Origin of the sequence: Anaerococcus sp. NML200537 (assembly GCF_026131715.1) — a bacterium.
GTDB classification, from domain to species: domain Bacteria; phylum Bacillota; class Clostridia; order Tissierellales; family Peptoniphilaceae; genus Anaerococcus; species Anaerococcus kampingae.
Genome location: NZ_JAMXSL010000001.1, coordinates 1 through 57,671 on the forward strand (window position 1 = coordinate 1; position 57,671 = coordinate 57,671).

A 57,671-nucleotide genomic window follows, 5' to 3' on the forward strand; every position below is an offset into this window, starting at 1 on the left:
TAGGTCGAAAGAAAAAATCAGTATATTATCTTGATAAATCGCCCTTTTCTATAGAAAAGGGCCACCATCAATCTATAATATATTTGTATTGTAAGAAATTGAGCTACAACTTTTTGGGGGTACCATAGTCCCTCATTGGGCTCCCCCTTGCACCCCCTCCCCGTTACACCCCCAGGCGGCCCCTAAAGCGGGGAGCATGATTAGAAGCTTGCCTTCAGCAAGCCACTCTTTGTAGCCGGAACTCATTGTATTAACCATCCCTATTCTTAGTGATTTTGACATTCCAATGCCTAAAAATCTCAATCTAGCCCAAATGTTTCTTTTATATGCACTCTATATCTCAGTAGTCACAGAAATTTAATTTTCACTAGTGCGTCAGGAGATTTTCTTAACGGCATCTCCATTTACAAAATCTTCCGACCTTGGGATATGGGTCTTTGTTTTTAGAGAATTATAGAAACGAACAGATTCTAAGACTCGTTTTACTCTGCATAAGTCCTTCCATAGCTCAGCTTTGCTTCGCTAGGATAGGGCTTTAGCTTCGCAAACATTGCGATTGATGGGTCTAGAGAAGAGAGCTTTAAGATATACTTAATTAAAATCGTCAATTATTTTAAATCGAGGAAGCGTTAAAAAATTTTGTTGAGCGAAGCGAATCTAAATTTTTAGCTGACGAGATTTGAAATAATAGATTTTGTTCCAGGATGAGTAGCAGTCATGTATATAAAGTTTGCGTATCAAACATCCTTTTTCCCCGCGAGGGGTCGCACGGAGGGTGTAACGTAAAGGGGGTGTAATGGGGACATAAACGCCCCTTGATTTGGGGCGTTTATGACGGAAACATAGTGCGGGAGCACGAAGGAGTTTGCGTAGCAAACGGGTTTCCGTCCGATAAGGGAACGTGCGAAACGTTCCCTAGGGATTCCCCCTTGAGACGAAGATTCAATAGTAAATGGATATAATTTATTAAAATATTAAATTACGAAGAATTAAAGTAAATAATAACCATTCATTAAAAAAAATACTTTTATCTTGGATAAAAAAAAGAGGATTTTTAAGGGGAAGCCCCTTAAAATCCCTTTTTTATGTTTTCAAATTCAATATTTTCTTGCTCACCAGTCTTCATGTTTCTAACTGTGATGGTTTTGTTTTCTCTTTCTTCTCCACCTATTATATAGGCATATTTTACTCCTATTTTATCAGCATAGGAGAATTTCTTTTTTAGTTTGCCGCCTTCTAGGTAGATATCTGCGTTTTTTCCCTTATCGTGAAGGATATTTAGGATATCTATAGCGTAGAAGTTTTCTTCTTCAGACATTGGTATGATTAAAATTTCCGTTAGGTTTTCTTCTTTCTTATCTACTAGACCTATTTCTTTTAGTTGATAAAATAGCCTGGTTAAGCCTATGGACATGCCTACTCCTGGTAGGGCTTGTTTGGTGAAGTTGTCTGCTAATTTTTCATAGCGGCCACCGGATGATACTGATCCGATTTTTTCATAACCATTTATAAAGGTCTCATAGACTGTACCTGTGTAATAATCTAAGCCCCTTGTGATTGACGGATCAAGCTTGATATTTTTATCTGGTATGCCTAGTTTTATCATGTATTTATAGACAGTTCCTAGCTCTTTTAGTCCTTCTTCATAAAGGTCATTTTCTACAAGACCAGCAAACTTCTCTAGGGTTTCTTGGTTAGAATTTGCAGCTTCTATAAAAGAAGCTATTTTTTCTGCACTTTTTTCATCAAGTAGTTTAACTAGGTCTTCTTTCATATTTTCAAGACCCATCTTATCTTTCTTATCTATCAGCCTTAAAACTTCTGTTGTATCATCAATTCCTAAAGATTCAAAAAATCCATTCAATAACTTCCTATTATTAATCCTAAAGCTAACATCAGGTGTATCTAATTTTTGGAAAATTTCATAGATTACCCTTGGTGGGATAGCGTCATTTTCTATGGCAAGCTTGTTATGGCCAATTATATCTATATCGCATTGGTAAAATTCTCTATAGCGGCCCTTTTGGTTACGCTCTCCCCTATAAACCTTGCCTATGTGGTAACGCTTGAATGGGAAATTCAAGTCCGAAAAGTGCTCTGCCACATATCTAGCAAGGGGAACTGTAAGGTCAAACCTAAGACTCATATCACGTGTATCTGAGGCTATTTCATAGATTTGCTTTTCAGTTTCTCCTCCACCTTTGGCAAATAAAATTTCATTTTTTTCTATGACAGGTGTATCTATTGGTAGAAATTGATATTTTTTGTAAGTTTCTTCGATAATATTTTTCATCTTGTCAAAAACTAACTGGTCTTCTGGCAAAAGCTCCATAACACCAGCTATGGTAGATGGTCTAACTATATTCATAAATCCCTCTCTTTGTCTTGTTACTACAATACATTATACGATTAATAAGATTTTCTGCTATAGGCAAATTAATGACCCATAGTCTATCAAATCAAGCTTTGGATAGATGATCTTTATATTTTGATTTTCACAAATAGATTCTAGTTTAGAAAAAGCCTTATGCTTACTAATATCTCCTGTAAAAATCAAATTATCTCTTACAAGGTCACAGCATCCTCCCAAAAATCCTTGGTCAAATCCATCTAAGGCAATTTCATCCTGTTCTACCAGGTCAATCTTTATTTTATCCTTTAAGGCCTTATAAATCCCAAAATCAGCTGTGATTAGAGAATTCTTTAGAGGAATGATTGAACATCTACTATAGCCTTGCTTTACTTTTAGATGCTTTATCTTATTATCTTCGAAATATTTCTGAATGTGGCCTTCCGTAAAATCATTGTGAATATAAAAATCTTTAAATCTAACAACATTATAAATGGCATCATAAGGAAATTTTTCTGATGGATCCTCTCCTTTGATTATCTCATAGCCCTTAAGCTTATCCTTATAATAATCATAAACCGCTTCTGCTGCTACGATTTTATTATCATCTAGCTTAAATAAGGATAGGTCTGGATGGTCATCTATCCTTGAATCCAATTTAGGATTTGGACTAGTCAAAATAAATTCTATCTCATTTTCTTTTAAAAATCTCTTAAATTCTTCGCTTGCCTTATAGGAAATAATTAACATAATAATCCTTTCAATAAAAAAATCCCCATTGCTGGGGATGATTTGGAGGCGCCACCCAGATTTGAACTGGGGGTAAAGGTGTTGCAGACCTCTGCCTTACCACTTGGCTATGGCGCCATAATAAAAAATGGAGCGGATGACGAGATTCGAACTCGCGACCCTCGCCTTGGCAAGGCGATGCTCTACCACTGAGCCACATCCGCATACAAATATTATAACATAAATTTTTAATTTGTAAAGAATTTTTTAAAAAAAATCTTTATTTTTCAACTAATCGCTTCTAATCTTCAGCGACTACTCTTATATTATAAGATAATTTTTGTTCCTTGTCAAGTAATAATAAAAATTTTTTTGCTGCAAGTTTCCAAGAGAAAAGACTAGGAGAATTCCTATTTTAGTCTCCTAGCCTTTTCGCTTAATTTTTTTAATTCTTTTAACTCAAGCCTTGTCAAGAAATACCCGATAATTAATGTTAGAAAATCAGAAATTGTTATGGTTGACCAGATGTATTCTTTTGGCATGAAGTTAGTTATTATAAAGCTAACAGCCAAAACTAGGGCGTATCCCCTTAAGATTGTAATAATAAATTCAAATCTTGGCTTAGCTACAGCTGTGAGATAGCCACCATTTGTTATATTAAATCCTAGGATTAAGAAAGATATAGAAAATATCCTAAGAGCCTTGCTTGCAAAGGCCATAAATTCGCTTGTTACATCTGTCAAAAATACATTTACAAAAAATTCCGGCCAAATTTCGATTGCTAAAACCATAATAAGTGACAAACTCGCCACAGATATTAATATATATTTCCTAAGTACAGGTATTTTTTCAAATTCCCTTGCCCCATAGTAGTATCCGATAAGTGGTTGGCTTGATTGGTTTATGGCAAGCATGGTATTTACTACAAAAATCATAACATAGGCAATTACAGAAAAGGCTGCAAGACCTTCTTCCCCATAGAGCCTTCCTACAGCTAGATTTAATACTAGGGTGCAAAAACCTGACGAGAGCTCTGACAAAGATGCTGGAAAACCATAAGAAAAAATCTCCTTGACCATGAAGGCCTTTAATTTAAACTTTTTAAATTTAAGATATGACTTAGGTGATAAAAAGTAAATCAAATAGCCAATAGTAGGGATAGTTTGGGCAAGACCTGTCGCTACAGCAGCTCCCATAAGTCCCCAATGAAATTTAAAAATAAATATATAATCAAGGCTGATATTGGTTAAGGCTGACATAAGCATAAGAATCGTGGTAATTGATGGTCTGCCATCAGCCTTTACCATTATCTCAAAGACATAGGAAGTCAGATAAAAGGGCAAGAAATAAATGATAATTGATAGATATTCCTTGACCATATAAACCATATGACCGCTTGCTCCTAGGGCCCTTACCAGTGGATTTATAAAAATAAGACCTACTAGAGATAAGGAAATGGCAAATATTACAGAAATTGCCATACCAAGGCTAAAAAATTCATCAGCCCCCTTTTTATTGTTCCTGCCCTTTTCATGGGCGATCAGATTTAAAGATCCGATTGATATCAATATTGCAAAGGCAAAGGCCAAGGTCACAAAGGGCATGGCAATATTTACAGCTGCCAAACCCTCGCTTCCAACACCCCTACCAACAAAAATACCATCCACCATAGTGTAGGTTGAAAACAAGGTCATGGTCGTGATGGTCGGGATTAAATATTTTAAATAACTCTTTAATAACGATTTTTCTTTCATTTATACTCCTTAAGATACATATAATATAACTCTAAGCCCCTCTTTGGTCAAGAAAACACTTAAAATAAAGATTCAAATAAAAAATCGACTCGAAAGAGCCGAAATTTTATGAGATTAACTTGTAGTATTCCCTGCTGCTGAATTTGTAATAAATGAGATACAAAAAAGCAAATATTACAAAACCTATTATAAAGGAAGTAATTTTTATAGATTCATTGACAGATCCTAGCATGACAAATATTTTTGAAATCATCCTAAAGGCAAAAGCTACATGGACGCCTGCTACTATTAGCGGTAGGAAGAAAAATACCAGAACTTGCTTATCTATAGTTTTTTTAATTTTCCCTTCGCCAATGCCAAGTTTTCTTAGGCTTTGATATTTATTCTTGTCAGCAAAGCCCTCTTGGATTTGCTTGTAGTAAATTATCAGGCCAGTTGCAACCATAAAAATCAATCCCAAAAATATACCTACAAAAAATATTGCCCCGTAGAGTTTGTAGCCTTCCAAGACAAAATCATCATGAAAGCCTATGCCAAATTCATTTTGGACATCCTTAGTTTTTTTCTTAAAAATCGCCATATCCTCATCGCTTAGGTCAAAATTATAGGCATGAACTATTTTATTTTCATCTATGCTTAAATTTTGGTCCAAATTTTTGACTATCAGATAATAAAAATCAAACATATAGGACACTATCGAAGTATTTCCAGAATTTTTATATGGGAAATCTTTAATATCTGACTTTTTCCTTAATTTTTGGCCATTTATATCAAGTTCTGAAAAATTAGCCAACTTAGGAGCTTTATAGAGTAAAAACTCTCCATCTTTTAAAGAAGATGCTTCTGGTATTGATTCGTCTAAGACTTCTACCAGTATTCCCATAGCCTTATCATCCATTGCATTTGGGTTTGTAAAGGCATAGCCTTCTCTCCTGGCCTTAAAGGTATCTCCATCTTTTTCAAAGGTAAGAGGCATATTTTTGTAATCTTGAATATTTCTTGCCTCTAGATTATTGTCTTTGATAATTTTTTTAACCTGGTCAATAGAATACTCATTAGAAGAAGCGAGGCCCACAGCTCTTGGATACTGTCTAGAACCCACATCCTCAACACTCCTATAAAGGGCTATGGATGAGGATAATAAAATAATAGCAGCTGTGGACATGATTGTAATTGATCCAAGGCCCTTGGCATTTGACCTTAATCTAAAAATAAGGCTTGAAACTGAGATAAATCTTTCAGTCTTGTAATAAGATTTGGAAGCCTTCATAATTTTTAATATCACTATTGAAAGTGACGAGAAAAGGAAAAATGTACCTATCATTACCAGGAGGACAGCTAAGAAAAAGTAGGTAAGAGCCCTTAAAGGATTGTTCATGGTTTGGGCTATATAATATCCCGAACCAAGCAAAACTATTGCGACAATTGCACTTAGGACCATACCCCTTGGCCTTTTGAAGGTCTTTTCTTCCTTAAATAAGTCTAGGATTGATTTTCTTTTTATTTTTATAATCCTGGTCAATAAAATTAGTAGGGAGATCCCTGCAAAAACCAAAAAACTAATTATATAGGCATCTTTTGCAAAACTTAGGTAGAAATTTCCTTCCATTAGCATAAGCTTCAAAAAAATTGTTTCTAGCAATTTATATATGACTGTAGCAGATATTATACCAATTAAATATCCCAAAGCTGATATTATCAAGGATTCTAAGGCTAAGATTTTTGAAAGATGTTTTTTATCAAGGCCTAAAATCGCATATAGGGAGATTTCCTTAAGTCTTTTATTTAATAAAAATCCATCTGAATAATATAAAAATATCAGAGAAAAAATCCCCATTACATAAATAGCAATTTTCAATATATAATAAATGCTAGACATGGCGTAAAAATCTTTTAAAGTATCTGCATTCATTAAAAGCAAAATCGAAGTCATTGAAAACACCATAAAGGCATAAATCAAAATATATGGAAGATAGACTTCTCTATTTTTTCTAATCCCATCTAGGGCAAGGCGCTTAGTGAGTTTCATTTTTACCCGCCCTTAAAAAATTTAGTGAATCTGAAATCCTCTTATAAAACTGATCTCTGCTGTCATCTGCCTTATAAATTTCATTAAAAATCTTCCCATCCCTTATAAAAAGGACTCTTTTTGCAAAGGATGCCGCTATATTTGAGTGGGTCACCATGAGAATTGTATTTCCCTCAGCATTTATTTTTTCAAAATATTTGAGCAAGTCTTCGCTAGAAGATGAATCTAATTGACCTGTAGGCTCATCTGCTAGGATTATCTTAGGATTGATAATTAAGGCCCTCGCCACAGCTACCCTTTGCTTTTGTCCACCGGATATTTCTGCTGGATACTTATTTAAAAGGTCAGCAATTCCTAGTTTGTTTACAATAGGCATAAGCTTATGATCAAAATCATCTGGATTTTCTTCCCTTAACACAAGGGGCAAGAGGATATTTTCCCTAACATCAAAATTATCTAGAAGATTAAAATCTTGAAAGATATAGCCAAAATTATCCCTCCTAAAATCTGACTTTTCCTTATCAGATAAGGATAGAATTTCCTTATCATCAAGGAAAATTTGTCCGCTAGTTTCCTTATCAATAAGGGAAATGATATTTAAAAGTGTGGTCTTGCCTGATCCAGACTCGCCCATGATGGCTAGGAAGTCCCCATCTTCGACTTTCAAATTCACATCCTTTAGGGCAGTCACAGCGTTTGCTGAATTTTCCTTATAAATTTTTCTTAAGTTTTTTATTTCTAACATATTTTCACCTCTCATAATATAATTATAAAGGCTAGATAAAAATAAGTCCCTTTGTTTATCTTACAAAGAGACCTTTTATCTTACAATTTTGTAAGCTTATCAAATTTTATGGCAATTTTTGTATAAGAGCCCTCCTTGGAATCTATACTTATGGAGAGGTTTAAATCCTCGCCAATTGATTTTACTAGATAAAGGCCGAGGCCAGTTGACGAACCAAAGGCCCTGCCATTTTCTCCCGTATAACCCATTTCAAAGATCCTTGCCAAGTCACTCTTCTTGATGCCAATCCCATTATCCTCTATAATTAAGCTTAAAGCTTCAAAATATATTTTAATCTTACCAGCATCCTTGGAGTATTTGAGGGAATTATTTATAAGCTGGCTTATGATAAAGCTAAGCCACTTGCCATCTGTAATGGTCTTGTAGGATAAATCTCCCAAGTCAAGGCTAATATTTTTGCTGATAAAGTCATAGGACTTATCCCTTATAATATTTTTAACCAAGGGTTCGATTAGGACTTCCTTAAAGATATAGTCATTTGTCTTTGAAGAAAATCTCACAAAGCCCAAAAGTATATCAATATAGGCTTCCATCCTCTTATTATTTTTAATAAGCAGGTCAATATCAGGATTTTCCTCAGCTAGGATTAACCTATTTTCAGCAAGTGGTGTTTTTATTTCATGAAACCAAAGGGAGTAGAAATTTTTAGTTGCTTCTTCCATATCCTTATAATCGATTAAGAGGTCCTTGTATTTTTCATCTAGAAAGCTGTACTCATCTGCTATTATCTGAGCCTTGTGATTCAAATTTTTAGACCTTATAATTTTTTCAAAATTATTTTCCTTTTCTCTTTGACTATCATATAAAAGAAAAAGCAAAAGGATGAAAATATTTATGATTAAGCCATAGATGATTGCAAATCTTTCTAGGTCAAAGGCTAAAAAAATTAGGCTGTAGATGAAAGTTATAATTGCAAAAAATATCAAAAGCCTTTTATTTTCTCTGATTACACACTTAAAATTAAACATAATAACCCTTACCAACCTTGGTTTTTATAAAATCTTTGACCCCCAGGCTTTCTAAAGATTTTCTAAGCCTTGAGATATTTACCGTTAGGGTGTTGTCATCTATAAATATATCTGTCGACCAAAGGGCTGTCATTAGCTTATCCCTAGATATTACCTTGCCATCATTTACCATGAGGGTCTCAAGGATTTTAAATTCATTTTTGGATAGGTCGATAGACTTGCCTTCAAAGCTTGCCTGCATAGATTTTAAATCTAAGATAAGGCCACCTTTTTCAAGCTTATCAGAGCCTTGCTTATAATCATAGGTCCTTCTTAAGAGAGCCTTGACCTTGGCTGTCAAAAGTTCTACTTCAAAGGGTTTGGTCACAAAATCATCTGCCCCCATCTCCATTGCCATGATTTTATTCATGGTATCTTCCTTTGAGGATAAGAAAATTATTGGGACATTGGATATGTCTCTGATTTTCCTAGTCCAATGGTAGCCATCAAAATATGGCAAGCCTATGTCCATAACTACAAGGGAAGGATTCTCTTCCTTAAAAAGGTCAAAGACCCTTTCAAAATTTTCTACTAAAACCACCTCATAGCCCCATTTCTCAAAGTCTTTTTTTAAAGAGCTTGCTATTATCTGGCTGTCATCTACTATTAATATCTTAAACATAGGCCCTCCTTTATTTTATTATAACACAAAACCTCCCAATCTGAGATTGAGAGGTCAATTTTTAATCAAGTTCTAGCCTACCTGTGTATAATTGCCAGTAGGTTCCCTTTTCTTTTATTAACTTGTCGTGGTTGCCACGTTCTATTATCCTACCTGAATCCATTACCATGATTACATCAGAGTTTTGGATGGTGGATAGCCTGTGGGCTATGACTATGGAGGTTGATCCTGCCATTAGATTATCCATGGCTTCTGTTACATCCCTTTCTGTGGATGTATCAATTGATGAGGTCGCCTCATCTAAAATTAGCATTGGTGGTTCTGCAAGGGCTGCCCTTGAGATTGAAATTAATTGGTTTTGACCATCTGAAAGTGATGAACCGTCGCCATTTATCTCTGTCTGGTACCTATCAGGAAGTCTCTTGATGAAGGAATCAGCTCCTGATAGCTTGGCTGATGATTTTATGTCGCTTTCGCTTGCATCTAGCCTTCCATATCTGATATTTTTCTCAATTGTATCTGTAAAGAGATTTACATCTTGAAGAACCATTCCAAAGGCACGCCTTAAGTGGTCTTTTTTGATATCTCTAGTATCTATCCCATCTACTTCTATAGAGCCATTGTCTATTTCATAAAATCTAGTGATGACATTGGTTATGGTTGTCTTACCAGCACCGGTTGAGCCTACAAAGGCAATTTTTTCACCTGGATCTGCGTAGAAGGAGATCTCCTTTAAGATTTGGTTTTTACCGTCATAGGAGAAGTCTACATTTTTAAATTCTAGCCTACCTTCAAGCATCTTGTAGTGTTTTCTTTCTCCATCATCCCACATCCAAGCATAGCGGCCAGTTAGCTTGTCAGATTCTTCTATTGTGCCATCTGCCTTTTGATAGGCATTGACTAGCTCTATAAAGCCAGTGTCTTTTTCTATTGGCATGTCAATTATTTCAAAAATTCTATCAGCCCCTGCCATGGCTTGGAAGACCATGTTGGCCTGTTGGCTGACATTTACTATTGGGTTTTGGATTTGTCTGATATTTGATAAAAATGCTGCAAGAACACCTACTGTGAGATCTCCCTGGATAGTGAAATATACACCCAGAACAGTAATTGCCGCATAGAGGATATTTACCATATTTATCAAAAATGGCATCATCCTACCTGCATAGGTATTGGCCCTGGCAAAGGCTGACCTTACATTTTCACTTTTGTCATGAAAATCATCAAAGGCCTTCTCTTCCCTAGAAAATACCTTTACTACCTTTTGACCAGATAGGGTTTCTTCTGAAAAACCGTGTAAAGTAGACACATTCGCCTGGCCCTCGCCGAAGCTTTTGGCTGATTTAATAACTATCTTTGATAGGATTGGTATCATTACCAAAAGGCCTAAAAATAGGGTAAAAGTCAATCCAAAGCTTAGCTTAAACATGACAAGTATTGTACCTGTAAACATGATTGTAGCCCTAACTATGGTTGGAACTGTATTTGCTAGTGCCTGGCTTAGAACATCTGTATCGTTGGTAAATCTTGACATAATCTCGCCGTGTTGGTTTGAGTCAAAGAAATTTATTGGCATTTTTTGAATTTTTTCAAATAATTCTTCCCTTATATTTCTTATTGACCTTTCCCCTATCCTTACCATAAGTCGTGAATAGATAAAGGATGTAGCTGCTGATACAAAATAAATTGCACCCATTTGTAGGCAGGCTATCTTTAGCCCATCTAAATCTGCCTTTAAGATGTAAGAGTCAATGATAGGCTTAAGCATATTTACTCCCCAAATTTGAGTAAGGGCTGATACTATTACACAAACTACTATCAAAAACATCTGCCACTTGTATTCAAAAAGGTAGGATAAAAGTCTAGCTATTGATGAAAATGAAATATTTCTTCTATATGATTTGCCATTCATCTTGTGACTATTATTCATTAGCTCCACCTCCTTGTTGTTGGATATCATAGGTGTCCCTATAGGTCTTGTTATTTGCGTAAAGCTCTTCGTGGCTGCCTATAGCTTCAATCTTTCCTTCATTCATCACTATAATCCTATCAACATATTTAAATGAAGATACCCTTTGAGATATGATAAGCTTTGTAAGGTTCTTATTAAACTTGTTGATACCATCGATGATTGCTGACTCTGTCTTGGTATCTACTGCTGATGTAGAGTTATCAAGGATTAGAATCTTAGGATTTTTAAGAAGGGCTCTGGCAATGGTTAGCCTTTGTCTTTGGCCACCAGATACACCAACTCCGCCTTGACCAAGTACTGAATCATAGCCATCGTGACGTTCCTTTACAAAGCTATCAGCCTGAGCAATCTTGCTTGCCTCAATAATCTCTCCTAGATTTGCCGACTCATCTCCCCATCTTAAGTTATCTGCAATAGTTCCTGAAAATAGGGTATTTTTTTGAAGGACGATTGCTACATCATCTCTTAGAGTCTTTAGGTCATAATCTTTAACATCATGGCCACCTACCTTAAGCGATCCGCAAGAAATGTCATAAAGTCTTGGAATAAGCTGAACTAGGGTTGATTTTGAGGAACCAGTTGATCCCAAAATTCCTACAGACTCACCACTTTTTATGTGAAGATTTACATCTTCTAATTGGTATTGGTCTGAATCTTTTTCATATTTAAAGCATACATCTGTAAAGTCAATTGACCCATCTTCTAGTTTTAGGCCTTCGATTTTTTGACTATTATCCATTGAAGGCTTCCTGTCAATAACTTCTACAACCCTAGTAATGCCAGGAGAAGCTCCCATGAAGGTAGTAAGAACCATGGACATGCCTATAAAGGCGCCTAGAAGCATTGTCGCATACATATTAAAGGAAACCAAGTCGCCTACCCCAAGTCTTCCTTCTATAATCTCAATTCCTCCAAAGTAGGTAATGGCTACGAAGGTTGCAAATAAGATTACATTGGCAATTGGAAATAGATATGACATTGGTCCTTGAGATCCATCTGCGTATTCAAACATCTTTTCATTTTGGACCATGAACTTGTCAATTTCGTATCTTTTCCTCACAAAGGCCTTGATAACCCTAGAGTTGTTAAGATTTTCCTCTATGACTAGGTTTAATTTATCATATTGGAATCTAGCCTTCCTAAACTTAGGTATAGCAAAGCTTGCAAGAGCCATGAGCATGGCAAATAAAATTGGCACAGCTACCAAAAATATCAAAGATAATTTAAGCGATGCATTTAGGGCCAAAACAAAAGAAACTACCGCCATTGCCACAGTCTTAATGACAAATCTTGTCGACATAAACATGGACATGGCTATTTGCTGGACATCTGATGATAGTCTTGTAAGTAGGGATGGGACCCCAAAATAATCTATATCCTCAAAAGAAAATCTTTGAATATTTTCAAATTGAGCCAGACGGGCATTGTGACCCATGCCTGATGATGAAATTCCGGCGTTTTTTGTAGCCTTCATCCCAAAAAACATTGTCAAAAGAGCAGCTATGACCATCAAGATTCCATACTTAATAGCCATTCCCAAGTCCTTGCCCTGAACGGCATTATTAAGGGTAAGAGCCATAAGGTATGGAATAAGTAGCTCAAGTATAGTCTCTAAAATTGTAAAAATCCTAGAAAGATTTCGATTTTTCTTGTACTCTCCCAGGTATTTCTTGATATAAGAAAAGGACCTGTTAAATTCTTTTATAGATTCCATTAATCCTCCTTTTTTAAATCTTCCTTGATTGTGCTAATCAAAAGCTTAAGAGCATCTTTTATCTCTCTAACCTTCTCATCGCCCAATCTCTGTTTCATTCTAACATTTGATTCATTGATCGGTTTTAATCTTTCATCTCTATTTTTCTTGCCCTTTTCAGTAAGCCTTAGGATTCTGATTCTCTTGTCAACTTCATCCGGGATTAGGTCTATTAGACCGTCCTCCCTTAGATTTTTGATGATATTGTTGACTGTTTGCTTGGGAGCACTCAGCCTTTCAGATATATCCTTTTGGGTAGGATTTTCCATAAAGCCTATGTGGATTAGGACGATAGTCTCTAGGTCATTTAGTCCATAGACCTTTGCCCTCTCCTTATTTAGGCCATTGGCACATCTTAGCAAAGAAAAAATAGAGAATATGGGTTCTTTTTCAAAATTCATACTCCCTCTTTCTCTAAAGTAAATAAACAATTTTAATTTATCTATATTTATTATAGTACTATTTGGGACTAAGTCAAGAAGATAATTCGAAAATTAAATTTTTTTATGTATAATATTTTAGAGGTGTAAAATGATAGATTATTTAAAAGACCAGGGCATAAATGATAACTTAATTGCCCAATTAGAAAAATATAGAAAAGAAAATGGCCTTGATGATTCTGATAGGGTCATTAAGCCAGAATATAAATATTATGGAAAAGAAGTCTTAGAAGAGGCAATTGCTGCCCTTCTTGCAGGCAAAAATATCCTCCTTACAGGAGCTAAGGCTACAGGAAAAAATGTCCTTGCGGCCAACCTTGCCTATTTATTTAAAAGGCCAGCCTATGATATTTCCTTCCACGTCAATACAGACTTTGCTTCCCTTATCGGGGCTGATACCTTTAAGGATGGTGAGGTCAAATTTAGGAAGGGTCCTATCTTTGAGGCAGCCCTAAATGGTGGTTTTGCAATATTAGATGAGATTAATATGGCTAAAAACGAGGCCATTTCAGTCCTCCACGCAAGTCTTGACCACAGGAGGATTATCGAAATTTCTGGTTTTGATAAAATAAAGCTTGATCCAAATACCAGATTTATAGGGACAATGAACTACGGCTATGTAGGCACTCGTGAATTAAATGAAGCCCTTGCTTCTAGGTTTATGATTATAAATGTGCCAAACATCAGCGAGTCTAACCTTGATAAGCTCCTGACAGATAATTTTCCAAAATTAAAGGAAAAATACCGCAAGGCCTTTATTGACGTCTTTATATCTTTACAAACAAAGAGCGAAAATAACGAGATATCAACCAAGCCAGTCGACCTAAGAGGCCTAATCGGAGCAATCGAGATAATGAGAGTGGGACTCAATCCTTATAAGGCGATTATGATGGGTCTTGTAAATAAGTCCTTTGATGCCTTTGAAAGGGAGATAGTCCTTGATGCTATAAAAACAAAAATACCTGAATCAATAGATGAGAGTGTCTTTGATGAATGAAAATTATGAAAAAATAAGAGAGTACAACATAATATGGGACTTTGCGGATGATTACAAATTCATCCCCAAAAGGTCCTATCCAATGGATCAAGTCTATAAAAATATGACAACAGGCTTTATCATAAAGACCTTTGATTTTGATATGCTTGATTCTTTCTTTGCTTATTTAAGAGATGAAAATCCCTTCTATGAGGAATTTTCCTATATAACAAATCTCTTGCTTGAGGATATGGCCTTTAGAAGTCTTAAAGATTCTAATTTAGTAATAGAAAAGTTCAGAAAAACCTACGCAAGTAAAATCCTACGCAAATACCGCTACCATGAGGCAGATGACCTAAAAGAACAAATTGAAAAGGCCTACTATGGCAAGGTCCTAGGCAAGCCAATCACAGAAGGATCCCTTTTTAGAAATATTTACAATGAGATTTTTAAAATCTATACACTAGATACGACAAACCTTATTGATAAATTAAATAAGGTCTTTAAGACATATTTTGCCTTTGAAAGATCAGAAGAAAACCAGGCCCTCCTTAATGAAATGATCAAGGATAAGGAGCCTAAGGATTTTAAATCTTCTAAAAAGGATGAAGAAAAGGCAGATTTTTCTGATGAATTTATCAAGGATCAATTTAACATAGGTTCTGCAGAATTTACAGGCAATATCTACCTGGAAGATAAGAAAAAGGACAATGACAGGCACCTTATCCTCTTAAATGCTGATAAGGAAGGCTACCACACAAGTGATGAATTTATAGAAGACTTCTACGGCAAAAGCATCTACCCAGAAGCTAAGGTCAGAGCCCTAGAAGAAAAAGTAGCCAAGGGAGTCCATGCTGGCAAGAGCCTTTATTTTACAAAAGGAATCTACAAGGATAGCCCAAATGCCAGGTTTTATAAGAAAAATAGGGATGAAGTTTACGAAAAAAACAAGGCATATATAGAAAAAAACCTAGCAATTAACAACCGTTCGATTAAGGAACTTGCCCAGACTATAAAAAATTCTATAGCTAATTATGAAGATTTTTCAGAAATTTCTAAATCCTACGGCATGGTTGATTCTACCAAGGCCTGGAGGGCATCCGTCCTAAAGGATTTTAATATCTTTGACAATATGGAAAATGACGATGTATCTAGTTTTAAGGTGGACTTGCTGCTAGATTCATCGGCCAGTCAAAATAAAAGACAAGAGATAATAGCCAACCAAGCCTACATCATAGAAAATGCCATGGATGAGGTAGGAATTCCAATTAGGGTCATGTCTTATTCGACCCTAAGAGATCACACAGTCTTTAATATTTTTAGGGACTATAATGAAAAACACAAAAACAATGAGATTTATAAATACTTTGCCTCAGGATCAAATAGGGATGGCCTAGCCTTTAAGCTTTTAAATGAGCTAATAGATAAGACTAAGGACAATGAAAAGCACATCCTAATAATCCTTTCAGATGGCAAACCAAACGATGAAAAGGCAAATATAAATACAGTTAAGCTCCTTCAAAAAAACCAATATGTGGGAGAACTTGCCGTAAATGACACAGCCAAGGAGATTAGAAATATCAAAAACGATGAAGTATCAGTCCTTGGAGTCTTTACCGGCGAAGATGAAGATTTAGAAAATGCCAAGCTAATCTATGGGGCAGATTTTTGCAAGATAAGTAGCCTAGAAAACTTCTCTAAGGTCGTATCAATCTTTATAAAAAATACAATAATGAAAATGTAAAAAGAGCTAGGGCCTAGCTTTCCAAGAGTTAATCTCAGGAAAGCTAAGGCTTTAGCTCTTTTTTAATATCTTTGTTTTCTTTTTTTCTTTGCTACTCTTTTTTCTTTTTCCCTTCTTCCAAATATCTTATGATAAATTTGGTTGACAAGTTCCATAACTTCTGGAATCCTAGCAAGTAATATAAGCAAAACATAAACAAATCCTGCCACAATAATTGCCCCAAAGAGAGCTATTATATGGCTTATTTTGCCTGCAAGTCCTGAATAGGTAAGCATGGCAAGAGATGCCATTATGCATGTAGCAAGAATAATCTTACCTAAAGATATGGCAGCCTGTCTAAAGTTAAAGGCCCCAAAATTATCCCTAAACTTATAAAGCATAAAGGCTGATCCTATGGCAGTTGATAAAACTGTGGCATAGGCAAGTCCAACTAAATCAAAAAACTTAATTAGTATAAAGTTTAGGATAATATTTAAAACCTGTTGGGTAACTACAATTATAACCGGTGTCTTGCTATCGCCTACCGCATAAAATCCCCTATCTACCACATCTGACAATGATTGGAAAATTATATAAGGTGAGTAGGCTGTAAGCAAACTTGCAACTATGGCTGTATCATCGCTTGTAAAGGCATTTCTTTCAAAAACAAGCTCTATTATTGGTCTAGATAAAACCATCATGCCTATTGTGGCAGGTATTACTAGACTCATAGTAGTGACAACTGCAGATGATATTTCCCCCTTCATCTGCTCAAACTCACCAGCTTGGCCAAGGCTTGCAATCTTTGGAAAAATAGCTGTGGTTACAGAAACTGTAATTACACCTGTGATTAGGGTAAGCATGGTCTTTGAGTAAAATAGCTTTGATATGGCAGCCTTGCCAAAAAAGGCTGAAGCCATTGAGTTATCTGCAATTATAGAAAGCTCGCCTGCCGCAGATGATATTATAATCGGAATTGATATGAGCATTAAGCTTCTTACATATTTATTATGAATATCAAATGTTCTCTTATGCTCATAACCTGCATCTTTCGCAGCCTTTGGAAATAGGATATACTGGAGAACATTTCCTAAAAGTGCCCCGATTATTAAAAGGTAAGGATTGCCAGTAATACCGGTTAGGATGGTGAAAATTATTATAATCACATTCATCAATATACCGGTTATGGCTGGGTCAAAGAAATTACCCTTTAGATTTAGATATCCCCTAAAGACTGCTGAATAAAGGTAAGCAAAGACTGCAAACATCATTATCCTGGTGTAATTTGTGGCAAGATCTAGCCACTCTCCCTCTAGGGATGGGCTTAAAATTTTTGAAAATGATCTTGCAAAAATTATACCAAGGACTACTGCAACAAGGCCAAATCTCATCAAAATATTGAAAATATTTGATGTAAATTCCTCAGCGGCCGCTTCGCCCTCCTCATTTTTTGCCTTGTTATATATTGGTATGAAACCTGAAATAATACCGACTGCCACAAAGTTTGCTGCAACTACTGGCAGGGTATTGGCTGTTGTGTAAATGCTTTTTAGATCACTTGCCCCGATAAAGGATGCCATTACAGCCTCTCTGGCAAAGCCAAAGACTTTGGAGACTATGGTTATGATCATAAGCATGAGTGTTGTTTGTCCCATAAGAACCTCTCTTTATATCATATGTGTTATTATATCATTTAAGCTTATAAAGGACAAATATATGCTAAGATTTCCTCATTGACTCTATTTTTATTTTTTCATCTGCAATTGATAAGCTAGATAGGTTATGGCTTACCAGAAGGATGGTCTTATTCTTACTAGCCTTTTTGATTGACTTAAGTATTGTCGCCTCGTTTAAGATATCAAGATTAGATGTCGGTTCGTCAAAGAGCATAAGGTCTGCATCATGGAGAAAGGCCCTGGCTATGCCAATTCTTTGCCTTTCTCCAGCTGAAAAGCTATCTCCAAGCTCTCCTGCCAAAGTGTCATAGCCATCAGGGAGAGATTCTATAAATTCATGGATTGAGGCTTTTTTAGCAGCTTGTATAATCTCTTCATCACTTGCCCCAATTTTTCCAATTCTTATATTATCTTTTAGGCTGATATTGAATATATAAGTATCTTGACCCAAGAGAGCTTGCATTTGCCTTAAGTTTTTGCTTGGGATATTTTGTATATTTTCTTCATTTATTTCTATCTTTCCAGAATCAACATCCCAAAATCTCATCAATAACCTAAGTAGAGTTGACTTACCTGAGCCGCTTTTACCATATATAGCCAAGATTTTATTTTTAGGTATATCCAAAGATAAGCCTTCTATAATTTTTTCATCCTTGTAAGCAAAGGAAATATCAGAAATACTTGCGCTTTCAAATTTTTCCATGTCTAAATATCCTTCGACTTCTTTTACAAGGGGCTCTTCTTCTAAGAGGTCTAAAATCCTATCACCACTAGCAAGGGTGTGGGATAAGATATTGCCTAGATTTGATAGGGCTACAAAAGGTCCAAAGCTTGAAAACATAGCAAGGACTGGAATTACAACTCCCTTTATGTCTATGATTTTATTTTGAAATAGGTAGACTGATAAAATTAACATCAAAAAGCTAAAAACTAAGATCAAAGCCCCTATCATAGCTTCTGATTTTGATTTTAATATATCGAGTTTGTTGGCAGTTTTTCTTAGAGACCTGGATTTATTTCTTAAAGTCTTTAGCTTAGAATCCCTAAGGTCAAATTGCTTTACTTCGTCTATATTTCTGATTGTTTCAAGAACAAAGGAATTTAAGTCTCCATTTTTATTTCTTAGGTCAAGCCCTAGTTCAGAATTTTTTCTACTTATAAAATATGGACAAAGGACGCCAAGACTTAGGTAGGCCATTAAGGCAAGGAGGGCTTGGTAGATTGAAAAGCTCCCTATAAATATTTCCATACATATCATATACAAAATCGCTATGGCTATTGGGGAAATGGTGTGGGCATAGAATACCTCCAAAAGCTCTATATCTGATGTAATTAGGCTTATAAGATTGCCCCTATCCTTGCCTGATAATTTTGCAGGAGCCAGGCTTCTCATTTTCTTAAAAACTAAGTGCCTTATCTTTGCCAAAATTTTAAAGGCCAGGTAATGGTTGGCGTATTGCTCTATATAGTGGAAAATCCCCCTTAAGATTGCTATGGCAAACATTAGCTTGATAAAGAAAATATTCCTACCATCATTATTTATATTAGCTAAAAGACCGTAGCCTGCAAAAATCGTGACAAAACTTGCACACAAATGACCAAGCGTTCCAATAAAGGCTGCTATAAACATATATATTTTTAGGTCCCCTACAAGGCCAATCATATTTTTCATGACCACAAGACCACTTCTTCTATTTTTCATTTCCTACCCCCATAGCATAAGAGCAAAGCTCTTCTTGCTTATCAAAGATATTCTTATAAGGCTCACAAGACCTATAAAGACTTTCATGATCACCACTTGCCTTAATTTTTCCATCTTCGAGAAAATAAATTATATCGCTATCCACAAGATTTATAAGCTTGTGTGAGATGATAAGGACTGATTTTTCCTCGGCAAGCTTTCTTATCACTTTCATTATCTCTCTTTCATTTTCCCCATCTATATTGCTTGTTGCCTCATCAAAGATATATAACTTAGCCTTAAAAAGTAGAGCCCTAGCAAGGGCTAGTCTTTGTCTTTGACCACCTGATAGGTTTGAAGCTTCTTCTAAAATAGGAGTATCAAGACCTGAAAGGCTTTCAAAAAATTCATACAGGTTTACTTTTTTAAGAGCACCTATCATATCTTCATCACTTAAAGCAGAATTCGCTATAGATAAATTTTCCCTCACACTTCCCTTAAAAAGTCTTGCATTAAAGTCTATATTTACAATGTTTTTATTGAGATTTCCTGGAAAATAGGAAGTCTTTTCTATATCATTTAGTAGAATTTCCCCACTATAGCTAAGTTTTGAATCTTTTATTAGCCTAGCTATAGTAGATTTGCCAGAACCACTGACTCCAACTAAGCTTGTTAGCTGCTTTGGTCTTATATCAAGACTTATATTATCCAGAATTTTCCTCTGATCATCATAAGAAAAACTCACATTTTTAAAAGATATACCAAGCTTATCTTCCTTTATTATTTCTTTGCCAACTTCCTTGCTATCGCTATCTATGAGGGCCATCAGCTTATTAGAAGCTGCTATACCATTCATAGCTATATGGAAAAATGACCCTAACAACCTAAGAGGTAGGAAAAATTCTGCTGCTAGTAGGATTATAAAAGTAAGACCAAATATATTTATAGAATTTTTTGAAAATTCCAAGATAGCAATGCCAATGCCTGCAGCTGTCCCACCATAGGCTATTATATCCATTATGGATGTGGAATTAAGCTGCATGAGTAGGACTCTCATGGTAGCCTTCCTAAATTTTTCAGCAAAGTCATCCATCAAATTTTGCCTAGACTCATCTGCATCATAGATTTTTAATTCGGTAAGGCCTTCTAGGTTTTCTAGAAAAATATCGGCTAGGTTGGTATAAGATGTCCAGTAAGAACCTAATAATTTTTTGGCTATCTTTTGTACCAGAATTATTGATACGGGAATAAGTGGCAGGCACAAAATCATGCAAATAGCTGCATCTATGCTTATGTATCCTATAAATATAAAGATAATAAAAGCAGCTAGGAAGCTATAGTAAAGTTGAGGCAAGTAGGATGTAAAATATATTTCTAGCTGGTCTACTCCCTCTACAGATAATTGTAAAAGCGATGATGTTGATAGTTTATCCCTATAATTTATCCTATCATCCATCATTTTCTCAAAAATTATCTTTCTCATCTTCTCTTTGATGGCCTTAGTAGAAATAAAGGCTATGCGGCTTGCCATATATTGACTAAAAAGTTTTATAGATATGAGCAAAAATCCAAATAAAACTATTTGCCAAAGAGATATTTCTTCAAGACTGTTTCTTAAAAGACAAAAAAGAGTCTGGCTAAAGATTGAGACTATTCCGATTTGCATAAGCAAGGACAAGATTCTAAAAAATAAATTCCAATAGAGGTATTTTTTTGATCCTTGCAAGATTTTCATAAGTTTTTTATTGATCATATGCTTTCCTTTATATATTAAATTACAAGGTTCTTTAAATATCGAACATTGTTCATTTTTATTTTATCATATTTTTTAAAAGCCTGCAATTGATTTTCACTATCAGATTTTTTAACGAATTTTAAATCTTACCAATAAAAAAAGACAAGCAAAGTTAATGTCTTTGCCTGTCATTTTAAGTGTTTTTTAGTCTTCTATTTTTACTTGTAGTTTGCTATCATCTGGCCTATCTTCAGCTGGGATATTGGTATTGTCTGCTGGAGATTTGAAGATTGATTCTTTAGAGAAGGCTAAAACTGCCTTGCCGCTCTTTCTATCGTCAACTACTGTACCAGGACCGCCTACACAGCCTCCCATACAAGCCATTCCTTCGATTAGCTTACCATTCATCTTGCCAAGTTTAGCCATTCTTGCCAGTTTGACACAGTCAGCTAAACCTTCTGCATTTTCCATTTCTACTTTTACATCAGGATCTATTTCATGGATTCTCTTTTCAACTGCCTTAGCTACTCCACCGCTTACTGCGTAGTATCTACCTGTTTCTGAAGCATCCATGATTTCATCTTCTACTTCTATCTCAGCTGGCTCAATACCTTTAGCAAGGAGCATTCCTAGAAGCTCTTCGTAGGTTATTACAAAGTCTATTACCTCAGCTACTTCTGGTTCTAGGGCTTCAAGCTTTTTAGAAATACATGGTCCTATGAATACTACTTCACAGTTTGGATCACGTTTTTTCATTTGCTTACCTGAGTAGATCATTGGTGTTGATGATTCTGAAATCTTGTCGTTAATGTCTGGGAAGTTCTTCCTTACCATAAGTTTCCAAGAGAAGCAGCATGATGTACCCATAAATGGAATCTTGCCTGTTGGTACAGATTCTAAGAATTCGTGTGCTTCGTTCATGGTTGTAAGGTCAGCACCAAGTCCTACTTCTATCATATCATCAAAGCCTAGCATTTTAACAGCTTCTCTAATTTGTTTTGGGCTTACATTTGCTCCAAATTGGCCAACAAAGGAAGGAGCTACTATAGCATATACTTTTCTATCTGATTGGAGAGATTTTATTAATTGGTAAATTTCTCCCTTATCTGAGATGGCACCAAATGGGCAGGTTATGATACATCTACCACAAGCTACACACTTATCTTCATCTATTGATGCACGGCCTAGTTCGTCTGATTTGATTGCCTTAACACCACAAGATTCTGCACAAGGTCTCTTTTGGTGGTTGATTGCATTATATGGACAAGCATCCACGCACTTGCCGCATTTGATACACTTATCTTGGTCAATTACAGCACCCTTTGCTGAATAGCTGACTGCGTTTTTAGGGCAGACATTTACACATGGGTGGCCTATACAAGCGTGGCATTGGTCTGTAACTGTTACCTTATTTTCTGGACAAGCTTCGCAGGCGATTTTGATAACTTGTACTAAAGGTGGGTGGTAGATTCTTCTGTCGACATCCATTCCATCTAGGCCTGCTGTTATGGCTTCTGTCTTGTCAGCTGTTCTTGCATCAAGACCTATACACATCCTTAGTCTCTCGCCCATTACAGCTCTTTCTCTAAAGATATTTTCCCTGTAAGATGCTTCCTCACCTGGAAGTATGTTATAAACTTCTAGTCCAATATCTGTTAGTGGCCTATTTTCGTAGGCAATTTTTGCAACTGCCTCAAAAGCCATCCTTCTTATGTTTAATATATCTATGTACGATTCTTTCATTATTACCTCAACTACTTATTTTTTACTTATTCTTTGCTTTTTTCTTAGCCTGCCTATCAACATTGATAGTGCTATACATCTTATCCATCAATACTTCTGGTTTTGCTTTTGTTATGTATTCGTCATCAATTTTGACAATTGGTGATAGTCTTTTTGAATCTTCAACTTCATCCATTATGTTTGCGTAGATTATTTCAATCTCTGGAGCATTACCTAGATCATCTACTTCGTAAGCAACTTCCACATCCCTTTTTACTATTTCAGCTGAATCATGTAAATATTCATTGCCGTGGGCAGTACACCTAGCACATGAGCATATAGTTACCTTCATTTTATTCTCCTTTTTATTTAGTCCTACTATGATTGTAACAAATTTAACACTTTATTTCAATATGGATTTGCATTTTATTCTAAATTTATATTAATGATAAAGGTAGAACCCTCTCCCAGAGTACTTTCTAAACTTATATTCATTTCTAAATAATCTGCTATATGTTTGACTATAGATAGGCCAAGACCAGTTGATTTCACCTTCCTGTCCCTAGACTTATCTACCACATAAAATCTTTCAAAGACTCTTTTGATGTCAGAATTTGCAATCCCTATTCCTGTGTCCCTTATACAAAGCTTTATAGAGCTTGCTTCAAGGATTGAATATATTTCAATTTCTCCTCCTTCCTTATTATATTTGATGGCATTTTCGTAAATATTTGATAAGAGGTCGACAAATAAAGATTTCTGGCTATAAATTTTAAAATTATCTAGGCGGTTTATTACTTTTATGCCCTTTTTATCAGATGCATGGGCAAATTTTTTGATTATTGTATCTATTTCATCTTTTAAATCTATCGGACTCTTGCTTAGTTCAAAATCTCTCTCATCTAGCCTTGATATTTTTAGGATATCATCAATTATTTCTAAGAGTCTATTGCCTTCTTCATAAATAATCTGAGCAAATTCTCTTATGTCTTTATCCTTAGCTAGGCCTGTAGCAATTAGCTCTGCGTAGCCATTTATTGATGTAAGTGGGCTTTTTAGTTCGTGGGTGACATTGCCAGAAAATTCCCTTCTCATTAGCTCTGCCTTCCTAGTTTCCGAATAATCTATGACTATGACTACAAAGCCCATCTTCCAGTCCTCGTTTATCGGGTCTATAAATAATTTTAGATGGTAATTATTTACGTCTATAGATAGGGATCTGGACTTAGATGTAAGCTTTACTTCCCTTACGGCAAGGAGGTATTCTTTTTTGTTGATTAGATTTTCTAGATGGACACTCTCATCCTTATTTAGGAAGGTCTTGGCAGATTCATTCATCATATCTACCTTACCCTTGCTATCAAAAATGATAAATCCTTCTTCCATGTTTGATGTCATAGCCTTAAGCTGGTCAATCTTTCTTTCTAGAATGGAGACTTTTTTTTCTAGTCTAACATTTTTATTTAATAAATTTCTATAAATCTTGCCCACATCTTCAAAATCATCGCCTATGTCTTTGAAATCGTAATATTTATTGAAATCACTGACCTTGCTTGCATAGCTATCAAGTTTTTTATCTATAAAGAGGTGCGACCAAATTAAAATTGCAAGACTTCCTAGATAAAATATTAAGATATTTATGTAATCTTTGCTATATAAAGCTACAACCACAGCTAGGATGCTAGCTATGGTTGCTGATGTGATTAGGGATTTTTTAGTTAACTTTTTCATATTTCTCCAAATTTATAACCGAGATTTCTTACTGTCTTTATATATTTTCCCGCATCCTTTAGCTTGCTTCTTAAGCTTGCTATATGGACATCTACGGTTCTTGTTTCTCCTTGGTAGTCATAGCCCCAGATTTTTATTAGAAAATCATCCCTGGTTATGACATTACTTAAGTTGTTCATAAATAAATTTAGCATTTCAAATTCTTTGTAGGTTAGGTCAATTTTTTCCCCATCGACCTTGACCGTACGTTTTTTTGTGTTAATGCTTATGTTTTTGTAGTTGATATGGTCGGTATCTTTCTTGTTTGACCTTCTTAGGACTGCCTTGACCCTACTTAAAAGTTCTAGGATTGAAAAAGGCTTACTTATATAGTCATCTGCCCCACTTTCTAGGCCTAGGACCTTGTCAAATTCATCGGTCTTGGCTGTAAGGATTATTACTGGCAGGTCAGAAAATTCTCTTATTTCCTTTAAAATTTCTATCCCGTCCTTGCCTGGCAGCATTAGGTCAAGAAGTAATAAATCGCAAGGCTTATCCCTTATGATATCTACTATATCGATTCCATCCTCAAAGGTCTTTAGCTCATAGCCCTTCTCGCCTAGGGCGTAGGCTACTAAATTTCTTATTGCCTTGTCATCTTCAACTACATATATCATTTATAACCTCGTTGCTAATTCTGCTACTCTTCTTAGCCTATCTCCTAATCTTTCAAAGTATTTGAATAAGAGGATTTTATTTGATAATTCCACCGCTCCTATCTTATCGTCTTTGTTTAGTTTTGCTGTATAATTTATAGCATCTACAAATAATTTGTTGTTTATTTGGTCTTTTTCTATGGTTTTATGGGCTAGGTCCTTATCATCATTTACAAAAGCATTCATAGAATCAAGAGCCATTTTCTTTTCATTGGCTATGAATTTCTTTAAAAAGTTTGTCTCTTCTTCTGTAAGGTCGTATTCTTTCAGGATGGTCGCTGCCGATGTGAGATGGCTTGCGATTCTTTTTTGACTTGAGGCAAGCTTTATTTCCATTTGCAAAAACCTTAAATCGCTTGCTACCGGTTGTTGGAGGGCAAGGAGTTCAAAGCAGAAATTTTCTACCCCGCTTGCTCCCCTTCTAATATCATCATAAAGCTCTATTACATGGTCTAAATTTTCTTTATTCTTGCTTTCCAAATATAGGTCAAATCTATCATAGGATATTAATATTAGCTTGTTGACCTTGCTTGACATTTCCTTGATTGAATCTAGGTCGTTTATAAATCTACTTCTCATCATATCATCCAAACCTTCCTGTGATATAATCTTCGGTCCTCTTATCAGCTGGGTTTTCAAAGATTTTTTTGGTATCATCCATCTCTATGACTTCTCCTGTTAGGAAGAAGGCTGTTTGGTCAGAAATCCTCGCTGCCTGTTGCATGTTGTGGGTTACTATTACTATAGTGTAATTTTCTTTTAGCTGATCCATTAGCTCTTCTATGGCTGCTGTTGATATTGGATCTAGGGCACTTGTTGGCTCATCCATTAGAATTATTTCAGGATTTACTGATAGGGTCCTTGCTATACATATCCTTTGCTGCTGGCCACCTGATAGTGATAGGGCATTTTGCTTAAGCTTGTCCTTTACCTCATCCCAAATTGCTGCAGATTTTAGGGATTTTTCTACGATTTCATCAAGACTGTCCTTATCCCTGATTCCACTTATTTTTGGCCCGTATGTTATATTGTCATAGATTGATTTTGAAAAAGGGTTTGGTGATTGGAAGACCATGCCTACATTTCTACGAAGGGAGACGACATCCACATCTTTTTTGTAAATATCCTGCCCCTCTATTTCTATTAAACCTTCTATTTTACACGAATCAACAAGGTCATTCATCCTATTAAAGCATTTTAGGGTTGTAGACTTGCCACAGCCAGAGGGGCCTATAAAGGCTGTTACCTTGCCTTTTTTGATATCCATATTTATATTTTTTAAGGCCATGAAGTCGTCATACCATAGCTTTAAGTCCTTTACAAGGATTGATGTGCCCATATCCTCGACTACTCTTTCCTTAAAGATTTTTTTGTTTGATTTTTTTATATCTTTTAGCTCTTGGTCTATATTTTTTTCAAGAGACTTTTCTTTTTTATTCTCCATTTTTTCTCCTAAGCTTTGACTATTTTCTTGCTTATTTTTGCAGATAGGAAGTTTATTATCACTACAAAAACAAGTAGTAGGACCGCTGTGGCATAGGCTTCTTTTACATGAAATCCCTCACTTGATAGGACATACATGTGCACTGCCATAGTTCTTGCTGAGTCAAATAAACTTTTTGGTATTTCTGGGTGGGTTCCCATTGTATAGATTAGGGCTGCAGATTCTCCTACTATTCTTCCTGTTGAAAGGAAGATTCCCCCTAGGATTCCGTCCATGGCATCTGGAAGTATCACCTTAAAGATGGTCTGGATCTTTGTCGCTCCTAGAGCTAGGGATGCTTGGGCCTTTTGAGGGTTTACTGTAAGAATTGCCTCTTCTGTGGTCCTTATGATTGTAGGTAGGACCATGATTGCTACTGTCAAACATCCTGCAAGGAGAGAATATTTCATTCCAAGTCCAAGTCCAGTTCTTGTTACAAAAAATAGGTAGCCAAACAAGCCATAGACTATAGATGGGATTGATGATAGGATTTCTGTTGAAAACCTAACTGCCTTTATTAAAAATTTGTTTTTTGCGTAATTTGATAGGTAGATGGCTGTAAAGATTCCTACTGGTAGGGACACGATTAGGGTTAGAAGGATTGTCATCAGGGTTGCTATCAAGGAAGGCATGATTGAGACATTTTCTGATGTGTATTTCAGAGAGAAAAGTCCCGGCGATATATTAGGTATCCCTTCAAATAGGATATAGGCGATGATGATTCCCGATACAGCATAGCCTAGGGTTGTTAGGTTCATTATTAGACCTTTAAATAATTTACTCATCTTAGCTCCTAAAATTTGCTTTCTGTTTTATTTCGTATGATATTAAATAATATGTTTATGATCAGGATAAAGCAAAAGAGGACCATGCCTGTAGCTATTAGGGCCTGCCTGTGCATACCTGATGCATAACCCATCTCTAGTACTATGTTTGTTGTTAGGGTTCTTGCTCCCTTTAGGAGGGATGTTGGCATCATAGGCTGGTTACCTATGACTAGGTAGACTGCCATGGTTTCACCTATGGCTCTGCCTATGGCAAGGATTATTGATGAAAATATTCCTGATTTGGCATATGGCACTAGGACCTTGGCAATGGTCTCTTCCTTGCTTGCTCCAAGGGCAAGGGATCCTGTCATAAAGGTCTTTGGCACCTGCCTTAGGGAGTTTTCTGAGATATTTACCATAGTCGGTAGGACCATGATGGCAAGGAGGAGGGATGCTGTGAGCATGTTCATACCACTTTTTACTCCAAATATATCCTTAACTAAAGGCACTAGGACCATCATTGCAAAGAAACCATATACTACTGATGGGATTGCTGCCATGAGGTTGATGAGTGACTTGAGCGAGCCGTATGATTTTTTGGAATAATAGGCCATGAAGATTGATATGGCTAGGCCAAATGGTACTGCTATTAATGTTGATACTAAGGTTATGATAATAGATCCTACTATCATTGGTTTTATACCAAATTTTGGATTGCCTGCAGTTGGTTTCCAAGTTGAGCCTGTGATGAATTTTAAAAGTCCGTATTCATTTACAAACTTCATACCCTCAGAAAATATGAAGAATATGATAAGTAAGATAAGAAATACGGACATCACTGCAGACAAGAGGAAAATTATCTCGCCGATTTTTTCCCTTATCTTTTCCATTTTACTTTCCTAATTCGCTTGTATTTGTGATTTCGCCCTTAAAGATTTGCTTTAATTGGTCTATGGTCAAATCTTCAATCTTACTGTCTTTATTTACTATTACGGCTATACCATCTGTAGCTATTACCTCCACGGCTAGCTTGTCTTTTTCTTCATCTTTTAGTTCACGAGATGCCATTGCTATGTCAGCTGCCCCATCTATTACTGCTTCGATTCCTGCAGATGATCCAGTTGATTGGATTTCGATGTTGGCTTCTGGATTTAGTTCCTTATATTTTTCTACCATTTTTTCCATAAGTGGGGTTACTGAGGTAGAACCTGCTACTGTGAGTGTTCCCTTAGCACCACTTGCCTGGTATTTTTCAGAATCCTTAAGTGGGACATAGCCTTCTTCTAGGCTTAGGGCTTGGGCATCTTCGCTTATTACAAATTTAAGGAAGTCTTTGGCAAGGTCTGATAATTCAGCTTCTTTGTAGGCAAGGTTAAATGGTCTAGAAATCTTATATTCGCCAGAAGCTATGTTTTCTTCTGTAGCCTCGACTCCTTCTACCTTAACAGCCTTAACTGTATCATTTAGAGAACCTAATGAGATATAGCCAATTGCTCCTTCATCGCCAGCTACTGTTTGCATAACAGCATTGGTAGAGTTTTGAACTACTGCGGCTTGAGTTGTCATGTCTTCTTTCTCGCCGTCTACTTCTTCTTCAAGGCCGACTAGCTCTATGAAGGCACCCCTTGTACCTGAACCATCTTCTCTAGAAACTACAGTAAATTCATAATCAGCTGCATCTGTCTTGCTTGCTGCTTCTTCCTTTGCTGGTTTCTCTGTAGCTGTTTCTGTTTTTGTTTCTTCTTTTGCCTGATCACCATTTCCGCATCCTGCAAGGATAAGACCTAGTGAAAGTGTTGCTGCTAAAATTTTTTTATTTGTAATTTTCATTTTTAACTCCTTAAAAGTTTTTCTTTCGATATCTATAATACTAGGCCAATACTAAATCCGTTTTAAGGTTATGTAAAATCTATGTAAAATCTAAAAATCCCCACAAAAAAAGACCATTTTACTGGTCTCTTTTAAAAAATTTAGCCTTCTAAGACTTCTTCAAGAGTTGATCCTTGCTTCTTATCTGCATCTGTTTCAGGAATCATTACATTCATCAAAATTGATGTGAGAGCAGCAAGGACTACTGGAGAAACCCCGATTGCATTTTTAAGAGCCTCTGGCATAAATGTTATGCCTGCAGATTCAGCTGTTGTAACTATGGTTGTAAAACCAAAGCCAATAGCAATTGCAATTCCTACTATAGAAGTGTTTCTCACTGTAAGTGGTTGTTCGGTTATCATCCTGATACCATTCATAGTGATGGCTGCAAATACTGAAAGGGTTGCGCCTCCTACTACTGGAGCTGGGATTGTTGTAAGTAGGGATGATATTTTTGGCATAAAGCCTGCTATAAGAATTATGAGTCCTGCTTGGAAAAATACCCTTCTATTTATAACCTTATTTACTGAAACAATACCAACGTTTTGTGAAAATGTAGCTGTTGGAAGACATCCTATAAAGGCACCTATAACATTTGCCACACCAAAACCTACAATTCCTCCCCTAAGCTCATCATCTGTTGGGTTTCTATCCATTCCTCCGATGGTGGTTGATGACATATCTCCAATTCCTTCTATACATGTAACCATAAAGATAATTACAAAGGAAATTATGGCTGATGGTTCAAATTTTATGCCAAAGTGAAGTGGTGCTGCTACTGATAACCAACCTGCTTCCCTAACTGGTGATAAGTCTACCATATCAAAGAAAAATGCTATGATATAGCCAACAACCATGGCAAATAATACTGAAGCAAGTTTAGTAATGCCCTTGCCAAAGTGGTTAAGACCAACATTTACAAGAAGGGTGATTATACCAACAAGCCAATATTGCCATGCTCCCCAACCTGGGGCCATAACTGATCCTGCTCCACCCATATTTGTAATAGCAACTGGATATAGGGTAAGGCCTATAGCCAAAACTACAGTTCCTGATACAAGAGGTGGGAAAAATGGTGTTATATATTTGAGGGCAAGACCGAACACTATAGAAACAATAGCTCCTATTAATTGACTTCCTAAAACTACGGCCACAATTCCTTCGGGACCTAGTGATTCAAATTGACCACAAAGGGCAATCATGGTTGGTACATATGGGAAGGCTACACCATAAATCATAGGTAATTTACTACCCAAAATCCCTATTGGATAAAGCATCAAAAATGAAGTGAGGGCTGATCCTATAAGGGCCATCTGTACAAGTATAATGCTATCAGCGTGACTTAGGCCTGCTGCATCAGCAAAGATCAAAGCAGGTGCTACACAACCTGCAATCATTGCGATTACGTGTTGTAAAGCTAGTGGGAAGGCTTCTTTGAAAGAAACTTTGCCTTCAAATTGAAACAATTCTTTAAATTTACTTTCCATTTTCTCTCCTATTTTATTTTGGACAAAGAAAAAGCCACCTACAGGTGACAAGCTTATTCATTTATCCTAGTTCTTTTTTTGAAATGGCTAGTATAAGTATGTATAAATCAAAAAATTTATTTCTACCATTTCTAGATAAGTTATACAGTTAAAATCCCTTAAGTCAAGTTATTTATAAACCTTATTTTTTATAGTAATTTCGAAAGAAAATTTTAGTTTTGTACAATTTTTATTTTCCTATAAAAGAAGTAAAATAGAAGAATAATAGCGAAAAATAGAAGATGGAGAATTAATAATGAAATTAGTAATACCAGAAGCCTACAAGTCAAACGAGGACCTTTACAGGACTCAAGTTTTAATAAAGGAAATAAAAGATTATTTTCAAATCAACCTAGCCAATAACCTAAATTTAAAAAGGGTATCGGCTCCCCTATTTGTATCAAGCAAATCAGGCCTAAATGACAACCTAAATGGCGTAGAAAAACCAGTATCATTTAACTTGCCAGAGGCTGATAACGAAGAAATGGAAATTGTCCATTCCCTAGCCAAATGGAAAAGATACGCCCTCATGGAATATAAATTTAAAACCCACGAAGGCCTCTACACAGACATGAACGCCATTAGAGCATGCGAAGAGCCTGATAATACCCATTCCTTTTATGTAGACCAATGGGATTGGGAAAAAATAATTAATAAAGAAGATAGGAATGAAGAATATTTAAAACAAACAGTAGAAATCATCTACAGGACCATGAAAAGTCTTGATGAATATCTTTGTGGTCTAATACCTACAAGAAGCAAACTTCTAACAGATCAAATTAGGTTTATTACCAGCCAAGAGCTTCTCGATATGTATCCTGACAAGGATCCCAAAGAAAGAGAAATACTAGCAGCAAAAGAATTTGGTTCAATATTCTTATTGCAGATAGGTTCTCTCTTATCAAATGGTGAAAAACACGATGGCAGGGCCCCAGACTATGATGATTGGCTCCTAAATGGAGATATAATCGTCTACAACCCAGTCCTTGACGATGCCCTAGAGCTATCATCAATGGGAATCAGGGTAGATAGCCATAGGCTTAATGAACAATTAAAACAATCAGGCAACCTTGATAGGCTCAAATACGACTATCACAGGCTCCTCCTTGATGACAAGCTCCCACAAACTATAGGTGGAGGAATCGGTCAATCAAGGCTTTGTATGTTCTTCTTACAAAAGGCTCACATTGGAGAAGTCCAAGTATCCTACTGGCCAGATAGTCAAAGAAGGACACTCGCCAACAAAGGAATCCAATTACTATAAAAAAATCGCTTAAAAGGCTCTTGCCTTCTAAGCGATTTTTAATTTTCTCGCAAATATTCTTTAATCTCTGCTATAAAAAGATCACCATACTGTATTAGTTTTTTCTCTCCGACTCCCTTTATCCTTAGGAATTCTTCCTCTGTCTTTGGCTTATTTATAGCCATGTCCTTTAGGGATTGGTCGGAAAATATTATAAATGGTGGGATTTTTCTTTGTTTTGAAAGCTCTAATCTTAGGCTTCTGAGCCTTTCAAATAGGTCTTCTTGGTCGGCATTTGCTAGATCCATTGACTTGTGCTTTTTGCTGGTTGATTTTTCTTCTTCTCTTTTTCTTATATAAAACTTATCTTTGGAAAATAAGATATCCTTTGATTTTTCAGTCAGGGCAAGGATTGGATAATCAAGACCATTGACCTTGATGTAGCCATCTGCTAAAAGGGCTGCGACCATATCCTTGATTTCCTTTTGGCTGGTCTTGGCCATGATGCCAAAGGTTGAAATATTTTCTAAATTTTTCTCTCTTGAGTTTTTATTCTTAGACCCCCTAAGGCAATCAACGACTGTATTTATCCCATATCTCTGGTCAAGCCTGTAAATACAGGATAGGATCTTCTGGGCGTCAACCGTCTTATCGATTTTCTCGCTGGTCTCCAGGCAATTTGAGCAAAATCCACAGTCATTAATCGCATCTTGACCAAAATATTCAAGTATATAGGACCTTAGGCACTTACTCGTATTTACATAATTTATGATGGTTTGGAGTTTTTCAAGCTGGACATTCCTGTAGGCCATATTATCGGTTTGGTTTATAAGATGTTTATTTATTATTATATCCTGGGCAGAATAGAGTAGGATGCAGTCAGAATTTTCCCCATCACGGCCTGCTCTCCCTGCCTCTTGATAGTAGGATTCCATATCCTTTGGCATATTGTAGTGAATTACAAAACGCACATTTGACTTATCTATCCCCATGCCAAAGGCATTTGTCGCTACGATTATATCTTTTTTATCAAAGAGGAAGTCTTCCTGGGCCTTTTTTCTATCAAGCTCAGTCAGTCCTGCGTGGTATTTGGTAGATTTTATGCCAAGGGCCTTTAAGTTTCTATCTATGTCATCAACTCTTTTTCTGGTAGATGCGTAGATTATACCCGATTCATTTTCGTGATCTTTGAGATAATCTCTCAAAAACTTTAGCTTTTCCTTGGGCTTTTTGATTTCAAATTTAAGGTTGGGCCTGTCAAAACCTGTAATTTTGATGAAGGGATCCTTAAGTTTAAGATTTGTTATTATATCTTCTCTAACTTCTTTAGTGGCTGTGGCTGTAAAGGCTAGAATTTGTAGGTCATCGCCTAAAATCTCATAAAGGCTTGGAATTAGCTTATAAGAAGGCCTAAAGTCATGGCCCCATTGGGATATGCAGTGGGCTTCATCAACTGCCACAAAACTTATGTCAATATCTTTTAAAAAGTCTCTAAAAAACTCATTTTCTAGCCTTTCTGGCGACACATATAATAGCTTTATTTCCCCATTTCTTACTTCTTTTAGGGTATTGACATAAGTCTCATAGTCCTGGCTTGAGTTTATAAAACACGCCCTTATCCCATCTTCCCTCAGGGCATCAACTTGGTCTTTCATTAAAGAAATTAAGGGAGAGATAACAATAGCTGTCCCATTCTTTATTAGTGCTGGCAACTGGTAGCAAATTGATTTGCCTCCACCGGTAGGTAGGACTCCGAGCACATCCCTTCCTTCTAGGATATTATTTATCAAATCCTCCTGGCCAGCCCTAAAGGAGTCATAGCCAAAGTATTTTTTTAGTTTGTCTAATATCTTTCCTGTCATATTTATCCTTAAAAAAATAATTAAGCCCTAGGACTTAATTATTTTCTTCATCACTATTTTCAATATTTGTATCATTTTGGTCTTCTGAGTCTGTTTGATCAGAATCTTCTTCAGATTCTTCTCTTTCTTTGTTTTCTCTTTCAGTCCTGTCGATGTTTTTTTCTAAGGCGTTGTCTTTTGTTTTTTTAATCTTAGATTCATTTGTTAGGTACTCTTCATGTTCTAGCTTGGCTCCCTCGCCCCTATTAAAGACGATGTCACCAATTTTTGTTCTAAGGGTTACCTTATTTTTGCCCTTATTTTCTGACTGGTAGCCATCTTTTATATTTCTATATGAAATATTGCCAAGAACAAAGTTACCCACTTCAAGATTTGCTGTAAGGTCGTAGTTATCAATCTTATCCCTAGCATCTACTAAGATATCTCCTGTTTGAGTTTCAAAATCTAGTCTGTTACCTAACTTGCTGTCAGTTATCTTTATATCACCTGTAGTAGTCTTAAGGATTGTGTTTGATATTTCGCTCTTATCTAGGGAAATAGATCCTGACTCATTTGTGATAGATCCTTGGAAAAAGCCATTGTTTAAGCTAATATTTCCACTTCTTATCTTTAGGTCAAAGTTTTTAACTTCTAGGTCATCAATCTTTACATCACCTGCTCCAATTGAGCCCTTAATCTCTTCGATACCGCCTTCTGATGGCAAGAAAATCCTTACTATTGGAATTTTATCCTTCATGTAAAGATTTTTGCCCTCGATTTTGGACTTAAGTTTTAAAACTCCGCCCTCAAAGCTTACATCAAGCTTATAGGCATCATCTTCTCCCCTGTATAATTGGGTGTATTCAATATAAGGATTTGTTGATGACCTTTGGATTCTAACATCTGATGAACCAAGGTCAAAATCTATAGATTTTATTTGGTTTAAGTCAACCCTCATAATTCTTGATTGGTTGTAGGAATTTTCATCTATTTGACTGCTTGTAGAAGCATTTTTGATAGATGCATTCTTCCTTGAACTAATCATAAATATTACAAGGCCTATAAGGATTACTGCAATTATCCCAAAAACTAAAGACCTCTTGTTAAGCTCTTTTATACTCTTTAGAGGGTTAGGCAATTGAAATTCTGTATTGAATCTATTTTCCTTGTCTTTTTTACTTTCGAACTCTTCTTTTTTCTTATCTTCTATTAAATCTTCATCTATCTTTATCTTCTTATCGTCCACTGTCACCACCGCCTATATTTTGATTTACTAATATGCCAAAAGTCATTACAAATAGCCATCCCACGTAATAAAGGCTATTTGCTTTAACCATAAAATTTGCAAAAACTAATTCTAGTAGTTTTGAATTTATTTCTCCTCTTAGTAAATATTGTATCACAAAAACAAGAGAAAATACATTTATTAATGATATAAAAATCAAAAAAAATTGCTTTGTAACTACTAATTCATTTATTTTTATATAAAAATTTAAGATTAGGGTGAATATACTTATGAGGATTAGGTAGGCAAGAAATAATTCTTCCCTTACAAAAAATATAGAAGAGCCTATAAATATAAGGATTAGAAGAGCTTTTAACTCTTTAAATACATCTATTTTTATCAATATCTTACCTCCCATAAATAAAGCCCTGCTGGAGAAAGGGCTGGATTTGCTCTTTTTTTATTTTCTTTGTCAAAAAAGGCCCTAAATTCATCAAGACTTAACTTGCCTCTGGCAAGTTCTACTAGGCTACCTGACATTATCCTAACTTGGTTATGAAGAAATGAATTTGCCCTAAAAAATAAATTTAGCCTAGAACCATCTTGACTAAAATAACAATCATCGATTGTCCTTATAGTATTTATCTTAAGGTCTGTATCTTCCTTCATAAAGAGCCTAAAATCATGCCTTCCCTTTAAAACTTCAAGTCCCTGGCTTAACTTATCTAAATTTAGCCTGTAGGTTATATTTTCCATATAGTTCCTATAAACTGGATGCATAAGCCTATCTTGATAAATTACATACTTGTAGGTCTTATCTAGACATGAAAATCTTGCGTGGAAATTAAGGTCTACTTCCTTTGAAGAAATAGCTAAAATATCATCAGGAAGGTGTGGTTGGATATGGTAGGAGAAGGCCTTGGGATTTATGTCAGATGCTGTTAAGAAGTTAAAATAAAAACTTCTTGCATGTACTCCCCTATCTGTCCTTCCGCAAGCTATTATCCTGTTTTCTTCCCCACTTACCTTATTGACTGCCTTTTTTATTTCTTCTTCGATGGTTCTTACATCCTTTTGGTATTGAAATCCAGAAAAGCCTGACCCATCAAAGGCTACTTCCATCAGTACATTTTTTACCATACAAAATACATTACTATTATGATTTGACAAAAGATTGTAAAGCCAATTAGGCTTATCCAATCGATCTTTTTCATATGAATTTCATTTAATCTTGTGCGCTCTTCGCCTATCCTATAAAGCCTAGCTTCCATAGCTGTTGCAAGATCTCCTGATCTTTTTAGGGCATTTATAAACAAAGGCACAAGTAGTGGAACCATTGACACGGCCCTATCTATGATATTTCCACTTTCAAAGTCAGCTCCCCTTGCCATCTGGGCCATCTTTATCTTATTTGCTTCATCAAAGAGTGTTGGGATAAACCTTAGTGATATTGATATCATCATAGCAAGCTCTCCTGCTGGAAAACCAATCTTTTTAAGTGGTGAAAAGAGCTTTTCTAGACCATAGGTTAATTCCATTGGGCTTGTTGTGTAGGTTAGGACTGATGTTGATAAGATTATTAGGATTAGCCTTAAAATTGTAAAGGCAGTCCTATAGAGTCCTTCTTCAGTAAATTTAAGAGGTCCGACTGTAAAGATTACCTTGCCTGGTGTGGTTACAAGGTTAATTAGACCTGTTAGTACTATTATGAAAATTAAGGGCTTAAGGGACCTAAGGATTGACTTAAATGGTATCTTTGCAACTGCAAGCATAGCTATTAAAAGAATTACAAAGGGAATATAAGTGTAAAAGTCCTTAACAAAAAATATTGTAATTATATATAAAAATACCCCCACAATCTTAACTCTTGGGTCAAGCCTGTGGATGAAGGTATCAAAAGGTAGGTATTGTCCTATTGTAATATTAGCCATTCTTAGCTCCTAAGTGCTTGTAAAGTTCTTCTATCGCCTTATCAACTGTGTAAATTTTATCATCTACATCTGGATTTTTCTTCTTGTAGGCCCTCATAAATTTTGTAATTTGAGGTACATCAAGTCCGATTGATTCTAGGTCTACTTGGGTGAAGGTCTCAAAAGTTGACTTATCTGAGTAAACTTCCCCCTTATTCATAACAATTACCCTATCAACATATTCTGCCACATCTTCCATAGAATGGCTAACTAATACTATCGAAAGCTCATCGTCATTATTGTATATATCTAGGATTTCAGAAAATATCTCATCTCGTCCTATAGGGTCAAGTCCTGCTGTAAGCTCATCTAAAACCAAAACCTTTGGATTCATCGAAAGGATTCCTGCAACGGCAACCCTTCTTTGCTGACCACCTGATATTTCAAAAGGTGATACATCCTTATAGGTCTCATAATCAAGGCCTACCTTGGCCATGGCAGATCTAATTCTCTTGTCAATCTCATCTTCCTTAAGGCCCATATTTTTAGGACCAAAGGCAATATCTTTGGCTATGGTTTCTTCAAATAGCTGGTTTTCTGGATATTGGAAGACTAGGCCAACCTTAAATCTGGCAGCCTTTCTCTTTGCCTTTTCCTTAGAATTTATTCCATCTATTATGACATCTCCATGACTTGGGATCAAAAGACCATTTAAAAGTTGGACTAGGGTTGACTTACCTGAGCCCGTTTGGCCTATAAGGCCTATTATTTCTTTGCTATTTATCTCTAGGTTGATATCTTTTAGGGCATATACCTCATTTGGCAGGCCCTCGTTGTAGATATAATCAACATCCTTTATTTCTATTTTCATATGCTTTCCAAAAACTCCTCAGCTGTAAGGGGTAGTCTATCAAATTTGACCCCTTTTTTTGAAAGTCCGTAAGCTACTTCTGTCACTTGTGGCACTGCTAGGCCTAGCTCTTTCATCTTATCTACTTGGGAGAAGACTTCTCTGCTTGTACCCTCGAGGGCCTTTTTGCCCGAATCTAGGACTACTATCTTATCGGCAAGGACAGCCTCTTCCATGTAGTGGGTAACGTAGATTATAGTTTTTTTGTAATCTTTATTTAAGCTTTGGATTAACTCAATTACATCCTTACGACCTTGGGGATCAAGCATGGCTGTTGGTTCATCAAAGATTATATAATCTGATAGCATGGCAATAACACCTGCAATTGATACCCTCTGCTTTTGGCCACCTGAGAGGTTGGATGGGTTTCTTTTCTTAAAGGCACTCATACCAACTAGGTCGATGGCCTTATCGACTCTTTCCCTAAGTTCAGGATGCTCTACCCTTAGATTTTCTGGCCCAAAGGCAACTTCTTCTTCGACAGTTGTGGCAACCATTTGGTTATCAGGGTTTTGAAATACCATTGAGCATTTTTTTCTTATCTCCCACTGGTTTTCTTCATTACTGACTATCCCATCTATACTTATTGTGCCTGCACTTGGCGAAATTTGAGCATTCAAGAGCTTTCCAAGGGTGGACTTGCCTGAGCCGTTGTGGCCCAAAATTGCTACAAAGTCCCCCTTTTCTATATCAATGGATATATTATCCAAAGCTGTTTTTCCTTCTGTTTCTTCGTCTATACCTGGGTAGGTATAGGTCACATTTTCAATTTTTATCATCTTTCTTCCTAATAAGACATAGCTGGACTGTTGCTTGTGCTTGATTCATATACAACTACCGGTAGGCCAAATGGTACCATTTCAAATAGCTTGGCTGCCATTGCTGGTGGCATATTTAGACAACCGTGGCTGCCGTTTGAAAAATAAATTCCACCACCAAAACCGCCTCTCCATGGAGCATCGTGGAAGCCTTCTCCATCCCATCCTATTGGCATCCAATAAGATACTGGGGTTGCATACCTTCCACCATTCATATCTGCACCCTTGAGGGTTGTATTTCTTTGTTTAGATTGGATTGAGCCTACACCTACGTTGGTTGCCCAAGTAGTGGATGTAGGTAGACCTGATACTATTGATGTTTCTAAAACTACATTTCCATCTTGATAATACCACATATATTGTCTTGATAGGTCTACTTCTATATAGCTATCACCTAAATCCCCACCATCTTCATATCTAGCATAACCAGCCCTTTGATAAACTGGTTCTATATCTCCGGATTTTCTAGTGTTGATTAGTTCATATACCTTATCTATTGTTGCTGCTTGGTCTAAGATAAAACCGTAAACTCCTGGATTCACAGTAATCTTTCCTATGCCGGTTGCAGAAAATGTTCTGTTTTTGCCATAGGTATTGGTTTTTTCAGCTACTTCTTCAATAAATTTAGCAAGTCTATCATAGTTTAATTCAAAGCTTGTTCCATTTGTATCAAACATATCGACAAGTTCTTGTCCTTCAAGCTTTATGTCAAATCCATTGAAGTTGAATTTTACTTTTAAACCCTCTATTGTCTTTCCATCTGCTAATAATTTTTCTAATTCTTTTGAATTATTTTTAACTTGAGGATTGATATAATCACTATCATCTAGGACTATTTCTTCCTTGTGAGAATAAATAGCATCCTTTATTTTTGCATCAAGTTTGTTAGGGTCGATCATATTTCCCATTACTTCTGGTATTATTGTAAAGGCCCCGTCGTTGTATTTTAAACTTGCATTTTCTGGCTTTGTAACATTTGTCATAAGGGCAGATGTACTTACGAGTTTTTCTAATTTTTTCTCATCATATTTTATATTATAATCAAAATTAAATTCATCATTTGCCACATTTGCAAAGGCTAGTGGCCATTTGAATGGGTTTTGGTCAATAGATGCTGATTCTGGGATTGATGCCTTATAATCTACATCTTTAAGGTTGATTGTTGTAGCTCTTTCATCCCTGCCTTTGATATTTATAGAAAAGCTTTCAGCTGGCTTCTTCAATGCCTCTTCTTTAGATGCATATGATATGTCCTTACCATTTACAAAGGTATTTGGAAGGGCTATAAAAGCAAAGACCACTGTTACTATTAAATATAATCCTATTATTACAAGTAAGCCTATTAAAAGTCCTCTAGACTTCTTGTTGTTTCTTTCGTCTGTCAAAAGTCCTCCTTGCTTGGTTTTTTGCCATAATATTGGTAGAAATCTACCTTTTGGCCACCATTATATAACTTTCTTTTTCTAGATAATTTCCTCTTAAATTTCCTATCAAACTTATCATCTGCGCTTATAAAATATAAAGACCAGGTGTCAAGCCTTGCTAGCTTGTTGTTTATCTTTTTATAAATTTCGTCCATATTTATGTCAGATAGCCTAAGTCCGTAGGGTGGATTGGATATAAATATACCGTAATCATCCTTAAGTGCCACAGATGACATGTCCCTTGTTATAAAAGATATATCTTCTTCTACACCGGCATTTATGGCATTTTGCTTGGCAAGACTTATGGCCCTGCCTGATATGTCTGAACCTAAAATATTTAGCTTTTTAGAATAATCTATCCTTGCTAGGGCTTCTTTTTTGGCATCTTGATAAACTTCAGGTCCTATAAATTTAAATTTATTAAAGTCGAAGTCCCTATCTATGCCAGGGGCTATATTTCTAGCTATCCTTGCAGCTTCTATAAGGATTGTCCCCGACCCACAAAAGCCATCGAATAAAAATCTTTCTGGCTTATAAAAAGATAGGTCTACAAGGGCTGCCGCAATATTTTCCCTGAGGGGTGCCTTTACCGAATCTTCTCTATATCCTCTCTTATGAAGACCCTCTCCAGATGTATCAAGGCAGATACTTGCCCTATCCCTATCTAGCATTATCTCGATTTTGACTCTTTCGGCTGATTTTTCAAAATGTTTGACCTTATAAAAGGCCCTTAACTTATCTATTATGGCCTTTTCGCTTATAGATTGGATTGACCTTAAAGAAAATAGCTTAGACTTGTAGGTCCTTGCATTTACTATAAAATTGCTGTCCTTATTTAAGATATTTTGCCAAGAAATTTTATTTACTCCCTCAAAGAGTTCTTCAAAATCTCTTGCAATGAATGATCCTATTTCTAGAAAGATCCTATCTGCATGCCTTAAATTTATATTTAGTTTTCCTAAGTCGCTAATCTTGCCATTTAAGACAATCATCCCATCACTTACTTCAAAATCTTCATAGCCTAAATCTCTTAGTTGAAATTTGACTAGGCTTTCAAGGCCGAAGCTTGTGGTAATTAGTATTTTTTCCATAGTTTTATTATAACAGTTTTTTAAAGCTTTTCATCTTTTTTGGCACAAGAAAAGCCACAAAAGTGGCTGATTTCTAAATTAAATTTTTCAAAAACTCATAAGTCTTGGAAAAGACGATGTTTCTCACATCTTCATTGGTAAAGGAGTGGTCTGCTTGGTCGATTTCTTCATAGGTCGCATATTTGAAAGCTTTTTGCAATTTCTCATTTGCATCCCTAAATACCAAGGCATCCTTATTTCCTCTTAGGATTTGTACCTTGCCTTCATATTCTTTGGCCTTGCCATAGATATCCTTTAATATAAAGTCCAAGAGGAAATTGATATGAATTCTCTTTCCTCCAATATCAGCATCCCTAATGCTTGCTACAAGCTCATCGAAGGATTGGCCAGCCTTTATCTTGCTCTGACTTAGGGCTTCTCCCTCAAACACTGTCTTTGCCATGACCTTTAGATAGTCCTTATCGTTCATATCGCTTGCTGGAGCTAAAAGTACTAGGGCCTTAGGCTTTAGTTTATAGGCTAGAAGTGTTGATATTACTCCACCTAGGGAATGACCTATCCAGAAAATCTTATCCTTGTCAACAAAATATTTAAGCTTTGCAAAGTCATTTATTATTTCTGCTTCTTCAAGCTCTCTTGATACGGTCATATCATAAAAGCTTCCGTCTGATTCACCAGAACCTGAAAAATCAAACCTTATTGTGACAAAACCTCTATCTGTAAGATATTTTGAATGTTGGATTCTAAAATCTGTTGACCCATTCCTATCTCCCCCAAAACCGTGAAAGAAGATGGCTGTTGGGTATTTCTTGTTGGCATCAAAATCATCAGGGGTGTTTATCACACCCCTTAAAATTATGCCATCTGCTTTTCTTATCTCTTGGTAGATGTATTTCATTAGGCTAAAACTCTTGCAACTTCTATTCCACAAGCTGATGCTTGAGATAGAGAGTGGGTTGCTCCTGAACCATCACCTATACAATATAGGCCTTTTTGGGTTGATTCAAATTTATCATCTACTTCTACTTCTGAGTTGTAGAATTTAACTTCGATTCCATATAATAAGGTATCATCATTTGCCATACCTGGTGCTATCTTATCTAGCTGGTAGATCATCTCGATTATATCATCAAGCTGTCTCTTTGGCATTACTAGAGATAAATCTCCTGGTGTTGCCTGCATGGTTGGCTTGGTAAAGGACTTAGCCATTCTTCTTTCTGATGAACGACGACCCTTAATTAGGTCACCAAATCTTTGCATCAAAACTCCCCCACCTAGCATGTTTGAAAGCCTAGCTATTGATTCGCCATATTCATTTGAGTCTTCAAATGGCTCTGTAAACCTATTTGTAACCAGAAGGGCAAAGTTTGTGTTTGCTGATTGTAACTTAGGATCTGTAAAGGAATGGCCATTTACAGTTAGGATTCCATTAGTGTTTTCTGTTACAACATGGCCGTAAGGGTTCATACAAAATGTCCTTACAACGTCATTATATTGCTTGGTTTGATACATTATCTTTGCTTCATAAACATCATCTGTTATATGCTTAAATACTTCTGCTGGCACTTCTATCCTAAGACCTATATCAACCCTATTTCTCTTAGATTTGATATTGAATTTATCACAAACCTCACCTATCCACTTAGATCCAGACCTACCTGCAGCAAGGACTATATCATCAGCCCTGAAAGTTTCTCCCTTATTAGTTTTAACTATATATTTTTCATCTTCATAGTCTACATCGGTGACCATGGTTGAAAATTCAAAGTCTATCTTATCTTTTACATAGTCAAAGATTCTTTGAAGGATTAGCTTGTTTCTATCAGTACCAAAGTGGCGAACCTTGGCATCTAATAAGTGAAGGTCATGTCTTAGGCATATTGTCTTAAGGTTGTTTTTGTCTGTGGAATATAACTCAAGGTCATCTCCTCCGTCAAAATCCATTAGGACACTATCTACATATTCCATAAGCTCCATGGCCTTTTTTTCTCCAACATACCTATGTAAATCTCCACCAAAATTGGTTGTTATGTTGTATTTGCCGTCAGATAGGGTGCCTGCACCACCAAAACCATACATGATGTTACATGGCTTACATCCTATGCAGTGGTCAACCTTGCCATCTGTAATTGGACAAGACCTGTTTTCTACTTTTCTACCACCATCGATTATGAGGACCTTTTTCTTTGTATCAAGCTTAGTTAATTCATAAGCCAAAAAAGCTCCTGCTGCTCCTGCACCTACTACAATAATGTCATAGTCTTTCATGATTTCTCCTCTTCTTAGAATTCTACTTAACCTGCTATATTATACGATTTATAAGCTTTTTAGCAAACATTTTTATATTTTTTTGGATAAAGTGTTAAATTTTATGTAAACTATTGAGAATTTGTTAAGAATTAAGTAAAATACCTGTAATGATATTTATAATTTTTAGGTAATAAAGATTTTATAAGAAAGGAATTTTTATGAAAAAAGCTTTTGAAAGGGCCTTGCCCTACACAGTACCAGTTATAATCGGCTACATGTTTTTAGGCATAACCTTTGGTATTATGGTCAGTCAAGAGGGTTATAACCCACTTTTTGCACCATTTTTATCACTAACAATCTATGCTGGTAGCATGCAATTTATAATCCTTCCCCTCCTTAAGACTGATATTTCTATCATAGCAATTATTATCCTAACCCTATCAGTCAACATAAGGATGATGTTTTATGGGGTAAGCATGATCAAAGAATACAAGAGTTCAAAGAGCAAGTTTCTCTTTATATTAACACTTTCAGATGAAACCTTCGCCCTTGATACTTCTATTAAGCCACCAGCAGATGTAAAAAAAAGTGATTTTTTCTTGGCAATTGGCCTTATAAATTATTTGGTATGGGCCATCGCTACCTACATAGGCGCCCTACTTGGCAATCTAATTAGCTTTAATACCATGGGGATGGACTTTGTCCTAACCGCACTTTTCCTAGTGCTCTTGGTTGAGCAATATTTTGCAACTAAAAACCACAAGCCACTTAAGATTGGACTTGCCCTATCTATAGTAGCACTTTTGATATTTAAGCCAGATAATTTTATGATACCAGCCCTACTTTTAATTGTTTTAAGCCTATATGGCCTCAGGGAAAGAATCGAGGAAAAAAATGTCTAGAATACTAATGATAGTCTTTGCATCAGCCCTAACTACTTTTTTAATCAGGTCAACACCTTTTTTCTTCTTTTCAAAAAAAGATTTACCTGATTTAATCAAATATTTTGGCAAGTACTTACCTTTTGCCCTCATGCCCCTACTTGTAGTTTTTGCCTTAAGAAATATAAATGTTTTGGCCTACCCTTATGGACTGCCTGAAATAATAGCATCAGCTACAGTAATCATTCTCCATGCTAAATTTAAAAAGCTCTTTATTTCAATATCTGTAGGCACTTTTGTCTATATGGTATTAATTCAATTAGTTTTTCTTTAAAATAGTAGTAAAATAAAGTCTAAGAAAAGAAATAAGTTTAGAGGAGAAACTATGAGAAAAGAAATAAATATATCTAACAACAAGGCCGTTATTAACTTTTCAAAGGCCTATTTCAACAACTCCGATGACTTGCTAAAAAGCGAGGGCTTCTTTGAAGTCATTTGCTCTTTTGTAAATCACCACAAAGAAAATAGAACAAGAATCTATACCTACCTAGAAAAATTTTTTAGGTCATCAGATATAGAGGCTCTTGCAAGCGAAATTAGGGACATAACAAAAATTCTTACAGTTATGAGCCTTGATGAAATCAGCGAAAAAATCAACAAGTACCACGACCTAAACAAGGAAAGAGAAGCCCTAACAAGAATCGTAGAAGATGTCTACGACTATTGGAGAAAGCTAGAAAGATACTCAATTATCGAACAATCTGACTATGATAGGGGCTTAGAAGTAGAAAACTTCCTTTCTTCAAATATCAGATTTAAGGACCTTATCCTTGAAATCTACAGAAAGGTAGAAGTATCAGTTACAGGCAAAAGCCCAAAGGTATTTAGACAAGTGCCAGCCGGTGCCAATGCTTCAATGATAGTTAAAAACTTTGAGATAGCCTATCCAAAAGATTATGCCTACCTAAATGAAATTCCTTTCATAACCAAGGTAATGATCGAAACCCCTTATATAACCTATACAAAATCAAATAAGAGGGACGGCTTCTTTGAAGAAGTAGAAAATAACCCAATAACAAATCTTGATATAGATACAGACGAATTCTTATGCTATCCAGCAAGAGTTGGGGATAATTTAATCTACATCTACTTCCACCAAAACCTCATCACCCATGGCATATCAGCATCAAACCTTTTTGACCTAGCCGATGAAGAGGAAATTCAAAATAACAGACCAGATGCTATCTATGTATTTGGTGGAGAAAATTCTAAAGACCAAAACGTCTTCTACGAAGATAAGTCAGGCCTTTTAATAGGTTATGTAAATTATTCAGACAAGAAAGATTACTTCGGTTATCTTAAGAAAATGTGCCTAACCCTATCAAATATCATCTCAATGAAAAAATCCTACCTCCCAATCCACGGTGCAGGTGTAAATGTAGTTTTACAAAATGGCAAGAGTGCCAATGTTGTAATCCTAGGCGATAGCGGAGCTGGAAAAAGCGAATCAATCGAAGCCTTCAGAACCCTTGCCAAGGACTATATAAAGGATATGACAGTAATCTTTGATGATATGGGCACATTCAGAATGAAAGATGACAAGGTCAAGGCCTACGGTACAGAAATCGGTGCCTTCGTAAGGCTAGATGACCTAGATTCTGGCTATGCCTTTAAGCAAATAGATAGGTCAATCTTCATGAACCCAGATAAGGTAAATGCAAGACTAATCATGCCGGTAGCCGATTATTCACAAATCATGGCAGGCTATGAAGTAGACTTCTTCCTCTACGCAAATAACTATGACAAGATCAAAGAAGATGATAAGTCAATCGAATTTTTCGATAACAAAGAAGATGCAATCAAGGTATTTAAACGTGGAGCAAGGTTTGCTAAGGGCACAACTACAGAGACAGGACTTGTAGAATCCTACTTCGCAAATCCATTTGGACCTTACCAAAAACAAAAAGTTTGCGACCAACTAATCGAAGGCTATTTCTCAAAGCTATTTATGGATAAGACAAAAGTTGGAGTCATAAGAACCCAACTAGGTGTAGAAGGCATGGAAACAGATGGCCCACTAAAATCAGCTAGAGAACTTTTTGAAATAATAAAGGCCTTATAAAATTATCAATAAAAAAGAGTTGAAATTCACTTAAGAATTCAACTCTTTTTTCATTTTTAATATTAAAGCCTTTGGATTTTTATAAAATCAAACAACTATAATTTTTCAAAATCACTTTAAGCTCATTTTCATTTGCCTATAGCATTTTCCCTGCCATAATAAAATAAATATTGTTGGGCATAGCCTGCAAGATCTCCAAAGATTTCCCTAGCATAGTTATCCACTTGCTTTTTAGGCACTTCCTTGCCGATGTAAAGTGTTTCCATGACTCTTTTAATCCACACATCTACAGGGAAGGTCTCCCTCCTGTGGTAGGCAAAGAGCATTATACAATCGGCAACCTTTGGTCCAATCCCTGGAAGCTCATTTAACCTCTTATGAAGGTCTAAATCTGTAAGATTTTTCTCATCTTCAAAATTTAAAAAGCCATCCACAAAGGCCTTAGCTGTTTCAACTATCCTTACATCACGAAAACCTACTCTAGCGTGTTCTCTAAGCTCTAATGGGTCAACTTTAGCCAAGACTTCTGGTCTTGGGAAGGAATAATAAGAAGATCCCATATAATCACCAAGATAGTCTCCATATCTTTCAGAAATTATCCTAACTGCCTTTTTAATCCTTGGTATTTGATTATTGGCAGAAATTATAAAAGAAATTGTTGTTTCAAATAATTCTTGATTTAAAATCCTAATTCCATAACCATAGTCGCAAGCATCCCTTAGGGTATCATCTTTTGAAAGAAAATTCCTAATAGATCCATAATCTGTTCCAAGATCAAAGTAATCATAAAAAATCTCATAAAATTCATCAAGGCTCACATTTCTTATAAGTGTGTAGCCATCGCATTCTAGTAAATTTATGATTTTTCCTAAAAAAACAGCCGTATAAGACCCATCTTCTTCAAGCTTGAAGTTAAAACACTGACCGCATTCAAAAATATGGGTCGGATTAAAAGAATCTTCCCTAAGTTTTAAGCCCAGGGAAGTTTCTTCGATATTTAATTCTCTTTTATCTTTTGTTTCAAATCTCATTATCTAATCCTAAGCGCATGCACTGCTAGCCTTTGATCTGCATAATCATATTGGCATGTTGAAAGAGTAATAATTGTATCATCTTCCTTAAATGCCCTGGTATCAAGGCTTACCTCAGAGTTTGACCTTAATTTATTATAATATGGTACCTTATCCCCTGTATAGGTGAAATCTAAAGTCCTATAGTCATAATCTGATGGGATTCCATAGGCAGAAAATATCAAATATTCACGAAGACCATCTTCTGTTGTAAGATATATTGTCCTGTGCTTTTCTGCAAATTCTTGCTTTCTATATTGGTCAAGAGGTGTAAACATAGAGTCAATCTCAAGATGGTGACCATAGATAACAGAGTTATCATCTGTAATATCACTTGAATTATAAACATCCATAAAAATTGATCCAGCTATATCATACTCCTTATTTAAGCCCTTTCTTAGATAGAATTCATTATCAGGTCCTTGAAGAATCGGATATTTTATGCCTGTGCCAGGAATTTCTATAACAGCAATAACATCTGAATTTTGCTCTTTTAATTTCTTAAGTAGGCTTAGGTGAACTTTCTCAAGTCTAGCAAGAGGGTCACTTTCTTTGCCATCTTTGCTGCTTTGTCCTTCATCTCTAGCTACGTCTTCTTCTGCTTCTTTAGATAAGTTTTCTATATATCTATTATTTTTCATATTAGTCCAGTAATCTAGACCTCTTTTTCCTAAAATTGCTATACAGGCTAATATTATCAAAATTAGGATAAACCTAATAAGCGCCATTATTTTTGATTTCATTTTACCACCTTTAAAACGTTCTTTTTACTAGTATAATATACCATAAGAGATGATAATTAAAAGTTTTTTATCAAAAAAGGAGTAAACATGAAAGATTATAAATTATATGTAGGAACTGTATGCAGATATTGCAAAAAAGTTGAAGATTTCATGAAAGAAAATAATATAGAAATTCCCCTAGTGAATATAAATGAAGATAGAGATGCCATGATCAAGCTAATAGACGAAGGTGGAAAAAGACAAGTACCTTGCCTCTATCACGATGGCAAATATCTCTATGAATCTGACGACATAATAACCTATCTTAAGGAAAATCTTCTTGGATAAAACTATGATTAAGTTAATAGCATCTGATATTGATGAAACAATAATAGATCATAACCGCCTTGTACCAGAAAGAAACAAAAAGGCTATCAAAGCCGCCCAAGATAAGGGAGTAATAGTCATGCTTGCAACTGGAAGGGGCCCTTATGAAATATTTGATATACCAGACCAAGCCGGAGTGATAGCAGATGACCGCTTTGTCATATGCTGTAACGGTGCTGTAATCATGAATGTGAAGACCAAAGAAATTATAGATGTCCTAGCTATGGACTTCTCCTACGCTAAAAAGATTTTTGAATATGCTTATAAAAATAAGCTTACATTCTATCTTTATACCCTAGATAAAAAATATGGTATAAACCTAAGCGATGAAACACTCATTGCTGAAAGCCACATAAACCTTATAGAGGGGGACAATATAGACTTTCTAGAAGGCCAAACAGTTCTAAAAACAATAATAAAGAATTCAAATATGAACCAGCTTCAGGCCCTAGAAGTCGATATAGCAAGAATAACTGATTATAATCTTGAAATATCCTATTCATCAAATATGTACATGGAGATAAATGCTAAGGGTGTAAATAAGGCCATAGCTCTTAAAAAAGTCGCTGACCATTATGGTGTAGATATGAAAAATGTAATGGCAATCGGTGATAACTACAACGACGTAGCCATGCTAGAAGAAGCAGGAACTGCTATAGCAGTAAGAAATGCAAGATTGCAAGTAAAACAAAGCGCAGACTATGTAACCCAAGCAGATAATAGCAAGGGAGCTGTAGGCGAAGCAATTGAAAACTTTGTATTAAATTTATAAAATTAAGTAATTTAAAAGAGTTTGGAAATAAATCCAAACTCTTTTCTTATTCGTAAATTGATCTTTTTTCCCTATACACTCTATACAAGTATAGCAATCCTCCTATAAGCAGGATAGGCAAAATCAATGACAAGACTTCTGCAAAGATCTTTATTATTAAAATAAATATTCCAATAACAAGACCTATCAATAAAATAGGTAGGCCTAGGAATAATCCTATTATACAAAATGCAAGAGTTAATATTATACTTAAAATTATTAAAGTTGCGCTTAACATACATTTCTCCTTTTGAAGATATTATACACAATCTTAATTTTAATTTCAAGATTCTTAAATTTAAAATTTCTTAAATAAAAAACAGGACAAGCTAATCTCGCCCTGCTTATAATTACTATTAACCTCTAGCAAACATTTGACCATCAAGGATGTATAGAGCTCCCCAATTGTCTTTTGCTCTTTCAAGTTTTGTAACAATCTTAGAAACAGAATCTTCTTCTTCAACTTGTTCATCGATGAAGGCTTGGATGAATGAAAATACTCTTAAATCTTCTTCTTTACTTACTTCAGCTATTTCATGAATTCTTCTTGTAACTTCTTGTTCGTGAGCTAAAGCTGCTTTAAATACGTCAAGTAAGCTTTCATAATCATATTGTGGTTCTGGTATAGCTTTGTATCTTACATCATAACCTACTTCTTGTAGGAAGTGTTTCATTTTTTCACCGTGTTCGATTTCTTCAGCTACTTGGTGATCAAACCAATGTGTAAATCCATCCATTTCAAGTCTATCTGTATATGCAGCCATTGCCTTATATACATATGCTGACTCATACTCAAAGTTCATTTGTTCATGTAATAATTCTAATGCTTTACTCATTTATTCTTCCTTTCTCTAGATAATCTTCATAAGATATATATACCCCATATATCTTAAAATCCTTATCTAAAATCTCCTTTATTACTTTTGTTGTGTCTTTGGAGTAAATTTCAACTGTGAAGGTCTTATCTTTAACCATAAATTCATCGCTTGGTAAAATTCCTTTATTTTTAAGCGCACTTAAAATATCCATCGCATCCTTCCTGGTAAATAACTCATCAAGTTGGAAACTATATGGATAAATCGTATCTGTATCAGTATTTGGATTTATTTTTTTGATTAATAATAAGTCATCCATAGTTTTCTCCTATCTTATATTTACCCTAAATAGTAAAAACTTAACAAGAATTTAATTTTTCTTCTGCTTCCCTTTTAGAAAATATACAACCACAATATTCTTGCCTATAAATATCATATTCTTTTGAAAGCTCTATAGACTTCTTATAGCCATCCTTCTTCTTAAAATCAGCATAGAGATATTTAATGCCAAGAGCTTCTTCAAGCCTTGCCCCAATCTCATTAAGCCACTGGGCATTCTTATAAGGAGAAATAGAAAGGCTAGTTGTAAAATACTCATAGCCCATATCTTTTGCATAGCGAGCAGTCTTATCAAGTCTAAGCTCATAGCAATCATAGCAAGCATCCCCAAACTCCCTATCATCCTTTCTCTTTTCTGCCACAAACTTAAAATCCTCCATGTCATTAGCAGGAATAATTACTCGGCCATCAAAGTGAGATTTCTCAGCCACCTTCTCCAAATTCTCCGCCCTCTTATCAAGCTCAGCCCTTGGATAGATCATTGGATTATAAAAATAAAGATCCATATCAAAATGATCCCTAAGCCTTTCAATAACTTGGGTAGAACAAGGCCCACAACAAACCTGAAGCAAAAGCCTAGGCCTTCTTCCTTCTTCATCAATTTTTTTAATTATATCCTCCATGACCCTGTCATAGTTTATCTTATTCATTTTTTCACCTCTATTTATAAGTAATATTTTTATACTTACTATTTAATTTTACTAAAATTTGGGCAAATAAAAAGGCTTTTATAAAGATTTAAGATAAGTTATGCTTTAAATTTATCAGTGAATGGTTTATAATTAAATTAAAATATATAATTAAAGTATACTTTTATAAAATTTGACAATTTAAAACTAGTTAACTATAATGTAAACACAAAGATACAATGGTCGCGCGAAAGCGGACTGCAAGCTCCCTATCACATTATAGTGATAGGGAATTTTGTTTTTAAAGGATAAAAATTAATAATATATTACCTAACAAACCATTTAAAGATTTTGATGAACTACTCGACATACTAAGAGGCAGAAATCTAATTATAGAAAACGAAGAAAAAGCCAAAGATATTTTCTTACTTTTTCATATTATGACTTAATAAATGGATATAAAGATCTATTTATGGTTAACGATAATTTTATAGATGGCATCTAATTATCATACTTAAACTTATTTGCTATGTTCGATAGGACCCTTCAAAACACATTATTTCAATATAGTGTACTTGTCGAAACTTCGTTTAAAACAACTCTATCTTATGTAATCTCAAAAAAATTCGGTGTATTCGAGGAAGAATATCTAAATAAGGATAATTATATCAGGTCAAATAATAGTAAATCAAAAAAATTATTAGAAGAAATAAAGAGCATCTATAAGCAGCCCTACCGTTGGATGAATCATCCAACAAACAGAAAATGAAGCCAACTACTTTGCCTACAGACTACTAGACCTAGAAATAGGCACCGCCTACAACTACACGATAGACCAGTACGCAAATCTCTTGGCAGTAAGTAAAGATACAATCAAATATATAATGGATTAATCATATTGACAAAAAGTCCTCGTTCCTATATAATATAAACATACTAAAGGAACGGTTCGTGTGAGAACCCAAAAGAGGACTTTCGAAAGGAAGTTCTCTTTTTTTTATTTTAAAGGAAATTATGACTAAAGAATTTAAAACAATAGATGAACAAATAAAAATATTAAAAGACAGGAAACTTCTATTTGAAAATGAAGAAGCAGCTAAACAAAATCTTATTAGATACGGTTATTACGAAATAATAAACGGTTATAAAACACCGCTAATAGATCAAGAAAAATCGACAGCGACAGATGATATTTATAGAGAAAACTCTACTTTTGAACATATATTCTCTTTATATCAAATGGATAAAGGTATTCAAGAATCTGTTAGAAATGCAACTATGGTATTTGAACAAATAATAAAAACTGCCTTAGCCTATCACTTATCCGAAAAATATGGACATTTAGAAAAAAATTATTTAGCAAACCACAATTTTAAAACAGGTAAAATTGATTATTCTGGAAATTCTCAGCTATATTACCTCCAATTAAAATTTAATAAGATATTAAATGAAGAACTGGAACCATATAAACATTATAGGGAAGAACATGGCCATATACCAGCCTGGATATTACTTAAAGGTACAAGCTTAGGGAATGTCAAAATATTTTATTCACTACAAAGAAAAGACATAAAAACAAAAGTAATTCAGACAGTTCTAAACTTATCCCCATTAATTGAGACCCATGATTATCCAAATGTTATATATAACTACTTTACAGCACTTTTAAATCTTACACATTTGTTTAGAAATAGAGCATCTCATAATGGTAGGATATACAATTACAAGGCAAACTATAGAAATACTCCATATATTAAGTCAATTCATGATTTAATGAATGTTTCAAAAACTAAATTTAAAAAAGAAAAACTGGGACAAAACGATCTTTATACTTTACTATACCTTCTGAGAGGTATAGACGATCTTACTCCATATGTTAATTTGAGAGTTGGTATAACTTACTATATTGATAAACATCTATCAATATATCCTGAAGATAAAGAGTTTATACTAAGTCAAATTGGTGTCCCAAAAACTAAATTTAAAGAAAAATTAGAAAATATATTTTAAATAAAAACACCCCTCAAAGACTGAGAGGTAAATTTACAAGCTGGATGTGATATAAAACCCTGAACAAGTTTATTATATCCGAGAAAGGATGTACAGATGAGATTACCAAATGGCTACGGATCAATCTATAAACTATCTGGTAAAAGATGAAAACCATGACAGCAAGTAAAAAACTTTCTATAAGCGCTTATGTATTAGATCTATTAAAAAAAGACCAGACAAGCTTTTTTGACTCTATGGAAATAGCAGTCAAATATAGAAATCAAATCGACAGAATAAAAGGAACAAACACCACAGGCTATGACATCTACTTCAAAGATAGCCACATAAACACTTAAAAATAAAAAACAAACTAGGGATTACATTATCAGCTACTTAAGAGATAAGTAATCTCTTTTTTAATACAAATAAAAATCTTCCGGAAGATATGTCTTAATAAAAAAATACATCTTCCGGAAGATTTCACGATTTTCCAATTTTCTTTGTTACTAGTGTGTTACTAATGAGTCAATTTTTACTAGTTTTCATAAAACCTTAATATAAAGAAAAACTGCAAGAATAGCACATTCCTGCAGTTTGTTGTATCTCGTGTAATTATCTCTTTGAGAATTGTGAAGATTTTCTTGCCTTTTTAAGACCAGCTTTCTTTCTTTCTTTCTTACGTGAATCACGTGTTAAGAAGCCTGCTCTTTTTAGGGCTATTCTATAGTCAGGATTTGCTTCAAGAAGTGCTCTTGCTATAGCATGTCTTATAGCTCCTGCTTGACCATTGTATCCACCACCATTTACATTAACTCTTATATCATAGCTTGTAAGATTTTCTGTTAATGCAAGTGGAGATCTTGCTATAATTCTTAGAGATTCAAAGTTGAAATATTCGTCTAAGTCTCTGCCGTTTACTAGGATGTTACCAGAACCTGGTACCATTGTTACTCTTGCAACAGAGGTTTTTCTTCTACCTGTTGATTGAATTATATTTTCTGCCATATTTTACTCCTTACTTTAGATCCAAAGTTTCTGGGAATTGTGCTTCGTGACCATGTTCGCTTCCTGCATATACTCTTAGTTTCTTAGCCATTGCACGACCAAGTTTGTTGTGTGGAAGCATGCCTACGATTGCGTGTTCTACAATTCTTTCTGGGTAAGTATTCTTCATATCTTTGAATTTTGTAATTTTAAGACCTGATGAATATCCTGAATATCTCTTGTATTCTTTTTGATCTTCTTTGTTTCCTGTAAGAACTACCTTGTCTGCGTTTATTACGATTACGTAATCTCCAGTATCAAAGTGTGGAGTAAAGGTTGGTTTGTTCTTTCCTCTTAGTATTGCTGCAACTTGGCTAGCTAATCTACCTAGCACCATGCCTTCAGCATCAACAACATACCATTTTCTTTCGATGTTTGATGGGCTTGCAGTCCATGTCTTTTGATATTTCATTCATTCCTCCTGTGTATTTTTCGGCTACTTGCATTTAGACACCGCCCAAATAGCTAGCGGCTGTACTCGTCCTGGCATTTGTCCATCGCTTCCAGGATAAGCGACTTACTCGAACTTCAAAGAGGTCTGAGTCGACTGATATATAATACTCTTTTACTGCTATTTTGTCAACATCTTTTACTTGTTTCTGATATTTTTATAGGTAAAAGGTGAAAATATTATTAGCATTGGATAAATCTCAAGCCTTCCAAATAGCATGGCAATGGTTAGGGTTATCTTTGATAAATCGCTCATTGCCGCAAAAGATGTGATTGGTCCAAAGTCCCTAAGACCTGGGCCTACGTTGTTAAAGGTTGTAGCTACCGCAGCAAAGGCTGCTTCAAAATCTTCTATTTCTATACTTATTATAAACATAAAAAGGACAAATAAAAGTATATAGATTACCAAATACTTATTTATAGATTCCTCTAGGTCCTCATCAATTTTCTTGCTATCCATCTTATTCACTATGATCCTCCTAGGGTTGATTACCTTTCTTACTTGGTTGATGGATGATTTTACAAGGATTACAAGTCTTGATACCTTAAAGCCACCAGCAGTTGATCCTGCAGATGCTCCTATTAGCATTAATAAGACTATCAAGTTTCTTGAGAAAAATGGCCAGGACCCATAGTCTACCGACACATAACCTGTCGTTGTTATTATCGACGATACGGTAAAGATGGATTGGACGCCAGAATAAACTGGGTCACCGTAAAGGTCTTTTATATTTATAAATATAAGTCCTGTAGCCACTGCAATTATTCCCAAATACCAGTAGAGTTCTTCTGATTTAAAACTATCTCTTGCTGACCTTATCAAAGCGAAATAATATAAGTTGAAATTCACCCCAAACAAAATCATAGCAATGGTTAGAACAATTTCTATATATCTTGAATCATAGTAGCCTATTGATAGGCCCTTATTGCCAAATCCACCAGTTCCTGCAGCTCCCATGGCATAGATTAAAGAATCAAATAAGTTCATCCCTCCAAAGAGCAAAAATATTACCGTAACACCAGTCATGGCCAAATAAATTATATAGAGGACCCTGGCTGTTTGGCTTAGCTTAGGTGTAATCTTACCAAAGGATGGACCTGGCATTTCTTGCCTTAAAAGTGATGCTGACTCGGTATTTGTCTTTGGTAAAATCGCAAGAGTAAAGACAAGTATTCCCATACCACCTATAAGGTGGGATAGGCTTCGCCAAAATATTATAGAATGGGGAAGTCTTTCTACATCTAGGGCTACAGATGCCCCGCAGGTTGTAAAACCACTTGCCATTTCAAAGATGGCATCTACTATAGAGTGATAATTTGTAGGCGTGAGGTAAAGGGGAATAGACCCTATTACCGAAAATATTATCCAACAAAAGGCTGTTATAAACATGGCCTCTCTTGTGTAGATATGTCCCTTGTCATCTCCTAATTTTACAAGGATAGATCCTGTTATTAAGGAAAATATAATCGGTATTATGAAATTAAGCTTATCTCTTAGGCTCTCGTTGTAAATAAAGGCTACTAGCAAGGGAACGGCCATCAAAAAGGCCAAGACTTGGAGGAGCCTGCCTAGGAGGTGGTTTATTATCTTAAGATTCATTTCTCCTCCAATATATCATCTAAGACCTTAAAGTCATGGCTGGTTGTTGCCACAAGGACTGAATCTCCCAGGCTAATCTTAGAAGAACCATTAGGCACTTCTATTTCGCCATCCCTTTCCCTATGCTCTATAGCAAGAACTAGGCTGTCATCTCTGATTTTTAAATCCTTAAGACTTACATCAAGGATTTTGGAATGCTCAATAGCCTTAAATTCTATAACTTCAACTTTTTCATCTTCTAGCCTATAAAGAGAAGAAATTGATTGGCCCCTGGCATTACCCTTACTTCTTACAAACCTATTTATAACATCACTTGCAGCCATCTTTGGAGCAAAGGTAGTGTCTATATCAAGGATTCCTGTCATCTTTAAAAGCTTGGTCCTATTGACCTTGGCAATTACCTTATCAAGACCATATCTTTGGGCTAGGAGTGAAATCAATATATTTTCCTCATCTATTCCTGTTAGAGCAATGAGGGCATCGTAGTCATTTATCCTTAGCTCTTCAAGGAGCTCTGGAGAAGACCCGTCGGCATTTATTACTACAGCACCTGAGTGCATCTGGCTAATCTCTTCAGCCTTTTTCCTATCAATTTCAACTACACTTACCTTAAAACCTCTTTGTAGCAAAAGGCCAACTAGATATTTTGAAACATTTCCAGCACCTATGACCATTACATTTTTTATATCGTAGGCTCCCTTTTGTTCGTGCCTATAAAAGCTATCTACAGCCTGCTTCTCGCCAATTACATAAATCTTATCATTGGCCTTTAAGATGTCATCACCGTGGGGTATTCTTACATCCCCATCTGAATTTATTATTCCTATCAGGGTGTGGTAATTTTCTGAATAGGAGATAAGGTCTGATATTTTTCTCCCATCAAGGTCTGACCCCTCATCGATAACTAGCTCCATCATTAAGGCCCTGTCTTTAAAGAAGCCTTCAACGTTTAGGGCGTGGGAATATTTAAGGGTTCTTTGTATATCCTTGGCTGCTATGTATTCGGGATTTATGATTGATTTGGCATCTGTCATTTGGGCAATCATCTTTTT

Annotated in this window: 55 protein-coding genes and 2 tRNA genes (1 of these 57 running past the window's edge); 11 read left to right on the forward strand and 46 right to left on the reverse strand. The window is 35.5% G+C overall.

Annotated elements, in window-relative coordinates; translation table 11 throughout:
* Positions 1-1,069 precede the first annotated feature (1,069 nt).
* The 12 genes from hisS to NH288_RS00060 form a co-directional block, all read right to left on the reverse strand.
* Positions 1,070-2,368 (reverse strand): histidine--tRNA ligase, encoded by a 1,299-nt coding sequence (hisS, locus tag NH288_RS00005; protein ID WP_265212105.1) that lies wholly within the window; start codon positions 2,366-2,368, stop codon positions 1,070-1,072.
* Between the two features lie 57 nt (positions 2,369-2,425).
* A complete protein-coding gene (locus tag NH288_RS00010) occupies positions 2,426-3,100 on the reverse strand; it encodes a DUF6873 family GME fold protein (protein ID WP_265212107.1) in 675 nt (224 codons plus the stop codon).
* A 43-nt stretch (positions 3,101-3,143) separates the two neighbouring features.
* Positions 3,144-3,217 (reverse strand) — tRNA-Cys (locus NH288_RS00015).
* Positions 3,218-3,228: 11 nt separating this feature from the next.
* Positions 3,229-3,303, reverse strand: a tRNA-Gly gene (locus NH288_RS00020).
* A 186-nt stretch (positions 3,304-3,489) separates the two neighbouring features.
* A complete protein-coding gene (locus NH288_RS00025) occupies positions 3,490-4,833 on the reverse strand; it encodes an MATE family efflux transporter (protein ID WP_265212108.1) in 1,344 nt (447 codons plus the stop codon).
* A gap of 106 nt (positions 4,834-4,939) precedes the next feature.
* Positions 4,940-6,862 (reverse strand): FtsX-like permease family protein, encoded by a 1,923-nt coding sequence (locus NH288_RS00030; RefSeq protein ID WP_265212109.1) that lies wholly within the window; start codon positions 6,860-6,862, stop codon positions 4,940-4,942.
* Entirely contained in the window at positions 6,849-7,607 is a 759-nt protein-coding gene (locus NH288_RS00035) for an ABC transporter ATP-binding protein (RefSeq protein ID WP_265212110.1), read from the reverse strand. The genes NH288_RS00030 and NH288_RS00035 overlap by 14 nt, the downstream gene beginning before the upstream one ends.
* Positions 7,608-7,687: 80 nt before the next feature.
* Positions 7,688-8,635, reverse strand: coding sequence for a sensor histidine kinase (locus tag NH288_RS00040; RefSeq protein ID WP_265212112.1), 948 nt, complete (start codon positions 8,633-8,635; stop codon positions 7,688-7,690).
* Complete coding sequence (locus NH288_RS00045) at positions 8,628-9,296, reverse strand: response regulator transcription factor (RefSeq protein WP_265212114.1); 669 nt, start codon at positions 9,294-9,296, stop codon at positions 8,628-8,630. The genes NH288_RS00040 and NH288_RS00045 overlap by 8 nt, the downstream gene beginning before the upstream one ends.
* Before the next feature lie 61 nt (positions 9,297-9,357).
* Positions 9,358-11,226: an ABC transporter ATP-binding protein gene (locus NH288_RS00050; RefSeq protein WP_265212116.1), complete on the reverse strand. Its 1,869-nt coding sequence runs from the start codon at positions 11,224-11,226 to the stop codon at positions 9,358-9,360.
* Positions 11,219-12,982 (reverse strand): ABC transporter ATP-binding protein, encoded by a 1,764-nt coding sequence (locus NH288_RS00055; RefSeq protein ID WP_265212117.1) that lies wholly within the window; start codon positions 12,980-12,982, stop codon positions 11,219-11,221. The genes NH288_RS00050 and NH288_RS00055 overlap by 8 nt, the downstream gene beginning before the upstream one ends.
* A complete protein-coding gene (locus NH288_RS00060; RefSeq protein ID WP_265212118.1) occupies positions 12,982-13,422 on the reverse strand; it encodes a MarR family winged helix-turn-helix transcriptional regulator in 441 nt (146 codons plus the stop codon). Before NH288_RS00060 ends, NH288_RS00055 begins: the two co-directional genes overlap by 1 nt.
* Positions 13,423-13,552: 130 nt before the next feature.
* Between NH288_RS00060 and NH288_RS00065 the strand changes: the two genes are divergently transcribed.
* Positions 13,553-14,458 (forward strand): AAA family ATPase, encoded by a 906-nt coding sequence (locus NH288_RS00065; RefSeq protein ID WP_265212120.1) that lies wholly within the window; start codon positions 13,553-13,555, stop codon positions 14,456-14,458.
* Positions 14,451-16,181: a hypothetical protein gene (locus NH288_RS00070; protein WP_265212122.1), complete on the forward strand. Its 1,731-nt coding sequence runs from the start codon at positions 14,451-14,453 to the stop codon at positions 16,179-16,181. Before NH288_RS00065 ends, NH288_RS00070 begins: the two co-directional genes overlap by 8 nt.
* 62 nt (positions 16,182-16,243) lie before the next feature.
* On the opposite strand, the gene murJ is transcribed toward NH288_RS00070, so the two are convergent.
* The 13 genes from murJ to NH288_RS00135 form a co-directional block, all read right to left on the reverse strand.
* A complete protein-coding gene (murJ, locus tag NH288_RS00075) occupies positions 16,244-17,815 on the reverse strand; it encodes a murein biosynthesis integral membrane protein MurJ (protein WP_265212124.1) in 1,572 nt (523 codons plus the stop codon).
* A 64-nt stretch (positions 17,816-17,879) separates the two neighbouring features.
* Entirely contained in the window at positions 17,880-19,538 is a 1,659-nt protein-coding gene (locus NH288_RS00080; protein ID WP_265212126.1) for an amino acid ABC transporter ATP-binding/permease protein, read from the reverse strand.
* A complete protein-coding gene (locus NH288_RS00085; RefSeq protein ID WP_265212128.1) occupies positions 19,528-21,270 on the reverse strand; it encodes an ABC transporter ATP-binding protein/permease in 1,743 nt (580 codons plus the stop codon). The genes NH288_RS00080 and NH288_RS00085 overlap by 11 nt, the downstream gene beginning before the upstream one ends.
* Positions 21,271-21,456: 186 nt before the next feature.
* Positions 21,457-22,995: a 4Fe-4S dicluster domain-containing protein gene (locus NH288_RS00090; RefSeq protein WP_265212130.1), complete on the reverse strand. Its 1,539-nt coding sequence runs from the start codon at positions 22,993-22,995 to the stop codon at positions 21,457-21,459.
* Positions 22,996-23,017: 22 nt separating this feature from the next.
* Positions 23,018-23,326, reverse strand: coding sequence for a hypothetical protein (locus NH288_RS00095; protein ID WP_106460806.1), 309 nt, complete (start codon positions 23,324-23,326; stop codon positions 23,018-23,020).
* Positions 23,327-23,400: 74 nt separating this feature from the next.
* Positions 23,401-24,705, reverse strand: a complete 1,305-nt coding sequence (locus NH288_RS00100) for a sensor histidine kinase (protein WP_265212132.1) — start codon at positions 24,703-24,705, stop codon at positions 23,401-23,403.
* Positions 24,702-25,361 carry a response regulator transcription factor gene (locus tag NH288_RS00105; RefSeq protein ID WP_106460808.1) on the reverse strand — a complete coding sequence of 220 codons (660 nt, stop codon included), beginning with the start codon at positions 25,359-25,361 and terminating at the stop codon, positions 24,702-24,704. Before NH288_RS00105 ends, NH288_RS00100 begins: the two co-directional genes overlap by 4 nt.
* Positions 25,362-25,979 carry a PhoU domain-containing protein gene (locus tag NH288_RS00110; protein WP_265212136.1) on the reverse strand — a complete coding sequence of 206 codons (618 nt, stop codon included), beginning with the start codon at positions 25,977-25,979 and terminating at the stop codon, positions 25,362-25,364.
* Positions 25,980-25,983: 4 nt separating this feature from the next.
* Positions 25,984-26,739, reverse strand: coding sequence for a phosphate ABC transporter ATP-binding protein PstB (gene pstB, locus NH288_RS00115; RefSeq protein ID WP_265212286.1), 756 nt, complete (start codon positions 26,737-26,739; stop codon positions 25,984-25,986).
* Positions 26,740-26,852: 113 nt separating this feature from the next.
* Entirely contained in the window at positions 26,853-27,668 is an 816-nt protein-coding gene (gene pstA / locus NH288_RS00120) for a phosphate ABC transporter permease PstA (RefSeq protein WP_265212138.1), read from the reverse strand.
* 8 nt (positions 27,669-27,676) lie between these two features.
* Entirely contained in the window at positions 27,677-28,540 is an 864-nt protein-coding gene (pstC, locus tag NH288_RS00125) for a phosphate ABC transporter permease subunit PstC (RefSeq protein ID WP_265212140.1), read from the reverse strand.
* A gap of 1 nt (position 28,541) precedes the next feature.
* Positions 28,542-29,480 carry a substrate-binding domain-containing protein gene (locus NH288_RS00130; RefSeq protein ID WP_265212142.1) on the reverse strand — a complete coding sequence of 313 codons (939 nt, stop codon included), beginning with the start codon at positions 29,478-29,480 and terminating at the stop codon, positions 28,542-28,544.
* Positions 29,481-29,620: 140 nt separating this feature from the next.
* Positions 29,621-31,006 (reverse strand): uracil-xanthine permease family protein, encoded by a 1,386-nt coding sequence (locus NH288_RS00135; protein ID WP_265212144.1) that lies wholly within the window; start codon positions 31,004-31,006, stop codon positions 29,621-29,623.
* Between the two features lie 295 nt (positions 31,007-31,301).
* Between NH288_RS00135 and asnA the strand changes: the two genes are divergently transcribed.
* On the forward strand, positions 31,302-32,309 hold the full coding sequence (asnA, locus tag NH288_RS00140) for an aspartate--ammonia ligase (RefSeq protein ID WP_265212146.1): 1,008 nt from the start codon (positions 31,302-31,304) through the stop codon (positions 32,307-32,309).
* 38 nt (positions 32,310-32,347) lie between these two features.
* On the opposite strand, the gene recQ is transcribed toward asnA, so the two are convergent.
* The 11 genes from recQ to NH288_RS00195 all read right to left on the reverse strand — a co-directional run bounded on the left by recQ (position 32,348) and on the right by NH288_RS00195 (position 43,775).
* Positions 32,348-34,150 carry a DNA helicase RecQ gene (gene recQ / locus NH288_RS00145; RefSeq protein WP_265212148.1) on the reverse strand — a complete coding sequence of 601 codons (1,803 nt, stop codon included), beginning with the start codon at positions 34,148-34,150 and terminating at the stop codon, positions 32,348-32,350.
* Positions 34,151-34,184: 34 nt separating this feature from the next.
* Positions 34,185-35,375, reverse strand: coding sequence for a DUF4097 domain-containing protein (locus tag NH288_RS00150; protein ID WP_265212150.1), 1,191 nt, complete (start codon positions 35,373-35,375; stop codon positions 34,185-34,187).
* A complete protein-coding gene (locus NH288_RS00155) occupies positions 35,365-35,757 on the reverse strand; it encodes a hypothetical protein (protein ID WP_106460817.1) in 393 nt (130 codons plus the stop codon). Before NH288_RS00155 ends, NH288_RS00150 begins: the two co-directional genes overlap by 11 nt.
* Positions 35,754-36,494 carry a tRNA pseudouridine(38-40) synthase TruA gene (gene truA / locus NH288_RS00160; protein WP_265212153.1) on the reverse strand — a complete coding sequence of 247 codons (741 nt, stop codon included), beginning with the start codon at positions 36,492-36,494 and terminating at the stop codon, positions 35,754-35,756. Before truA ends, NH288_RS00155 begins: the two co-directional genes overlap by 4 nt.
* Complete coding sequence (locus NH288_RS00165) at positions 36,488-37,285, reverse strand: energy-coupling factor transporter transmembrane component T family protein (protein WP_265212155.1); 798 nt, start codon at positions 37,283-37,285, stop codon at positions 36,488-36,490. Before NH288_RS00165 ends, truA begins: the two co-directional genes overlap by 7 nt.
* Entirely contained in the window at positions 37,278-38,135 is an 858-nt protein-coding gene (locus NH288_RS00170; protein ID WP_265212156.1) for an energy-coupling factor transporter ATPase, read from the reverse strand. Before NH288_RS00170 ends, NH288_RS00165 begins: the two co-directional genes overlap by 8 nt.
* Complete coding sequence (locus NH288_RS00175) at positions 38,132-38,953, reverse strand: energy-coupling factor transporter ATPase (protein WP_265212158.1); 822 nt, start codon at positions 38,951-38,953, stop codon at positions 38,132-38,134. The genes NH288_RS00170 and NH288_RS00175 overlap by 4 nt, the downstream gene beginning before the upstream one ends.
* 8 nt (positions 38,954-38,961) lie before the next feature.
* Positions 38,962-40,377: a L,D-transpeptidase family protein gene (locus NH288_RS00180; RefSeq protein WP_265212160.1), complete on the reverse strand. Its 1,416-nt coding sequence runs from the start codon at positions 40,375-40,377 to the stop codon at positions 38,962-38,964.
* Complete coding sequence (locus NH288_RS00185; protein WP_265212162.1) at positions 40,374-41,507, reverse strand: THUMP domain-containing class I SAM-dependent RNA methyltransferase; 1,134 nt, start codon at positions 41,505-41,507, stop codon at positions 40,374-40,376. The genes NH288_RS00180 and NH288_RS00185 overlap by 4 nt, the downstream gene beginning before the upstream one ends.
* A 73-nt stretch (positions 41,508-41,580) precedes the next feature.
* On the reverse strand, positions 41,581-42,405 hold the full coding sequence (locus NH288_RS00190; RefSeq protein ID WP_265212163.1) for an alpha/beta hydrolase: 825 nt from the start codon (positions 42,403-42,405) through the stop codon (positions 41,581-41,583).
* Positions 42,405-43,775, reverse strand: a complete 1,371-nt coding sequence (locus NH288_RS00195; protein ID WP_265212165.1) for an NAD(P)/FAD-dependent oxidoreductase — start codon at positions 43,773-43,775, stop codon at positions 42,405-42,407. The genes NH288_RS00190 and NH288_RS00195 overlap by 1 nt, the downstream gene beginning before the upstream one ends.
* 200 nt (positions 43,776-43,975) lie before the next feature.
* Here NH288_RS00195 and NH288_RS00200 point away from each other — a divergent pair, with 200 nt between their 5' ends.
* The 3 genes from NH288_RS00200 to NH288_RS00210 are packed head-to-tail and all read left to right on the forward strand — an operon-like array spanning position 43,976 to position 46,760.
* Positions 43,976-44,659, forward strand: coding sequence for an AzlC family ABC transporter permease (locus tag NH288_RS00200; protein ID WP_265212167.1), 684 nt, complete (start codon positions 43,976-43,978; stop codon positions 44,657-44,659).
* Positions 44,652-44,972 carry a branched-chain amino acid transporter permease gene (locus NH288_RS00205; RefSeq protein ID WP_106460826.1) on the forward strand — a complete coding sequence of 107 codons (321 nt, stop codon included), beginning with the start codon at positions 44,652-44,654 and terminating at the stop codon, positions 44,970-44,972. The genes NH288_RS00200 and NH288_RS00205 overlap by 8 nt, the downstream gene beginning before the upstream one ends.
* 51 nt (positions 44,973-45,023) lie before the next feature.
* On the forward strand, positions 45,024-46,760 hold the full coding sequence (locus tag NH288_RS00210; RefSeq protein ID WP_265212170.1) for a phosphoenolpyruvate carboxykinase: 1,737 nt from the start codon (positions 45,024-45,026) through the stop codon (positions 46,758-46,760).
* A gap of 128 nt (positions 46,761-46,888) precedes the next feature.
* Here NH288_RS00210 and NH288_RS00215 read toward each other — a convergent pair whose 3' ends face one another.
* Positions 46,889-47,794 (reverse strand): DNA-3-methyladenine glycosylase family protein, encoded by a 906-nt coding sequence (locus NH288_RS00215; RefSeq protein ID WP_265212287.1) that lies wholly within the window; start codon positions 47,792-47,794, stop codon positions 46,889-46,891.
* A complete protein-coding gene (gene srtB, locus NH288_RS00220) occupies positions 47,791-48,573 on the reverse strand; it encodes a class B sortase (protein WP_265212172.1) in 783 nt (260 codons plus the stop codon). Before srtB ends, NH288_RS00215 begins: the two co-directional genes overlap by 4 nt.
* Positions 48,574-48,660: 87 nt before the next feature.
* Here srtB and NH288_RS00225 point away from each other — a divergent pair, with 87 nt between their 5' ends.
* Together NH288_RS00225 and NH288_RS00230 are read left to right on the forward strand one after the other, a co-directional pair.
* Positions 48,661-48,900 carry a glutaredoxin family protein gene (locus tag NH288_RS00225; RefSeq protein WP_265212174.1) on the forward strand — a complete coding sequence of 80 codons (240 nt, stop codon included), beginning with the start codon at positions 48,661-48,663 and terminating at the stop codon, positions 48,898-48,900.
* Between the two features lie 4 nt (positions 48,901-48,904).
* A complete protein-coding gene (locus NH288_RS00230) occupies positions 48,905-49,711 on the forward strand; it encodes a Cof-type HAD-IIB family hydrolase (protein ID WP_265212176.1) in 807 nt (268 codons plus the stop codon).
* Between the two features lie 46 nt (positions 49,712-49,757).
* Here the strand turns inward: NH288_RS00230 and NH288_RS00235 are convergent, their stop codons facing one another.
* The 4 genes from NH288_RS00235 to NH288_RS00250 form a co-directional block, all read right to left on the reverse strand.
* On the reverse strand, positions 49,758-49,988 hold the full coding sequence (locus NH288_RS00235; RefSeq protein WP_265212177.1) for a hypothetical protein: 231 nt from the start codon (positions 49,986-49,988) through the stop codon (positions 49,758-49,760).
* A 118-nt stretch (positions 49,989-50,106) separates the two neighbouring features.
* Positions 50,107-50,586, reverse strand: coding sequence for a ferritin (locus NH288_RS00240; protein ID WP_265212178.1), 480 nt, complete (start codon positions 50,584-50,586; stop codon positions 50,107-50,109).
* The gene (locus tag NH288_RS00245; RefSeq protein WP_106460833.1) at positions 50,579-50,884 is read right to left on the reverse strand and encodes a hypothetical protein; all 306 of its coding nucleotides are present in this window, start codon (positions 50,882-50,884) and stop codon (positions 50,579-50,581) included. The genes NH288_RS00240 and NH288_RS00245 overlap by 8 nt, the downstream gene beginning before the upstream one ends.
* 40 nt (positions 50,885-50,924) lie before the next feature.
* The gene (locus tag NH288_RS00250; protein ID WP_265212180.1) at positions 50,925-51,554 is read right to left on the reverse strand and encodes an epoxyqueuosine reductase QueH; all 630 of its coding nucleotides are present in this window, start codon (positions 51,552-51,554) and stop codon (positions 50,925-50,927) included.
* Positions 51,555-52,062: 508 nt separating this feature from the next.
* Between NH288_RS00250 and NH288_RS11360 the strand changes: the two genes are divergently transcribed.
* The 3 genes from NH288_RS11360 (at position 52,063) to NH288_RS00260 (ending at position 53,881) form a co-directional block, all read left to right on the forward strand.
* Positions 52,063-52,302: an Abi family protein gene (locus NH288_RS11360; RefSeq protein ID WP_414731741.1), complete on the forward strand. Its 240-nt coding sequence runs from the start codon at positions 52,063-52,065 to the stop codon at positions 52,300-52,302.
* Positions 52,303-52,547: 245 nt separating this feature from the next.
* On the forward strand, positions 52,548-53,543 hold the full coding sequence (locus NH288_RS00255; protein WP_265212182.1) for an Abi family protein: 996 nt from the start codon (positions 52,548-52,550) through the stop codon (positions 53,541-53,543).
* A 155-nt stretch (positions 53,544-53,698) separates the two neighbouring features.
* Entirely contained in the window at positions 53,699-53,881 is a 183-nt protein-coding gene (locus NH288_RS00260) for a hypothetical protein (RefSeq protein ID WP_265212184.1), read from the forward strand.
* Positions 53,882-54,137: 256 nt separating this feature from the next.
* Here the strand turns inward: NH288_RS00260 and rpsI are convergent, their stop codons facing one another.
* The 4 genes from rpsI to trkA form a co-directional block, all read right to left on the reverse strand.
* Entirely contained in the window at positions 54,138-54,530 is a 393-nt protein-coding gene (gene rpsI, locus NH288_RS00265; protein ID WP_106460835.1) for a 30S ribosomal protein S9, read from the reverse strand.
* Between the two features lie 10 nt (positions 54,531-54,540).
* On the reverse strand, positions 54,541-54,981 hold the full coding sequence (gene rplM / locus NH288_RS00270; RefSeq protein ID WP_106460836.1) for a 50S ribosomal protein L13: 441 nt from the start codon (positions 54,979-54,981) through the stop codon (positions 54,541-54,543).
* Positions 54,982-55,158: 177 nt separating this feature from the next.
* On the reverse strand, positions 55,159-56,619 hold the full coding sequence (locus NH288_RS00275) for a TrkH family potassium uptake protein (RefSeq protein ID WP_265212190.1): 1,461 nt from the start codon (positions 56,617-56,619) through the stop codon (positions 55,159-55,161).
* Positions 56,616-57,671: the 3' portion of a Trk system potassium transporter TrkA gene (gene trkA / locus NH288_RS00280; RefSeq protein WP_106460838.1), read on the reverse strand. The gene runs 318 nt beyond the window's last position; 1,056 of the gene's 1,374 nt are visible here — the last part of the coding sequence; its start codon lies off the right edge, out of view; the stop codon is at positions 56,616-56,618. Before trkA ends, NH288_RS00275 begins: the two co-directional genes overlap by 4 nt.

Coding starts and splice junctions, on each gene's coding strand:
- truA (WP_265212153.1), bottom strand. CDS start 36,494: ATGGTAAAAAATGTACTGATGGAAGTAGCCTTTGATGGGTCAGGCTTT.
- NH288_RS00070 (WP_265212122.1), top strand. CDS start 14,451: ATGAATGAAAATTATGAAAAAATAAGAGAGTACAACATAATATGGGAC.
- murJ (WP_265212124.1), bottom strand. CDS start 17,815: ATGGGACAAACAACACTCATGCTTATGATCATAACCATAGTCTCCAAA.
- NH288_RS00185 (WP_265212162.1), bottom strand. CDS start 41,507: ATGGAAAAAATACTAATTACCACAAGCTTCGGCCTTGAAAGCCTAGTC.
- NH288_RS00230 (WP_265212176.1), top strand. CDS start 48,905: ATGATTAAGTTAATAGCATCTGATATTGATGAAACAATAATAGATCAT.
- NH288_RS00050 (WP_265212116.1), bottom strand. CDS start 11,226: ATGAATAATAGTCACAAGATGAATGGCAAATCATATAGAAGAAATATT.
- recQ (WP_265212148.1), bottom strand. CDS start 34,150: ATGACAGGAAAGATATTAGACAAACTAAAAAAATACTTTGGCTATGAC.
- NH288_RS00055 (WP_265212117.1), bottom strand. CDS start 12,982: ATGGAATCTATAAAAGAATTTAACAGGTCCTTTTCTTATATCAAGAAA.
- NH288_RS00095 (WP_106460806.1), bottom strand. CDS start 23,326: ATGAAGGTAACTATATGCTCATGTGCTAGGTGTACTGCCCACGGCAAT.
- NH288_RS00025 (WP_265212108.1), bottom strand. CDS start 4,833: ATGAAAGAAAAATCGTTATTAAAGAGTTATTTAAAATATTTAATCCCG.
- NH288_RS00250 (WP_265212180.1), bottom strand. CDS start 51,554: ATGAATAAGATAAACTATGACAGGGTCATGGAGGATATAATTAAAAAA.
- NH288_RS00210 (WP_265212170.1), top strand. CDS start 45,024: ATGAGAAAAGAAATAAATATATCTAACAACAAGGCCGTTATTAACTTT.
- NH288_RS11360 (WP_414731741.1), top strand. CDS start 52,063: ATGTTCGATAGGACCCTTCAAAACACATTATTTCAATATAGTGTACTT.
- NH288_RS00235 (WP_265212177.1), bottom strand. CDS start 49,988: ATGTTAAGCGCAACTTTAATAATTTTAAGTATAATATTAACTCTTGCA.
- rplM (WP_106460836.1), bottom strand. CDS start 54,981: ATGAAATATCAAAAGACATGGACTGCAAGCCCATCAAACATCGAAAGA.
- NH288_RS00245 (WP_106460833.1), bottom strand. CDS start 50,884: ATGGATGACTTATTATTAATCAAAAAAATAAATCCAAATACTGATACA.
- NH288_RS00085 (WP_265212128.1), bottom strand. CDS start 21,270: ATGATCAATAAAAAACTTATGAAAATCTTGCAAGGATCAAAAAAATAC.
- srtB (WP_265212172.1), bottom strand. CDS start 48,573: ATGAAATCAAAAATAATGGCGCTTATTAGGTTTATCCTAATTTTGATA.
- NH288_RS00130 (WP_265212142.1), bottom strand. CDS start 29,480: ATGAAAATTACAAATAAAAAAATTTTAGCAGCAACACTTTCACTAGGT.
- NH288_RS00240 (WP_265212178.1), bottom strand. CDS start 50,586: ATGAGTAAAGCATTAGAATTATTACATGAACAAATGAACTTTGAGTAT.
- pstA (WP_265212138.1), bottom strand. CDS start 27,668: ATGAGTAAATTATTTAAAGGTCTAATAATGAACCTAACAACCCTAGGC.
- NH288_RS00275 (WP_265212190.1), bottom strand. CDS start 56,619: ATGAATCTTAAGATAATAAACCACCTCCTAGGCAGGCTCCTCCAAGTC.
- NH288_RS00255 (WP_265212182.1), top strand. CDS start 52,548: ATGACTAAAGAATTTAAAACAATAGATGAACAAATAAAAATATTAAAA.
- asnA (WP_265212146.1), top strand. CDS start 31,302: ATGAAATTAGTAATACCAGAAGCCTACAAGTCAAACGAGGACCTTTAC.
- rpsI (WP_106460835.1), bottom strand. CDS start 54,530: ATGGCAGAAAATATAATTCAATCAACAGGTAGAAGAAAAACCTCTGTT.
- NH288_RS00105 (WP_106460808.1), bottom strand. CDS start 25,361: ATGATATATGTAGTTGAAGATGACAAGGCAATAAGAAATTTAGTAGCC.
- pstB (WP_265212286.1), bottom strand. CDS start 26,739: ATGGGCACATCAATCCTTGTAAAGGACTTAAAGCTATGGTATGACGAC.
- NH288_RS00045 (WP_265212114.1), bottom strand. CDS start 9,296: ATGTTTAAGATATTAATAGTAGATGACAGCCAGATAATAGCAAGCTCT.
- pstC (WP_265212140.1), bottom strand. CDS start 28,540: ATGGAAAAGATAAGGGAAAAAATCGGCGAGATAATTTTCCTCTTGTCT.
- NH288_RS00080 (WP_265212126.1), bottom strand. CDS start 19,538: ATGAAAAATAGAAGAAGTGGTCTTGTGGTCATGAAAAATATGATTGGC.
- NH288_RS00110 (WP_265212136.1), bottom strand. CDS start 25,979: ATGAGAAGTAGATTTATAAACGACCTAGATTCAATCAAGGAAATGTCA.
- NH288_RS00260 (WP_265212184.1), top strand. CDS start 53,699: ATGACAGCAAGTAAAAAACTTTCTATAAGCGCTTATGTATTAGATCTA.
- NH288_RS00165 (WP_265212155.1), bottom strand. CDS start 37,285: ATGGCTAATATTACAATAGGACAATACCTACCTTTTGATACCTTCATC.
- NH288_RS00010 (WP_265212107.1), bottom strand. CDS start 3,100: ATGTTAATTATTTCCTATAAGGCAAGCGAAGAATTTAAGAGATTTTTA.
- NH288_RS00135 (WP_265212144.1), bottom strand. CDS start 31,006: ATGGAAAGTAAATTTAAAGAATTGTTTCAATTTGAAGGCAAAGTTTCT.
- NH288_RS00170 (WP_265212156.1), bottom strand. CDS start 38,135: ATGAAAATAGAAATAAAGGATGTTGATTATATCTACAACGAGGGCCTG.
- NH288_RS00200 (WP_265212167.1), top strand. CDS start 43,976: ATGAAAAAAGCTTTTGAAAGGGCCTTGCCCTACACAGTACCAGTTATA.
- NH288_RS00035 (WP_265212110.1), bottom strand. CDS start 7,607: ATGTTAGAAATAAAAAACTTAAGAAAAATTTATAAGGAAAATTCAGCA.
- NH288_RS00065 (WP_265212120.1), top strand. CDS start 13,553: ATGATAGATTATTTAAAAGACCAGGGCATAAATGATAACTTAATTGCC.
- NH288_RS00060 (WP_265212118.1), bottom strand. CDS start 13,422: ATGAATTTTGAAAAAGAACCCATATTCTCTATTTTTTCTTTGCTAAGA.
- hisS (WP_265212105.1), bottom strand. CDS start 2,368: ATGAATATAGTTAGACCATCTACCATAGCTGGTGTTATGGAGCTTTTG.
- NH288_RS00190 (WP_265212163.1), bottom strand. CDS start 42,405: ATGAAATACATCTACCAAGAGATAAGAAAAGCAGATGGCATAATTTTA.
- NH288_RS00090 (WP_265212130.1), bottom strand. CDS start 22,995: ATGAAAGAATCGTACATAGATATATTAAACATAAGAAGGATGGCTTTT.
- NH288_RS00100 (WP_265212132.1), bottom strand. CDS start 24,705: ATGAAAAAGTTAACTAAAAAATCCCTAATCACATCAGCAACCATAGCT.
- NH288_RS00040 (WP_265212112.1), bottom strand. CDS start 8,635: ATGTTTAATTTTAAGTGTGTAATCAGAGAAAATAAAAGGCTTTTGATA.
- NH288_RS00205 (WP_106460826.1), top strand. CDS start 44,652: ATGTCTAGAATACTAATGATAGTCTTTGCATCAGCCCTAACTACTTTT.
- NH288_RS00225 (WP_265212174.1), top strand. CDS start 48,661: ATGAAAGATTATAAATTATATGTAGGAACTGTATGCAGATATTGCAAA.
- NH288_RS00030 (WP_265212109.1), bottom strand. CDS start 6,862: ATGAAACTCACTAAGCGCCTTGCCCTAGATGGGATTAGAAAAAATAGA.
- NH288_RS00175 (WP_265212158.1), bottom strand. CDS start 38,953: ATGATAAAAATTGAAAATGTGACCTATACCTACCCAGGTATAGACGAA.
- NH288_RS00195 (WP_265212165.1), bottom strand. CDS start 43,775: ATGAAAGACTATGACATTATTGTAGTAGGTGCAGGAGCAGCAGGAGCT.